Source organism: Microbacterium zouquanmingi, assembly GCF_052266675.1.
Taxonomy (GTDB): domain Bacteria; phylum Actinomycetota; class Actinomycetes; order Actinomycetales; family Microbacteriaceae; genus Microbacterium.
In genome coordinates, this window is sequence record NZ_JBQPRA010000004.1 from 1 (window position 1) to 55,321 (window position 55,321).

Annotated in this window: 57 protein-coding genes, 1 tRNA gene and 2 pseudogenes (1 of these 60 cut by a window edge); 38 read left to right on the forward strand and 22 right to left on the reverse strand. The window is 65.4% G+C overall.

Annotated features, from left to right (window positions below; all coding sequences use genetic code 11):
• The first annotated feature begins 91 nt into the window (after positions 1–91).
• The 17 genes from ACTU6V_RS10535 (at position 92) to ACTU6V_RS10615 (ending at position 16,693) form a co-directional block, all read left to right on the forward strand.
• Positions 92–1,174 carry a hypothetical protein gene (locus tag ACTU6V_RS10535; RefSeq protein ID WP_443475575.1) on the forward strand — a complete coding sequence of 361 codons (1,083 nt, stop codon included), beginning with the start codon at positions 92–94 and terminating at the stop codon, positions 1,172–1,174.
• Entirely contained in the window at positions 1,175–2,206 is a 1,032-nt protein-coding gene (locus tag ACTU6V_RS10540) for an HAD-IIA family hydrolase (protein WP_443475576.1), read from the forward strand.
• A 57-nt stretch (positions 2,207–2,263) separates the two neighbouring features.
• On the forward strand, positions 2,264–2,443 hold the full coding sequence (locus tag ACTU6V_RS10545) for a hypothetical protein (protein WP_443469852.1): 180 nt from the start codon (positions 2,264–2,266) through the stop codon (positions 2,441–2,443).
• Complete coding sequence (locus ACTU6V_RS10550) at positions 2,440–3,237, forward strand: TlyA family RNA methyltransferase (protein WP_443469853.1); 798 nt, start codon at positions 2,440–2,442, stop codon at positions 3,235–3,237. Before ACTU6V_RS10545 ends, ACTU6V_RS10550 begins: the two co-directional genes overlap by 4 nt.
• Positions 3,234–4,145, forward strand: coding sequence for an NAD kinase (locus ACTU6V_RS10555; RefSeq protein WP_443475577.1), 912 nt, complete (start codon positions 3,234–3,236; stop codon positions 4,143–4,145). The genes ACTU6V_RS10550 and ACTU6V_RS10555 overlap by 4 nt, the downstream gene beginning before the upstream one ends.
• Complete coding sequence (recN, locus tag ACTU6V_RS10560) at positions 4,142–5,851, forward strand: DNA repair protein RecN (protein ID WP_443475578.1); 1,710 nt, start codon at positions 4,142–4,144, stop codon at positions 5,849–5,851. The genes ACTU6V_RS10555 and recN overlap by 4 nt, the downstream gene beginning before the upstream one ends.
• A 14-nt stretch (positions 5,852–5,865) precedes the next feature.
• Positions 5,866–7,563 carry a CTP synthase gene (pyrG, locus tag ACTU6V_RS10565; RefSeq protein WP_417512576.1) on the forward strand — a complete coding sequence of 566 codons (1,698 nt, stop codon included), beginning with the start codon at positions 5,866–5,868 and terminating at the stop codon, positions 7,561–7,563.
• Positions 7,556–8,128 carry an NUDIX domain-containing protein gene (locus ACTU6V_RS10570; protein WP_443469856.1) on the forward strand — a complete coding sequence of 191 codons (573 nt, stop codon included), beginning with the start codon at positions 7,556–7,558 and terminating at the stop codon, positions 8,126–8,128. Before pyrG ends, ACTU6V_RS10570 begins: the two co-directional genes overlap by 8 nt.
• A gap of 2 nt (positions 8,129–8,130) precedes the next feature.
• Positions 8,131–9,033 carry a site-specific tyrosine recombinase XerD gene (xerD, locus tag ACTU6V_RS10575; RefSeq protein ID WP_443475579.1) on the forward strand — a complete coding sequence of 301 codons (903 nt, stop codon included), beginning with the start codon at positions 8,131–8,133 and terminating at the stop codon, positions 9,031–9,033.
• A 144-nt stretch (positions 9,034–9,177) separates the two neighbouring features.
• Positions 9,178–10,011 (forward strand): ParA family protein, encoded by an 834-nt coding sequence (locus ACTU6V_RS10580; RefSeq protein WP_443469888.1) that lies wholly within the window; start codon positions 9,178–9,180, stop codon positions 10,009–10,011.
• A complete protein-coding gene (locus ACTU6V_RS10585; RefSeq protein WP_443469858.1) occupies positions 9,995–10,825 on the forward strand; it encodes a segregation and condensation protein A in 831 nt (276 codons plus the stop codon). The genes ACTU6V_RS10580 and ACTU6V_RS10585 overlap by 17 nt, the downstream gene beginning before the upstream one ends.
• The gene (gene scpB, locus ACTU6V_RS10590; RefSeq protein WP_443469859.1) at positions 10,815–11,411 is read left to right on the forward strand and encodes an SMC-Scp complex subunit ScpB; all 597 of its coding nucleotides are present in this window, start codon (positions 10,815–10,817) and stop codon (positions 11,409–11,411) included. Before ACTU6V_RS10585 ends, scpB begins: the two co-directional genes overlap by 11 nt.
• On the forward strand, positions 11,408–12,220 hold the full coding sequence (locus ACTU6V_RS10595) for a pseudouridine synthase (RefSeq protein WP_443475580.1): 813 nt from the start codon (positions 11,408–11,410) through the stop codon (positions 12,218–12,220). The genes scpB and ACTU6V_RS10595 overlap by 4 nt, the downstream gene beginning before the upstream one ends.
• Positions 12,217–13,341, forward strand: a complete 1,125-nt coding sequence (locus tag ACTU6V_RS10600; RefSeq protein WP_443469861.1) for a prephenate dehydrogenase — start codon at positions 12,217–12,219, stop codon at positions 13,339–13,341. Before ACTU6V_RS10595 ends, ACTU6V_RS10600 begins: the two co-directional genes overlap by 4 nt.
• Positions 13,334–14,011: a (d)CMP kinase gene (cmk, locus tag ACTU6V_RS10605; protein WP_443475581.1), complete on the forward strand. Its 678-nt coding sequence runs from the start codon at positions 13,334–13,336 to the stop codon at positions 14,009–14,011. Before ACTU6V_RS10600 ends, cmk begins: the two co-directional genes overlap by 8 nt.
• Positions 14,001–15,524 (forward strand): ribosome biogenesis GTPase Der, encoded by a 1,524-nt coding sequence (der, locus tag ACTU6V_RS10610; protein ID WP_443475582.1) that lies wholly within the window; start codon positions 14,001–14,003, stop codon positions 15,522–15,524. The genes cmk and der overlap by 11 nt, the downstream gene beginning before the upstream one ends.
• A 98-nt stretch (positions 15,525–15,622) precedes the next feature.
• Entirely contained in the window at positions 15,623–16,693 is a 1,071-nt protein-coding gene (locus ACTU6V_RS10615) for a Glu/Leu/Phe/Val dehydrogenase family protein (RefSeq protein ID WP_443469864.1), read from the forward strand.
• Here ACTU6V_RS10615 and ACTU6V_RS10620 read toward each other — a convergent pair.
• Positions 16,690–17,247, reverse strand: coding sequence for a phosphorylase family protein (locus ACTU6V_RS10620; RefSeq protein WP_443469865.1), 558 nt, complete (start codon positions 17,245–17,247; stop codon positions 16,690–16,692). The two genes, ACTU6V_RS10615 and ACTU6V_RS10620, sit on opposite strands and share 4 nt — an antisense overlap.
• A gap of 66 nt (positions 17,248–17,313) precedes the next feature.
• Here ACTU6V_RS10620 and ACTU6V_RS10625 point away from each other — a divergent pair.
• A pseudogene (locus tag ACTU6V_RS10625) lies at positions 17,314–17,805 on the forward strand (NUDIX domain-containing protein); the annotation flags it as partial.
• Positions 17,806–17,811: 6 nt separating this feature from the next.
• On the opposite strand, the gene ACTU6V_RS10630 reads toward ACTU6V_RS10625, so the two are convergent.
• The 3 genes from ACTU6V_RS10630 to ACTU6V_RS10640 are packed head-to-tail and all read right to left on the reverse strand — an operon-like array spanning position 17,812 to position 19,481.
• Positions 17,812–18,171: an Hsp15 family ribosome-associated heat shock protein gene (locus ACTU6V_RS10630; protein WP_417512574.1), complete on the reverse strand. Its 360-nt coding sequence runs from the start codon at positions 18,169–18,171 to the stop codon at positions 17,812–17,814.
• A gap of 35 nt (positions 18,172–18,206) precedes the next feature.
• Positions 18,207–18,875, reverse strand: a complete 669-nt coding sequence (locus ACTU6V_RS10635; RefSeq protein ID WP_443469866.1) for a lysoplasmalogenase — start codon at positions 18,873–18,875, stop codon at positions 18,207–18,209.
• A 24-nt stretch (positions 18,876–18,899) separates the two neighbouring features.
• A complete protein-coding gene (locus tag ACTU6V_RS10640) occupies positions 18,900–19,481 on the reverse strand; it encodes a GNAT family N-acetyltransferase (protein ID WP_443469867.1) in 582 nt (193 codons plus the stop codon).
• A 200-nt stretch (positions 19,482–19,681) separates the two neighbouring features.
• Between ACTU6V_RS10640 and ACTU6V_RS10645 the strand changes: the two genes are divergently transcribed.
• Positions 19,682–19,755 (forward strand) — tRNA-Pro (locus ACTU6V_RS10645).
• A 302-nt stretch (positions 19,756–20,057) separates the two neighbouring features.
• Here the strand turns inward: ACTU6V_RS10645 and ACTU6V_RS10650 are convergent.
• The 3 genes and pseudogenes from ACTU6V_RS10650 to ACTU6V_RS10660 form a co-directional block, all read right to left on the reverse strand.
• Positions 20,058–20,594 (reverse strand): tyrosine-type recombinase/integrase, encoded by a 537-nt coding sequence (locus tag ACTU6V_RS10650; RefSeq protein ID WP_443475583.1) that lies wholly within the window; start codon positions 20,592–20,594, stop codon positions 20,058–20,060.
• Positions 20,591–20,923, reverse strand: a complete 333-nt coding sequence (locus tag ACTU6V_RS10655) for a hypothetical protein (protein ID WP_443475584.1) — start codon at positions 20,921–20,923, stop codon at positions 20,591–20,593. Before ACTU6V_RS10655 ends, ACTU6V_RS10650 begins: the two co-directional genes overlap by 4 nt.
• A gap of 61 nt (positions 20,924–20,984) precedes the next feature.
• A pseudogene (locus ACTU6V_RS10660) lies at positions 20,985–21,263 on the reverse strand (hypothetical protein); the annotation flags it as partial.
• A 188-nt stretch (positions 21,264–21,451) separates the two neighbouring features.
• On the opposite strand from ACTU6V_RS10660, the gene ACTU6V_RS10665 reads away from it, so the two are divergent.
• Both ACTU6V_RS10665 and ACTU6V_RS10670 read left to right on the forward strand, forming a co-directional pair.
• Positions 21,452–21,688 carry an AbrB/MazE/SpoVT family DNA-binding domain-containing protein gene (locus ACTU6V_RS10665; protein ID WP_443475585.1) on the forward strand — a complete coding sequence of 79 codons (237 nt, stop codon included), beginning with the start codon at positions 21,452–21,454 and terminating at the stop codon, positions 21,686–21,688.
• Complete coding sequence (locus tag ACTU6V_RS10670; protein ID WP_443475586.1) at positions 21,685–23,634, forward strand: amidohydrolase family protein; 1,950 nt, start codon at positions 21,685–21,687, stop codon at positions 23,632–23,634. The genes ACTU6V_RS10665 and ACTU6V_RS10670 overlap by 4 nt, the downstream gene beginning before the upstream one ends.
• A 241-nt stretch (positions 23,635–23,875) precedes the next feature.
• Here ACTU6V_RS10670 and ACTU6V_RS10675 read toward each other — a convergent pair whose 3' ends face one another.
• Positions 23,876–24,541, reverse strand: a complete 666-nt coding sequence (locus ACTU6V_RS10675; protein WP_443475587.1) for a TetR/AcrR family transcriptional regulator — start codon at positions 24,539–24,541, stop codon at positions 23,876–23,878.
• Between the two features lie 137 nt (positions 24,542–24,678).
• On the opposite strand from ACTU6V_RS10675, the gene ACTU6V_RS10680 reads away from it, so the two are divergent.
• On the forward strand, positions 24,679–25,920 hold the full coding sequence (locus tag ACTU6V_RS10680) for a M23 family metallopeptidase (protein ID WP_443475588.1): 1,242 nt from the start codon (positions 24,679–24,681) through the stop codon (positions 25,918–25,920).
• Positions 25,921–25,940: 20 nt separating this feature from the next.
• Here ACTU6V_RS10680 and ACTU6V_RS10685 read toward each other — a convergent pair whose 3' ends face one another.
• Positions 25,941–26,888 (reverse strand): hypothetical protein, encoded by a 948-nt coding sequence (locus ACTU6V_RS10685; RefSeq protein WP_443469492.1) that lies wholly within the window; start codon positions 26,886–26,888, stop codon positions 25,941–25,943.
• A 142-nt stretch (positions 26,889–27,030) separates the two neighbouring features.
• Here ACTU6V_RS10685 and ACTU6V_RS10690 point away from each other — a divergent pair, with 142 nt between their 5' ends.
• Positions 27,031–28,710, forward strand: coding sequence for a serine hydrolase (locus ACTU6V_RS10690; protein WP_443469491.1), 1,680 nt, complete (start codon positions 27,031–27,033; stop codon positions 28,708–28,710).
• 113 nt (positions 28,711–28,823) lie between these two features.
• Entirely contained in the window at positions 28,824–28,994 is a 171-nt protein-coding gene (locus ACTU6V_RS10695) for a hypothetical protein (protein WP_443475589.1), read from the forward strand.
• Positions 28,995–29,001: 7 nt separating this feature from the next.
• Here the strand turns inward: ACTU6V_RS10695 and ACTU6V_RS10700 are convergent, their stop codons facing one another.
• Positions 29,002–29,700, reverse strand: a complete 699-nt coding sequence (locus tag ACTU6V_RS10700) for an NADPH-dependent F420 reductase (protein WP_443475590.1) — start codon at positions 29,698–29,700, stop codon at positions 29,002–29,004.
• 192 nt (positions 29,701–29,892) lie between these two features.
• Between ACTU6V_RS10700 and ACTU6V_RS10705 the strand changes: the two genes are divergently transcribed.
• Entirely contained in the window at positions 29,893–30,975 is a 1,083-nt protein-coding gene (locus tag ACTU6V_RS10705) for a linear amide C-N hydrolase (protein ID WP_443469489.1), read from the forward strand.
• A gap of 65 nt (positions 30,976–31,040) precedes the next feature.
• On the opposite strand, the gene ACTU6V_RS10710 is transcribed toward ACTU6V_RS10705, so the two are convergent.
• Positions 31,041–31,445, reverse strand: coding sequence for a VOC family protein (locus ACTU6V_RS10710; protein ID WP_443475591.1), 405 nt, complete (start codon positions 31,443–31,445; stop codon positions 31,041–31,043).
• 10 nt (positions 31,446–31,455) lie between these two features.
• The gene (locus ACTU6V_RS10715; protein ID WP_443469487.1) at positions 31,456–31,887 is read right to left on the reverse strand and encodes a helix-turn-helix transcriptional regulator; all 432 of its coding nucleotides are present in this window, start codon (positions 31,885–31,887) and stop codon (positions 31,456–31,458) included.
• A 133-nt stretch (positions 31,888–32,020) separates the two neighbouring features.
• Here ACTU6V_RS10715 and ACTU6V_RS10720 point away from each other — a divergent pair, with 133 nt between their 5' ends.
• The gene (locus tag ACTU6V_RS10720) at positions 32,021–32,467 is read left to right on the forward strand and encodes a DUF1801 domain-containing protein (protein ID WP_443475592.1); all 447 of its coding nucleotides are present in this window, start codon (positions 32,021–32,023) and stop codon (positions 32,465–32,467) included.
• Between the two features lie 9 nt (positions 32,468–32,476).
• Here ACTU6V_RS10720 and ACTU6V_RS10725 read toward each other — a convergent pair whose 3' ends face one another.
• Positions 32,477–33,133, reverse strand: coding sequence for a DedA family protein (locus ACTU6V_RS10725; protein WP_443469485.1), 657 nt, complete (start codon positions 33,131–33,133; stop codon positions 32,477–32,479).
• A gap of 105 nt (positions 33,134–33,238) precedes the next feature.
• On the opposite strand from ACTU6V_RS10725, the gene ACTU6V_RS10730 reads away from it, so the two are divergent.
• Positions 33,239–33,616, forward strand: coding sequence for a hypothetical protein (locus ACTU6V_RS10730; RefSeq protein ID WP_443475593.1), 378 nt, complete (start codon positions 33,239–33,241; stop codon positions 33,614–33,616).
• A 24-nt stretch (positions 33,617–33,640) separates the two neighbouring features.
• Here ACTU6V_RS10730 and ACTU6V_RS10735 read toward each other — a convergent pair whose 3' ends face one another.
• From ACTU6V_RS10735 to imuA', 4 genes are read right to left on the reverse strand one after another with little or no spacing between them, the layout of a single operon-like run.
• Complete coding sequence (locus ACTU6V_RS10735; protein WP_443475594.1) at positions 33,641–34,432, reverse strand: alpha/beta fold hydrolase; 792 nt, start codon at positions 34,430–34,432, stop codon at positions 33,641–33,643.
• A 34-nt stretch (positions 34,433–34,466) separates the two neighbouring features.
• Positions 34,467–37,871: an error-prone DNA polymerase gene (locus tag ACTU6V_RS10740; RefSeq protein WP_443475595.1), complete on the reverse strand. Its 3,405-nt coding sequence runs from the start codon at positions 37,869–37,871 to the stop codon at positions 34,467–34,469.
• The gene (locus ACTU6V_RS10745; RefSeq protein WP_443475596.1) at positions 37,871–39,397 is read right to left on the reverse strand and encodes a DNA polymerase Y family protein; all 1,527 of its coding nucleotides are present in this window, start codon (positions 39,395–39,397) and stop codon (positions 37,871–37,873) included. Before ACTU6V_RS10745 ends, ACTU6V_RS10740 begins: the two co-directional genes overlap by 1 nt.
• Complete coding sequence (gene imuA' / locus ACTU6V_RS10750) at positions 39,394–40,131, reverse strand: DnaE2-dependent mutagenesis accessory factor ImuA' (protein WP_443469480.1); 738 nt, start codon at positions 40,129–40,131, stop codon at positions 39,394–39,396. The genes ACTU6V_RS10745 and imuA' overlap by 4 nt, the downstream gene beginning before the upstream one ends.
• A 125-nt stretch (positions 40,132–40,256) precedes the next feature.
• Between imuA' and ACTU6V_RS10755 the strand changes: the two genes are divergently transcribed.
• The 7 genes from ACTU6V_RS10755 (at position 40,257) to ACTU6V_RS10785 (ending at position 46,912) form a co-directional block, all read left to right on the forward strand.
• Positions 40,257–40,736 carry a prepilin peptidase gene (locus tag ACTU6V_RS10755; RefSeq protein ID WP_443469479.1) on the forward strand — a complete coding sequence of 160 codons (480 nt, stop codon included), beginning with the start codon at positions 40,257–40,259 and terminating at the stop codon, positions 40,734–40,736.
• Positions 40,737–40,752: 16 nt separating this feature from the next.
• On the forward strand, positions 40,753–40,965 hold the full coding sequence (locus tag ACTU6V_RS10760) for a response regulator (protein ID WP_443469478.1): 213 nt from the start codon (positions 40,753–40,755) through the stop codon (positions 40,963–40,965).
• A complete protein-coding gene (locus ACTU6V_RS10765) occupies positions 40,955–41,593 on the forward strand; it encodes a CYTH domain-containing protein (protein ID WP_443475597.1) in 639 nt (212 codons plus the stop codon). Before ACTU6V_RS10760 ends, ACTU6V_RS10765 begins: the two co-directional genes overlap by 11 nt.
• A 62-nt stretch (positions 41,594–41,655) precedes the next feature.
• Positions 41,656–42,810 carry a type III polyketide synthase gene (locus ACTU6V_RS10770; protein ID WP_443469476.1) on the forward strand — a complete coding sequence of 385 codons (1,155 nt, stop codon included), beginning with the start codon at positions 41,656–41,658 and terminating at the stop codon, positions 42,808–42,810.
• Positions 42,810–43,523, forward strand: a complete 714-nt coding sequence (locus ACTU6V_RS10775) for a methyltransferase domain-containing protein (RefSeq protein WP_443475598.1) — start codon at positions 42,810–42,812, stop codon at positions 43,521–43,523. The genes ACTU6V_RS10770 and ACTU6V_RS10775 overlap by 1 nt, the downstream gene beginning before the upstream one ends.
• Positions 43,510–44,619: an FAD-dependent oxidoreductase gene (locus tag ACTU6V_RS10780; RefSeq protein ID WP_443475599.1), complete on the forward strand. Its 1,110-nt coding sequence runs from the start codon at positions 43,510–43,512 to the stop codon at positions 44,617–44,619. Before ACTU6V_RS10775 ends, ACTU6V_RS10780 begins: the two co-directional genes overlap by 14 nt.
• A 22-nt stretch (positions 44,620–44,641) precedes the next feature.
• Complete coding sequence (locus tag ACTU6V_RS10785) at positions 44,642–46,912, forward strand: TIM-barrel domain-containing protein (protein WP_443475600.1); 2,271 nt, start codon at positions 44,642–44,644, stop codon at positions 46,910–46,912.
• Between the two features lie 13 nt (positions 46,913–46,925).
• On the opposite strand, the gene ACTU6V_RS10790 is transcribed toward ACTU6V_RS10785, so the two are convergent.
• The 3 genes from ACTU6V_RS10790 to ACTU6V_RS10800 are packed head-to-tail and all read right to left on the reverse strand — an operon-like array spanning position 46,926 to position 50,004.
• Positions 46,926–47,435 (reverse strand): DUF6578 domain-containing protein, encoded by a 510-nt coding sequence (locus ACTU6V_RS10790; RefSeq protein ID WP_443469472.1) that lies wholly within the window; start codon positions 47,433–47,435, stop codon positions 46,926–46,928.
• Between the two features lie 48 nt (positions 47,436–47,483).
• The gene (locus ACTU6V_RS10795; RefSeq protein WP_443475601.1) at positions 47,484–48,383 is read right to left on the reverse strand and encodes a diacylglycerol/lipid kinase family protein; all 900 of its coding nucleotides are present in this window, start codon (positions 48,381–48,383) and stop codon (positions 47,484–47,486) included.
• Between the two features lies 1 nt (position 48,384).
• Entirely contained in the window at positions 48,385–50,004 is a 1,620-nt protein-coding gene (locus ACTU6V_RS10800; protein WP_443469470.1) for an FAD-binding oxidoreductase, read from the reverse strand.
• Between the two features lie 20 nt (positions 50,005–50,024).
• Between ACTU6V_RS10800 and ACTU6V_RS10805 the strand changes: the two genes are divergently transcribed.
• Positions 50,025–50,636, forward strand: a complete 612-nt coding sequence (locus ACTU6V_RS10805; protein ID WP_443469469.1) for a TetR/AcrR family transcriptional regulator — start codon at positions 50,025–50,027, stop codon at positions 50,634–50,636.
• The gene (locus ACTU6V_RS10810; RefSeq protein ID WP_443475602.1) at positions 50,633–52,207 is read left to right on the forward strand and encodes a glycerol-3-phosphate dehydrogenase/oxidase; all 1,575 of its coding nucleotides are present in this window, start codon (positions 50,633–50,635) and stop codon (positions 52,205–52,207) included. The genes ACTU6V_RS10805 and ACTU6V_RS10810 overlap by 4 nt, the downstream gene beginning before the upstream one ends.
• Positions 52,208–52,278: 71 nt before the next feature.
• On the opposite strand, the gene lpdA is transcribed toward ACTU6V_RS10810, so the two are convergent.
• On the reverse strand, positions 52,279–53,676 hold the full coding sequence (gene lpdA, locus ACTU6V_RS10815; RefSeq protein WP_443469467.1) for a dihydrolipoyl dehydrogenase: 1,398 nt from the start codon (positions 53,674–53,676) through the stop codon (positions 52,279–52,281).
• A gap of 9 nt (positions 53,677–53,685) precedes the next feature.
• Positions 53,686–54,330, reverse strand: a complete 645-nt coding sequence (locus ACTU6V_RS10820; protein WP_443469466.1) for a copper resistance CopC family protein — start codon at positions 54,328–54,330, stop codon at positions 53,686–53,688.
• A 99-nt stretch (positions 54,331–54,429) separates the two neighbouring features.
• Between ACTU6V_RS10820 and ACTU6V_RS10825 the strand changes: the two genes are divergently transcribed.
• Together ACTU6V_RS10825 and ftsR are read left to right on the forward strand one after the other, a co-directional pair.
• Positions 54,430–54,918, forward strand: coding sequence for an FHA domain-containing protein (locus ACTU6V_RS10825; protein WP_443469465.1), 489 nt, complete (start codon positions 54,430–54,432; stop codon positions 54,916–54,918).
• Positions 54,918–55,321: the 5' portion of a transcriptional regulator FtsR gene (gene ftsR, locus ACTU6V_RS10830; RefSeq protein ID WP_443469464.1), read on the forward strand. 286 nt of this gene lie beyond the right edge of the window; the window shows 404 of its 690 coding nt (coding positions 1–404); its start codon is at positions 54,918–54,920; its stop codon lies beyond the right edge, outside the window. Before ACTU6V_RS10825 ends, ftsR begins: the two co-directional genes overlap by 1 nt.

Genomic DNA, 55,321 nt, shown 5'->3' on the forward strand with positions numbered 1-55,321 from the left:
GAGAGTAGGACACCGCCGAACTCCTTTTAGACAGAATGGCCACCCAACCTGGGTGGCCATTTTGCGTTAACAAGACTGAGAGAATCAGGACATGCCGAACGAGGATGAGCGTCGCCCGCGGCGCGGGGACGATTCCAACGACCGTCGCGATGCGCCCCGGGGCCAGCGTGCTGATCGCTCGCCGTCTACTGGCAGGTCCGGCGCTCCTCGCAGCGGCAACGCGGCTCCGCGTCGCGATGGTGACCGTCGTGAAGGTGGTTACCAGAAGCGCGATGGCGCGGCTCCGCGGCGCGATGGTGCGGCTCCGCGGCGCGATGGTGCGGCTCCGCGTCGCGATGGTGATCGTCGTGAAGGTGGTTACCAGAAGCGCGATGGCGACCGCCGCACCGACACTCGGAACTCGACTGGCGGGCGCGGGTTCCCCCAGCGCGGCGGCGCAGGTCGCGAACGGCCTGATCGGCAGGCCGATGACCGTCCGCGCTACAACGACCCGGCGATTCCTGAAGACGTCACCGGCAGAGACCTTGCAGGTCCTGCGCGCAACGAGCTGAAGACTTTGAGCAAGGAGAACGCCGAAGAGGTTGCGCGTCACCTTGCAATGGCCTCGCGCCTCATTGATGAGGATCCGGCTCTTGCGCATGAGCATGCGCTGGCGGCATCCCGTCGCGCAGGCCGCATCGCGCTCGTGCGCGAAACACTTGGCATCACCGCGTACGCAACGGGCGACTTCGCTCTCGCGCTTCGTGAACTTCGCACCTACCGCCGTATCTCGGGCAAGGACGACCAGATCGCGCTCATGGTCGACAGCGAGCGCGGGGTAGGCCGGCCTGACCGCGCGCTTGAAACGGGTCGTGCCGTGGATCGTGCTGCGCTTTCCGCTCCGGTCCGGGTCGCGCTTGCGATCGCGATGTCGGGTGCGCGTCTTGATCTCGGCGAGCTTGAGCTCGCACTCGGCGAGCTGCAGATCCCTGAGCTCGACCCGAATCGCGCCTTTGAGTGGAGCCCGGCGCTGTTCGGCGCACACGCTGCTGTCCTCGAGGACCTCGGACGCGAAGACGAGGCGGCGTACTGGGCAGAGCGCGCTGAAGTCGCAGCCGACGCGCTTGGAATGGGCGATGACGACGAGGACGAGATCGTCGTCGAAGATGGTCTGGTCGAAGAACAGGACGACTGAGTGGGACTCTTCTCCAAAGCACGGGCGACTCCTCTGGACGGCGTCGATGTCGTCCTCGCTGACCTTGACGGCGTCGTCTACGCGGGTCCCGGCGCTCTGCCGCATGCGGTGGAGAGCCTCAACCGCGCCGCGCAGACCCGCCGGATCGGGTACATCACCAACAACGCGTCGCGCACCGACGCATCCGTCGCGTCCCACCTGACTGAGCTTGGTCTCTCGGTCGCACCCCATGAGGTCGTCACGAGCCCACAGGCGGCCATGCGCTTGCTGGCATCGATTGTTCCCGCGCCCGCCACACTCCTCATCGTGGGTGGCGATGGCCTGGTCGTCGAGGCGGAGAAGGCCGGCTATCGCGTCACGCGCAGCGCGGATGACGCCCCGGATGCCGTGGTGCAGGGCTTCTCGCCCGACATCGCCTGGACCGACCTTGCCGAGGCGGCCTTCGCGCTGAAGCTGCCGGAGGACGAGGGCGGCATCCCCTGGATCGCCACCAACACCGACTGGACGATCCCGCGCGAGCGGGGAGTCGCCCCGGGCAACGGCACTTTGGTGTCTGCCGTCCACACGGCGATCGGCCGCTTGGCGACCGTTGCGGGCAAACCCGAGATGCCGATCTTCGAGGAGGCGATCGCTCGCTTCGGCGCGAAACGATCGCTGTTCATCGGTGACCGTCTCGACACCGACATTCTCGGCGCCGCACGAGTCGGTATCGACTCTGCGCTGGTGCTCACGGGTATCGACCGGCCGAAGCACGTGCTTGCGGCGCCGGAAGGCTCCCGGCCCACCTACGTGCTCAGCGACCTGCGTGAACTGCATGAACCGTACCCAGTAGCGCAGCGCAAGAACGGCGCGGTCACGGTCAACGGCGCATCCGTTCGTGTCGTCGGCGGCGACGTGGAGATCCTCGCTGAGGGACCGCGCCAGATCGACCTCGTCCGTGCGGGTGCAACGGCGATCTGGGAGTCCGGAACACCGGTCTTCGTGCTGAACGTTCCGGAGAAGCTCTTCGAGGACCCGTTCCACCGTCCCTGAGCGCTCTTCTGCGTGCGCCCTCCCGAGCATGTCGGCACCTCGACGTAAAGTGGAACTGTGAGCGACGACACTGATACGCAGCCGACTGACGGACTGTGGAGCCGTCTGCGTCTGATCGAGGGACAGCCCTTAGCCGCGCGCGCCGACGCCTACGCCACGGTCCACGATGAGCTGTTCCGCCGCTTGGAGAGCGGCGCGCGGCTCGACTCCATGAAGTCTCCGTCAGGGGACCGGTGACTCGTCTCGACGCCGCCCTTGCACTGCGCGGGCTGGCGCGTTCGCGTACCCAGGCAAGCACTCTGATCGCGGCCGGCCTCGTGAGCGTCGATGGCCGCCCGATCGTGAAGGCCTCGACGGCGGTCTCTGACGACGCTGAGATCACCGTCGCCGAGACCGATCACTACGTCAGCCGGGGCGCTCACAAGCTTGTTGCCGCACTCGACGTCTTCGCGGTTCCGGTGACCGGGCGACTCGCGCTCGACATGGGAGCATCCACCGGCGGATTCACGCAGGTGCTCCGCGAGCGCGGGGCTCGAAAGGTGCTGGCAGTCGATGTCGGGCACGGGCAGCTCGCACCCTCTGTCGCGGATGACCCAGGGGTCGTGAGCGTCGAAGGATTCAACGTCCGGTACATGACGCCGCAGAACCTCAGTGAGGCCACCGCGGAGTCGGCCGTGCCGGAGCTCATCGTCGGCGACCTGTCGTTCATCTCACTCGAGCTGATCCTTCCGGCGGTAGCCGCTGTCGCAGCATCCGATGCCGACATCGTGCTGCTGGTGAAGCCGCAGTTCGAAGTAGGACGCACCGCCGTCAGAGGCGGCCTGGTGACCGACCCAGCGACCCGCGCGGACGCGGTCTCCCGCGTCGCATGGAACGCGTGGGATGCGGGACTGGGGATGCGGGGGATCGCCGCATCACCCATTCTTGGAACACACGGGAATGCGGAGTTCCTCGTTCACCTGAGCCCCGGACGGGGGAGTGATCCGTCACAATGGACAGGACGCATCAACGAGCTGGCAGGAGGACGATGAACGAGCGCAACATCCTGGTCGTTGCTCACGCGGGCCGAGACGACACCGTCGCTGCAGCCCGCCGCGTCATCGAACTGCTTCGCGCTGCCGGTGCGAGGCCAGTCCTCGCGGTAGAAGACCGAACTGAACTCTCTGCCGTCGACGAAGAATTCTCCACTGTCGATGCGCTGGGCCAGGACGTCGGCGTCGACGATCTCGAACTCGCGATCGTGCTGGGCGGAGACGGGACGATCCTGCGTGCCGCCGAGCTCGTCCGCGGCACCCACAGCGCTCCTGTGCTCGGCATCAATATGGGGCACGTCGGATTCCTCGCTGAGATCGAGCGCGACGCCATGGTCGATGCTGTCGAGCGCGTCATCGCACGCGATTACGTCGTTGAGGAGCGCCTCGCTCTCGCCGTGCGCGTCAAGGATGCCCTCGGCGACGTCGTCTTCGAGACCTGGGCACTGAACGAGGCGACCGTCGAGAAGGCGAGTCGAGAGCGCATGATCGAGGTCGTCGTCGAGATCGACGGCCGCCCGCTGTCGAGTTACGGCTGCGATGGAATGGTCATCTCCACCCCGACCGGTTCGACCGCCTACAACTTCTCGGCGGGAGGCCCGGTCATCTGGCCCACTGTCGAGGCCATCGCCGTGGTTCCGCTCTCGGCTCATGCGCTGTTCGCACGACCCATTGTCGTCAGCCCAGATGCCTCGGTCGCGATCGAGGTGCTCGAGCGGACGAGTGGCACCGGCATCCTCTGGTGCGACGGGCGTCGCTCGCATGAGCTTCCACCGGGTGCTCGCGTCGTCGTGCGGCGCTCATCGCGCCCGGTGCGTCTCGCGCGACTTCACCCGACCGCATTCACTGATCGCCTCGTGCGCAAGCTCCAGTTGCCTGTGGCTGGCTGGCGTGGAGCGGCAACGTGATCGAAGAGATGCGGATGCAGGGGCTCGGCGTCATCGACGACGCAGTGCTCCCGCTCGGCCCAGGTTTCACCGCGATCACTGGTGAGACCGGCGCGGGAAAGACCATGGTCGTCACCGGGCTGGGATTGCTCCTCGGTCAACGTGCTGATTCCGGTGCGGTGCGCGCCGGCGCGAAGCAGGCGTCGGTCGCGGGAGTCTGGATCGTCCCCGCTGAAGGCAGCGTCGCCGATATCGTCGCCGACGCAGGGGGAGAGCTCGAGGCTCTCGACACGGCAGATGGCGAGAAGGCGCAGGGCGAGCTCTATGTCTCGCGCAGCCTCAGCGCCGAGGGTCGCAGCCGCGCAAGCGTCGGAGGTCGCGCGGCCCCAGCCGGGGTGCTCTCCGCGCTGGCCGATGAGCTCGTGGTGGTGCATGGTCAATCCGAGCAACTGCGATTGCGCTCGTCGGCTGCTCAGCGCGAAGCACTGGATCGCTTCGGCGGCGCGCCGATCGCGACGGCGCACGAGCGCTACGCGGCGTCGTTCGCGCGATGGCGTGAACTGGATGCTGAGATCACTGATCTCTCGGAGAACCGAGACCGCCGGGCCGAGGAAGCTGCTCGCCTGCGCGAAGCACTCGCGCTGATTGAGGCGACGGACCCGGAGGAGGGTGAGGACATCGTTCTCGCCGAGCGCGCCGAGCGGCTCGCGAATGCAGAAGAGCTGCGCCTTGCGGCATCCACTGCTCGCAATGCGATCTCGAGCGAAGAGGGCGAGACGGATGCTTCGGCACTTGTCGCCGAAGCGAAGCGCGAGCTTGAGCGTGCGACAGATTCGGTACTCTCGAGCATCGCGGAGGGCGTAGCTGATGTCGGCTACCGCCTCGCCGATCTCGCCCTGCAGCTGTCAGCGTACCTCGCCGACCTCGATGAGACCGGACCACACGAACTCGCCGCGGTCGAAGAGCGTCGTGCTGCGCTGACGGTGCTCGCGCGCGCGCATGGGTCCCTTGACGAGGCACGCGAAGTCTGGCGCACGGGATCCACCCGTCTTGCTGAACTCGACGACGATGGTGATCGACTCGAACGGCTGCAGGCTGAGCGCGATGCCGCGCGTACCGATCTTGACGTGGCAGCTGCCGCTCTCACCGCCGCGCGGACCGAAGCCGCGGTCCGACTGGGCGCAGAGGTCACAGAAGAGCTCCACGCGCTGGCGATGCCCGATGCCCGGCTCGAGGTTGCTGTGCGCGAGGGTGCAGAGAGCACGCACGGTCGTGACGATGTCGCGATCCTTCTCGCCCCTCATCCTGGTGCTGAACCACGATCAGTCGCAAAGAGCGCGTCAGGTGGTGAACTCTCGCGAGTGATGCTCGCGATCGAGGTCGTGATCGCCGGCACGGATCCGGTTCCTACGTTCGTATTCGACGAGGTCGATGCCGGCATCGGTGGTGCCGCTGCGATCGAAGTCGGGCGGCGACTCGCCCGACTCGCAGAGTCATCGCAGGTGATCGCAGTGACCCACTTGGCCCAGGTCGCAGCGTTCGCGTCGAACCATCTTTCCGTTGTGAAGTCCAATGACGGCGCGGTCACCGCGTCGAACGTGCGGCGTCTGGAGGGGACCGAACGCGAGGCCGAGATGGCGCGTCTGCTGTCGGGACTCGCCGATTCGGATGCTGCTCTCACCCACGCCCGAGAACTTCTCAGTCTCGCGGCCCCGGCTAACTGTTAGGATTGAAGCCCGTGATGAACTCTTCTGCTGCGGGGCCCGAAAACGACACGACCAAACACATCTTCGTGACAGGTGGTGTCGTTTCTTCATTGGGCAAAGGCCTGACGGCAGCAAGCCTCGGCAACCTGCTCACAGCGCGCGGACTGCGTGTGGTCATGCAGAAGCTCGATCCCTATCTGAACGTGGATCCGGGCACGATGAACCCGTTCCAGCACGGTGAGGTCTTCGTCACCGACGACGGTGCAGAGACCGATCTCGACATCGGACATTACGAGCGCTTCCTCGACATCAACCTGTCGCAGGCCGCCAACGTCACCACCGGTCAGATCTACTCCCAGGTGATCGCGAAGGAGCGCCGCGGAGAGTACCTCGGCGACACCGTGCAGGTCATCCCGCACATCACCGACGAGATCAAGCGCCGCATGCGCTTGCAGGCCACTGAAGAGCCGCGTCCCGACGTCATCATCACCGAGGTCGGCGGCACGGTCGGCGACATCGAATCGCAGCCGTTCCTCGAAGCTGCCCGCCAGCTGCGTCATGAGCTCGGACGCGACAGCGTGTTCTTCGTGCACGTTTCGCTCGTGCCGTTCATGGGCGCCTCGGGTGAGCAGAAGACCAAGCCCACCCAGCACTCGGTCGCAGCCCTCCGCCAGGTCGGCATTCAGCCTGATGCACTCGTGCTGCGCAGCGATCGTCCGGTGAGCGAGTCCAACCGCAGCAAGATCGCTCTGATGTGCGACGTCGACGCAGAAGGCGTCATCAACACCGTCGACCTGCCGAGCATCTACGACATCCCCTCGACGCTGAACGATCAGGGGCTCGACTCCTACATCGTCCGCAGGCTCGGTCTCGATGTGAAGGCCGCGTCCGAGGTCGACTGGTCCCGCTGGCAGAAGGTGCTGCAGGCTGTCCACAATCCCAAGCACGAGGTCACGATCGGCCTGGTCGGCAAGTACATCGACCTGCCGGACGCGTACCTGTCGGTGACAGAAGCGCTCCGCGCCGGTGGATTCGCGCACGAGGCGCACGTCAGCATCCGCTGGATTCCCTCTGACTCGTGCGAAACGCCTGAGGGCGCGGCCAAGGCTCTCGGGGATCTCGATGGAATCTGTGTTCCCGGCGGCTTCGGCATCCGCGGCATCGAAGGAAAGCTTGGTGCGCTGAAGTTCGCCCGCGAACAGGGCATTCCCACGCTCGGTCTCTGCCTCGGCCTGCAGTGCATGGTCATCGAGTACGGCCGCAACATGGCGGGCATCGCGGAGGCTTCCTCCAGCGAGTTCGACCCGGAGACGTCCGAGCCGGTCATCGCGACGATGGCAGAGCAGGTCGACATTCTCGAGGGCGGCGACCTCGGTGGCACCATGCGCCTCGGTCTCTACAAGGCAGCTCTCGTTGAAGGCTCGCTCGCCGCAGAGGTCTACGGCAGCACGGAGATCTCCGAACGACACCGTCACCGGTACGAGGTCAACAACGCCTACCGTGCACGTCTTGCGGAAGCTGGTCTGGTGTTCTCGGGACTCAACCCCGAGCTCGACCTCGTCGAGTTCGTCGAGCTGCCGCGCGACGTTCACCCGTACTACATCGCGACCCAGGCGCACCCCGAACTGCGCTCGCGGCCGACCGATCCGCACCCGCTGTTCCGCGGTCTCATCGGCGCAGCGATCGAACGACACCGCTCCAGCGAGCTGTTCGACGTCGAAGAAGATGACTGAGGCCGCAGAGCTCCGCGACGAGCCCTTCGAGCCGCAGGTTCTGCAGAGCGACCTGGTCTACAAGGGCTGGGTGTGGGACGTCCGCTCCGACCGCGTTGCGTACGGTGATGGCGAGATCATTCGCGAGTACGTCGCGCACACCGGTGCCGTGGCGGTGCTCGCTCTCGACGATGCGGGGCGAGTGTTGCTGATTCAGCAGTACCGGCATCCGATTCGACACCGTGATTGGGAGCTGCCCGCGGGTCTTCTCGATATCGAAGGAGAAGACCCGCTGGTCGCGGCACAGCGCGAGCTCGCAGAGGAGACGGACATTGTCGCGCGCGACTGGCGGCTGCTGACGTCGAGCTGGACTACTCCAGGCGGCAACAGCGAGCTCATCCGCATCTATCTCGCGACCGGCATCGAGGCGGCGCCAGAGGCCTTCGACCGTGAGGGCGAAGAGGCCGACATCCGCATGGAGTGGGTGCCACTCTCCGACGCCGTCGACGCTGTCCTGGACGGGCGGCTCCGCAACGGCATCCTGACTATCGGCGTCCTGGCAGCCGAGCGGACCCTGCGGCAGTAGTCATGCGGGTAGACCGTGCGATCGACGCGTATCTGCGCCACATCACGGTCGAGCGCGGTCTCTCGGAGCACACCGTCGGTGCGTACCGCCGCGATCTCGCCGTCTACCAGGCCTGGCTGACCGATGCCGGGATCGACGACACCGCAGCGGTGAGCGGGTCGATCATCGGCCGGTTCATCGCTGACCGCTCGGCTGTGGTGCCGACACCGGCGGCGACGAGCCTGGCGCGACTGCAGTCATCGGTGCGTGGCCTGCACCGATTCCTCGTGCGCGAGGGGATCGAAGTCGAGGATCCGACCGGCCGGTTGCGGCCGCCCAAGACGCCGCAGCGACTGCCGAAAGCGCTCACGATCGATCAGGTCGAGCGGCTGCTTGGTGCGCCCTCTGCGGAGGAGCCTCTGGGCATCAGGGACCGGGCCCTGCTCGAACTGCTGTACGCGACGGGTGCGCGCGTCTCAGAGGCCATCGGACTCAACGTCGACGACCTCGCGCACGGGGATGTTCTGCGGCTGTACGGAAAAGGGTCGAAGGAGCGGATCGTGCCGATCGGCTCTTTCGCGAGGGATGCTGTGGATGCCTACCTCACGCGGGTGAGGCCCGCCCTCGCGGCGAAGGGCAGAGCGTCGGCCAAGCTGTTCCTCGGGGCGCGCGGGGCGCCGCTGTCGAGACAGAGCGCGTGGCTGGTGATTCGCGCTGCCGCCGAGCGGGCGCAGATCACCGCCGAGGTCTCTCCGCATACTCTGCGGCACTCGTTCGCCACACATCTGCTGCAGGGCGGGGCCGATGTGCGTGTGGTGCAGGAGCTGCTCGGTCATGCCTCCGTGGCGACGACGCAGATCTACACGCACGTCTCGGTAGACACTCTGCGAGATATCTACGCGACCTCTCATCCCCGAGCGCGCTGAGACTATCGGGGATCGCCGAGACGGGAAGACGCGGAATCGCGGGCGAATAGCTAGAATCGAGCAAGCATGAGGGAAGCAGGAGACTCGGTGGTTCAGAACGCGGCGAAGACCAAGGGCAAGAAGTCCAAGGTCGACGACACTCCCATGGGCCCCACCGGCCGCCCCTACCAGGGCTTCGCAACCCCCGCACCGCTCGAGTCCCACGGGCCGGCGCGCATCATCGCGCTGTGCAACCAGAAGGGCGGCGTCGGCAAGACGACGACAACGATCAACCTCGCGGCCGCCCTCGCCGAGTACGGGCGCAAGGTGCTCGCCGTCGACTTCGACCCGCAGGGGGCACTCTCTGCCGGCCTCGGCATCCCGACGCACGATGTACCCACGATCTACGACCTGCTGCTGGACACCAAGCGCGACGTGCACGAGGTCATCGTGCACTCCGGCGTTGAAGGCCTAGACGTCCTTCCCGCCAACATCGACCTCTCGGCTGCCGAAGTGCACCTGGTCAACGAGGTCGCTCGCGAAACGATCCTCGCCAGGGTGCTGCGTCAGGTCGCGGGGGAGTACGACGTCATCCTCATCGACTGCCAGCCCTCGCTCGGACTGCTCACCGTCAACGCGCTCACCGCCAGCCACGGTGTGTTGGTGCCGCTGGAGTGCGAGTTCTTCGCCCTGCGCGGCGTGGCGCTGCTCATCGAGACGATCGAGAAGGTGCGCGATCGCCTGAACCCCGACATCAAGCTCGACGGTCTGCTCGCGACGATGTACGACGCCCGCACGCTGCACTCGCGTGAGGTGCTCGAGCGCGTGGTCGAGGCCTTCGGCGATGACGTGCTCGAGACCGTGATCGGCCGCACCGTGAAGTTCCCCGACGCATCGGTGTCGGGTGTTCCCATCACCGAGTTCGCGCCGGAGCATGCCGCCGCCCAGGCGTACCTGCGACTGGCCCGGGAGCTGGTCGCCCGTGGCGCCGTCGCCTGAGACTGACCCTGTCGAAGCGGTCCCTGAGCCTGTCGAAGGGTTTCGTGTCTCGCTGACGAACTTCGATGGTCCCTTCGACCTGCTGCTGAACCTCATCTCGAAGCACGAGATGGATATCACCGAAGTTTCGCTGAGCGCGGTGACGAACGAGTTCATCGCGTATCTGAAAGAGCTCGAGCACGATGAAGAGCTCGATCAGGCGTCCGAGTTCCTTGTCGTAGCGGCGACCCTGTTGGACATGAAGGTCGCAGGTCTCCTCCCTCAGGGCGAGCTCGTCGACGCCGAGTCCGTCGCGCTGCTCGAAGCACGCGACCTGCTGTTCGCCCGTCTGCTGCAGTACCGGGCATTCAAAGAGGTCTCCACCTGGTTCGCGCGGTGCCTGGTTCGTGAGGATCGCCGACACACTCGTGCGGTGCGACTCGACGAGAAGTACCGGCGCCAGACGCCGGAGCTGGTGTGGACGCTCAGCCTGGACGATTTCGCCGCCATCGCGCTGCTCGCCTTCGCTCCCAAAGAACTTCCCCATGTCGGCCTCGATCATCTGCACGCACCGCTGGTCAGCATCAGGGAGCAGGCGGCGATCGTCGTGACGCTCCTACGCAGCTCCGAGTCACTGACCTTCCGCGAGCTGGTCGCGGGCGCAACGGAGCCAGGGATCGTCGTCGCACGCTTCATCTCGGTCCTCGAGCTGTACCGACACGCGGCGCTGTCCTTCGAACAACTGGAACCGCTCGGCGAGCTGACGCTGCGCTGGGCCACCGACTCCTGGTCGGATGAGACGCTTGCGAGCCTGGGGGCTGATTATGACCGATGACACTTCGATGGACTCAGCGACCGTAGTCGAGACACCGCTCACCGAGCGGATCGAAGCCATCCTGCTGATCATCGACGAGCCGCTGGGTCTCGTCGCGCTCGCCGCAGCCGTCAGTGCGCCCGTGCCGGCCGTCAGACAGAGCCTCGAGCGACTGGTCGACGAGTACGACGGCAACGGCGATGGGCCACGGCGCGGTTTCGAACTGCGCGAGGTCGGTGGGGGCTGGCGGCTCTACGTGCGCGAGGAGCACGATGCTCTCGTCGCCGAGTTCGTGGGCGGACAAGCACCCGCGCGGCTCTCACAGGCAGCCCTCGAGACCCTGGCCGTGATCGCCTACAAGCAGCCGGTCACGCGCAGTCAGGTGGCATCCATCCGCGCGGTGAACGTGGACTCGGTCGTCCGTACGCTGCTTGCCCGCGGCCTCATCACAGAACTGTTCGCCGATTCAGAAACCGGCGCCATCAACTACGGCACGACAGACGCCCTGCTGCAGAACCTCGGTATCAACTCGCTCGACGAGCTGCCTCCGATCTCTCCGCTGCTCGACGACGGTGCCGACGGATTCGACGAAGGAACCATCAGATGAATACTCCGATCCCTGAGCCTGTCGACGGGTCGACGCCACCAGAGGGCGTCCGCCTGCAGAAGGTGCTCGCCGCTGCGGGCGTCGCATCCCGCCGAGTGGTGGAGCAGTACATCGTCGAGGGGCGCATCCGAGTCAACGGCGTCGTCGTCGAAGAACTCGGCCGTCGTATCGACCCCGAGAACGACCTCGTCGACGTGGACGGCACAGCGATCCAGCTGGATGTCTCCAAGCGCTACGTGATGCTCAACAAGCCCACCGGCGTCGTGAGCACGATGAAGGACGAGAACGGTCGTCCTGACCTGCGCCGCTTCACCGACAACTACGAGGAGCGTCTCTACAACGTCGGCCGCTTGGATGCCGAGACCAGCGGTCTGCTCATCCTCACGAACGACGGCGAGCTCGCACACGTGCTCGCACACCCCTCGTTCGGGGTCACCAAGGTGTACATCGCGAAGGTCACCGGTCAGGTCACGGCGCAGACGATCGCCAAGCTCACCAAGGGCTTCGACCTCGAAGACGGATTCATCAAGGCAGACAAGGCGCGCCTGTTGGATTCGTCGAAGGGCGCGAGCCTGGTCGAACTGACTCTGCACTCCGGACGCAACCGGATCGTGCGTCGGATGCTCGCCGCTGTGGAGCATCCGGTCACCGAACTCGTGCGTCGTCAGTTCGGTCCGCTCCACCTGGGAACGCTCCCTGCGGGGAAGTCCCGCGAACTGAGTAAAATCGAACGTGGTGCGCTTCTGACTCTCGCGCGCCATGATGCCCCTGCGGACGCTACGCCGGGAGACGCCCAGGAGAACGAGTGAGCGATACCGCCAAGACGCATGGCAACGGCAACGCGCCGCGTCTTTCGGGGACGGTCAGAATCGTCGGAGCGGGTCTGCTCGGCGCGAGTATCGGCCACGCGCTGAGCGCGAAGGGCATCGATGTCGTTCTCTCGGATGCTTCACCGGCGCAGCTGCGTCTGGCGATCGACTACGGCGCGGGCCGCGCTGCGCGCGATGACGATGCTCCGGCGTTGATCGTGGTCTGCGTGCCGCCGGATGTCACCGCCGACGTTGTCGAAGCGGAACTCACCCGATTCCCGGATGCCGTCGTGACGGATGTCGCGAGTGTGAAGCTCGAGCCGTTCCGAGAGCTCACCGCTCGCGGCGTGGACACCACCCGCTATATCGGCTCGCATCCGCTCGCCGGGCGTGAGCGCGGGGGAGCGATTTCCGCACGTGCAGACCTCTTCATCGGACGTCCGTGGGTCGTCTGCCGTGACGAAGAGACTCGTGCCGCTGATCTCGCCCTGGTCGAAGACCTCGCGCTCGACGTCGGGGCGATGCCGTTGGAGATGACCCCTGAGGAGCACGACCGCTCGGTCGCACTCACCTCTCACGTGCCGCAGGTCGTGGCCAGTCTTCTCGCATCCCGCCTTGCGAGCGCTGATGAAGACGCCCTCCGGCTCGCCGGTCAGGGGGTTCGCGACACCACGCGAATCGCCGCCTCCGCACCTGAGCTGTGGGTGCAGATCCTCGGTGCGAATGCGCAGCCCGTCGTCGACGTGCTCGATGCGCTCGCCGCTGACTTGAAGACCGTGTCGGATGCTCTGCGCGAACCGACTGCGCCTGGTGCGCGCCGCGTGGTGGCCGAGGCGATCCGCCAGGGCAACGACGGCGTGGAGCGTCTGCCGGGAAAGCACGGCCAGAACAGCCGGTTCGAGCAACTCGTCGTCATGGTCGACGACACCCCAGGTCAACTGGGACGCCTGTTCGGCGAACTCGGCGAACTCGGTGTGAACGTGGAAGACCTGCGCCTGGAGCATTCGCCGGGCGCGCAGTTCGGCCTCGCAGAGATCAGTGTGGCGCCCGCTGCGCTGCTCGGTGCGGTGGAAGGGCTGCAGGAGCGCGGATGGCGGATTGCAGGAGCGACAAATGAGTGATCTCATCGCTATCGACGGGCCGGCAGGCTCGGGGAAGTCCAGTGTCTCCAAAGCCATCGCGCGTCAGCGCGGGTACGGACTTCTCGACACCGGTGCCGCTTACCGCGCTCTGGCATGGCTGATGCTCGAGAACCAGGCGGATACTGATGATGCCGAGGCTGTCATTGCCGCGGCATCCGATTTCGATCTGCGCCTCGGGCTCGACCCCGACGACCGCACGGTCGCCGTGGGAGACACCGACATCACCGCCGCCATCCGGGAGCCGCGCGTCTCGAGCGCGGTCAGCGGTGTGGCGCGTGTGCCTGCCGTGCGCGAGCAAGTCAACACCTTCTTCCGTTCATTGGTGGCGAATTCTCCGCTTCCTGCTGTCGTCGTCGAAGGACGCGACATCACCACCGTCGTCGCACCTGACGCTCCGGTGCGAATCCTCCTCACCGCCGCACCTCAGGTGCGTGCGGCCCGCCGTGCCGGCGAACTCGCCGGAGAGAACGCGGCAGCCGTGGCAGAGGCGCTGCACAAGCGCGATGCTTCGGACAGTGCAGTGGTGGACTTCCTCAATGCCGCAGAAGGCGTTGAAGTCGTCGATTCGACTGCACTCGATTTTTCCCAGACCATCGACGCCGTACTCTCGGTGATCGACCGAAAGCAAGGAGCGGAACATGGCCGCTGAAGAAGAATATGAGGGTGGCGCTGACCACCTCGCCGAGAAGCTGAGCGAGCTCGACGAGCAGCTCATCGAACAGCGCGCGGAGGCACTGCGCGCGGGTCTCGCCGACTACGACCTCGATGAGGATGACGCGGCGCTGCTCGCAGGTCTCACCCAGGGCGAGGGTGGGATCGAGTTCCTGCCTGCGTTGCCCGTGGTCGCGATCGTCGGACGCCCGAACGTCGGCAAGTCCGCACTCGTGAACCGCATCCTCGGTCGTCGTGAGGCCGTCGTGGAAGACACCCCGGGTGTCACCCGCGACCGCGTCACCTACAAGGCTGAGTGGAACGATCGCCGCTTCTCGCTGGTCGACACCGGCGGGTGGGAGCCCGACGCCAAGGGCATCGACCGCTCGGTCGCAGCTCAGGCAGAGGTCGCGATCGAACTGTGCGACGTCGTGCTCTTCGTCGTCGATGCGATGGTCGGCGCGACGTCGACCGATGAGCACGTGGTGAGGCTGCTGCGCAAGAGCGGTAAGCCGGTCTTTCTCGTCGCGAACAAGGTCGACGACACCCGCCAGGAGCCCGAGGCTGCGGCCCTGTGGAACCTCGGACTGGGTGAGCCATACCCGACCTCGGCCGTGCACGGGCGCGGCGTCGCCGACCTGCTCGATGCAGTGCTCGAGAAGCTTCCCTCAATCTCGGCCGTTGCGAAGTACGAGATCGGCGGACCCCGTCGCGTCGCGATCCTCGGCCGACCGAACGTCGGAAAGTCGTCGCTGCTGAACAAGGCCGCAGGCGAGGATCGCGTTGTCGTCAACGACCTCGCCGGCACCACGCGCGACCCGGTGGACGAGGTCGTCGAGCTCGGCGGCAAGCTCTGGCGCCTGGTCGACACCGCCGGCATCCGCCGTCGTGTGCACCTGCAGCAGGGTGCGGATTTCTACGCGTCCCTCCGCACCTCGGCAGCGCTCGAGAAGGCCGAAGTCGCCGTCGTCGTCCTCGATGTCTCCGAGACGATCAGCGAGCAGGATGTCCGCATCATCGATCTCGTGCTCGAATCAGGACGCGCACTCGTGCTCGCGTTCAACAAGTGGGATCGCCTGAACGACATCGACCTGGAGAACGCGGATCGTCGTCGCTATCTCGAGCGTGAGATCGAACAGGACCTCGCTCACGTCACGTGGGCGCCGCGGGTGAACATCTCGGCGAAGACCGGGCGCCACTTCGACAAGCTCGTACCGGCGCTCGAGACGGCGCTGGAGAACTGGGATCGTCGTATCCCCACCGGTAAGTTCAACGCGTTCCTCACCGAACTCGTCGCCGAGCACCCGCACCCGCTGCGCGGTGGCAAGCAGCCGCGCATCCTGTTCGGCACGCAGGCCTCGACGCGTCCGCCGACGTTCGTGCTGTTCACGACCGGGTTCCTCGACCCCGGCTACCGCCGGTTCATCCAGCGCCGCCTGCGCGAGCTGTACGAATTCGACGGCACGCCGATCGTGATCAACATGCGTGTGCGGGAGAAGCGCCAGCGCTAGTTGCCGCGCGCCAGGTTCAGTGGTGCAATGGATGGTGGATGCTGCGACCCTGCGGCATCCACCATCGCTGCCCACAAGGCCTGCCGAAAGAGGATGCAATGTCGCACACCCTGCCCCTTCCCGAGTTCTCCCACGAGCGGGTGGAGGTGACCACAGGCACGCGCAGCGGGCTCTTCATCGCTGTCGCGCTGCACTCCTCTGTGCTCGGCTCCGCGCTGGGCGGTGCGCGTCTGTGGACCTATCCGCACTGGAGTGACGCACTCGGCGACGCCCTGCGGCTTTCCGCGGCGATGACGCTCAAGAATGCGACCGCTGGTCTGGATGCTGGTGGCGGAAAGTCGGTCATCGGCCTCGAACCAGGCACCGAGCTCGACGCGGAGCGCCGTCGTGATGCTTTCCTCGACCTCGGTGATGTCGTGGAGTCATTCGGCGGTCTGTACCGCACGGCAGAAGACGTCGGATCGACCATGGATGACATGGCGGTCGTCGGTGAGCGCACCGCGCACGTCGTAGGCCTTCCGGATGCGGCCGGCGGCTCAGGGGAGCCTGCGGGTCCCACAAGCCTCGGAGTGTACGAGTCTCTGCGCGCGGTGCTGGAGCGCACCACCGGCAGCGCTGATGTCGCCGGTCGACGCATCACGATCTCCGGACTCGGACAGGTGGGCGGCCGTCTCGCCGTCCGACTCTCTGCCGAGGGTGCTGTGCTCACCGTCACCGATGTGAACCCGCAGCGCAAGCATCTCGCCGGCGAGCTCGGCGCGACATGGGCAGAACCCGGCACAGAGCACCTGCTTCCGGCAGACGTATTCGTTCCGGCCGGCATCGGCGGGCTGCTGACCGACGATGTCATCGATGCGCTCGACACCGCTGCCGTGTGCGGGCCGGCGAACAACCCGCTGGCATCGCATGAGGGCGCTGAGCGGCTGGCTGCGCGCGGCATCCTGTATGCGCCGGACTTCGTGGTGAACGCCGGTGGTGTGATCTACCTCGACCACGAGGCGAAGCAGCTCGGATCTCGCGACGAGATCATGGCTCGCGTCTCGCAGATCGGTGACACCGTACGGCGAATCCTCGCCGATGCGGACGAACGGGGGATCACCCCGCTCGAGGCTGCCGAAGAACTCGCGGCCGCACGGCTGCGCGATGGGGCATCGGCTCTCGCCGTTTAGACCCCGTAGACCTCGCGCACGCGTTCGCGCAGCTGGTGGCTGCACGCGGTGACGGCCTCGGTCCAGGTGGTGTTCGCATCGTCCTGGGCCCGGTCGGACACTGCCTTCCAGATGCGGATCGGAACGCCGAACTGCTCGGCGACCCACGCATAGGCGTAGGACTCCATGTCGACGAGGCGTCCGCCGAGTGAGCGGATAATCGTCACAGCCTCGGCGTCATCGATGAAGCTGTCTCCGGTGGCGATGGAGATGTCGCCGGCGCCGAGGCTCATGCGCTGCGGCATCGAGACGTGCTCGCCACGCACGCCCTCTTCGTTGATGACATCGTGCTGGAACGCCCAGTGGACCTCGTGAACGCCGGACTCGATGGTCTCATCGAGCGCACCGGCGGTGCCTACGACGAGGATCTCGTCGTAGGTCGCGGCGTCGAGCGCGCGGGTCAGCGCATAGGTCGCCTTGAGCTTGCCTGGGCCGGTCACCAGTCGGGTGAAGCCGGGAAGGTCTTCAGGGAAGGCGATGAGTTCGGAATCGAGGGCGGCAACGAGAAGCTTCACTCTCTTATTGTTTCAGAGCGCGTCGCAGATCGCCCGCTCACGCGGATGCTGTGAAAAGCTGGAGCGGTGACGATTGTTCCCCCCGCACCTGATGAGCCGCGACGCCCTGACGGGCCCCGCGACCCCGGAGACGCCTGGGTCGTGGCTGAGTCAGGAGAGCGGTACTGGGGCCGTTTCGGTGCCGCAGGACTGCTCGCGGTGGATTCTGAGCGAGGCATCCTGCTGCAGCACCGCGTGAGCTGGAGCCACTTCGGCGGCACCTGGGGTCTTCCCGGCGGCGCACTGCACGAGGGTGAAGAGCCCATCGATGGCGCGCTCCGCGAAGCCACCGAGGAAGCAGGGATTCCCGCTGGTGCAGTGCGAGTGAGCTTCACGACCGTTCTCGATCTGGGTATCTGGTCGTATACGACGGTGGTGGCCGATGTGATCACGCCGTTCGAAGCAGTGATCAGCGACCCGGAGAGCGTTGCCCTGGAGTGGGTTCCGATCGATGAGGTGACCGAGCGTCCGTTGCATCCGGGGTTCGCGAACGCGTGGCCCGCGCTGCGCGAGCGCCTCTGATCTTCAGTCGCGTCCGCGCAGCTTGTCGATATCGCGGCGCTCGCGCTTGGTGGGGCGCCCGGCTCCGCGATCGCGAAGACCGAGAGCGGCTATCGGTTCGCGCGGAGGGGTGCGATCCTCGTACGCGAGGGCTGCGACGGGGGCGCCGACGCGCTTGGTGAGCGTCTTGCGCACGGTGAGGATGCGGTCGAACCCGCTGATGCGGATGCGCAGCTCATCACCTGGCTTCACCGTCTGGGCGGCCTTGGCCTTCTCGCCGTTGACCCGTACATGCCCCGCTCGGCAAGCGGTCGTTGCCGCCGAGCGCGTCTTGTAGACGCGGATCGCCCATAGCCAGCTGTCGACTCGCACCGGGGCATCCATCAGCGCGTTCTGGTGCGGTACGGGACGCTCGGGTGTCATCGGGTGTCTCGCTCGCGAAGGGTGACGAGTGCGCCGATGATGATCAGACCCTGACCGAGGGTGTAGGTGATCATGACCAGTGGGCTCGTCCAGTCGGGCATTCCGTCGAGGAACAGCCGGAAGGCCAGCACGGTATCGCTGATCAGGAAGAAGATGCTGCCGACGACGACGAGCGGGTGACAGCGCGCGGCGAAGACGGCGGTGCCGCCGAGGACGAGGCCGTAGGCTGCGACAGCGACGAGCAGACCGCCGGTGTGCGGCGCGAGCACGATCACCATCGCGACCCACCACGCGGCATAGACGAGGGTCCACCACGGCAGACGACGCACTCGCAACACACGAATGAATAGCACGATGTAGGCGATGTGGGCCAGACCGAAGAACAGCAGCATCAGCGGCAGTTCTGGCCCGGTCGGGAAGAACGCACCGGCGCCGTCACCCAGCCACGAGAACACGATCGCTGTGAGCAGCAGGACGATCGCGAATGCAGGGCGCACGCGGAGCGAGAAGAGCACCGGGATCGCGAGCAGCGGCATCAGCCACAGTTTCGTCGGAGGGGCGATATCGCTGCCGGTTGCGAGAGCTGTGACGTGGACGATCGACATCACGATGTAGGGAACGAACGTCCAGGGGAGGGCTGTTCTCGGCAGGGTGCGGCGTTGCATCCCTCCATCGTAGATTGCGGGACGTCAGCTGATGTCGAGGGTCACGAGGGGGCGGTCGGGCTTGGGGCTGGGTGTGGCAGAGAAACCAGCTGCGAGGAACGTCGAGAGTGCGCCATGGAAAAGCTCGTTGACGTGGACGCTCGTCTGGGTGGTGTCGATCGGGTACCCCTCGATCATTCGAGCACGGTGGTCGCGCGCGAAGTCGACGGCCGCGGCGAGGAGAGCGGCGTTCAGGCCCTGGCCGCGGTGCTCTTTGCGCACGACGAAGCAGCTCACCGCCCAGACGCTCTCATCGTCAAGAGGTTCGCGGGTGGTGGCGACGATGTTGCGCGTGCGACCGAGGCGTCGCTGCGCGGGGCGGGGACCGACACGGATCCACCCCGCGGCTTCACCGTCGACGTAGGCGACGATCCCCGGTGGGCGGTCGGATGCCACTTCCTGTTGGAACAGCGCGGTGCGCTGATCGAGGTCGGTGGTCTGCCACTCTTTGTTCATCAGCACCGGCCAGACGCACTGGCAGCTTCGGCCGTCCCCGCCGCCACTGAGCGCATGCTGGATGTCATCCCAGACCTCTGGGCTTGCGAGTGCAGTCGTGATGGTGGGCATGTCCGGCAGGGTACGCCCGGGGTGCGACACGGGCAAGAGGGCCGGTTCGCGAAGGGCCCGTTGATGCGGCTAAGATAGGGGAGTTGCCTGCGCGAAAGCGCAAGACAACGGGCTGTGGCGCAGCTTGGTAGCGCACCTGACTGGGGGGTTAAGTGGTTTACCACTCTTCGGTCGGCCCGAACAACTGAAAAACAATGCCACGGGCTGTGGCGCAGCTTGGTAGCGCACTTGACTGGGGGTCAAGGGGTCGCAGGTTCAAATCCTGTCAGCCCGACAGAAAATCCCTGATGAGAAGCAATTTTCATCAGGGATTTGTTGTTTCTGAACGTCGTTTTCTCTGGTCCCCCTCTGGTCCCCCTGGACAGGCAGGCGTGGTCGACCTGTGGATGACAGAATCCGCTGCGACGCTCTGTCTGTGGATAAGGGGACCAAAAGGGGACCAGAACGGTGGAAGCCCACGACTGAGCCGCTCACAGTCTGCGTCCGGTGTCTTGCCGTGGCCGTCCTGAAGTGTTCGGGCGGGCGTCTCTGCTGAGGAAGGCGTTGGCTTGTTCTGCGGCGGATGCGAGGTGGCGGTCATCGGGGTGGGAGGTAGCCGCGTGTTGTCTCGATTGAGGCGTGTCCGAGGATCTCTTGGAGGACATGGAGGGGGACTCCGGCGTCGGCGAGCCAGGTGGCACTGGTGTGTCGGAGGCCGTGTCGGGTGAGGTTGGGCAGGCCGAGGTCAGCAACGGCCTGGTCCCAGCTGGTGGCGTCGCGAACGGTGGCTGTCGTGAGGAAGCCGCCACGCGGGCCGACGAGGAGTGGTGCGTCCGATTGCTTGAACGCGCAGAGTCGTTTCAGGACCGGCCGGAGTGGGTCGAGAATCGGCACGCGACGCTCTTTGCGGCTTTTGGTTGGCTTGGTGATGAGGCCGCCCCTGCCGGGGAAGACCTGTCGTCTGATGATGACGAGGTTCTTTGTGAAGTCCACGTCTCCGACTTGAAGTCCGGAGACTTCTGAAGAGCGTGCTGCCAGTAGAGCGGCGAGCATCAACGGCTTCGTCGAGCACCCGTACGAGTGGCGCGATGGTGTTCTTGATCGTCGATGCGCCGTGTTGCTTCTCCCAGTCATCGATCGTGCGGTCGATCATTCCAGCGGTGAATTGCGTGACGGGCAGATGGCCAAGCGTCGGGAGTACTCGTAGCCGAAGACCATACCGGTAGTTGTCTCCGGTGGAGGGTCATATCGAGGCCGCGTGCCCATCGATCGTCGATCGAGGTGAAGAACTCCAGGAGTGTCATGGAGACGTCCATTCCCTTGACCGAAGAATTGCGGAGCGTTTCGAAGAATGCCCGTGCGGTTGCCTCGTCCTTCACGATCTCGGTGCGGATCACGCGCTGCTTGGTGAGCGGATCGGTCCAGCGTGCGCGCGCTCGAATTCCGTAGGAGCGTCGTTCCATGTCGGTGGAGATCCTCACCCCGATCGGTGGCACCGGACGGGGTGAGGACTCTGGCATTGGCTCAGTTGGTCGGGCCATGGTGCGGAGGGTTGCCGAGTGAACGGTAGAACTCGTCCTCGGCTGCCTGACGTCGCTGAACGTCATCAAGGACGAACTCGACGAAGTCGGCTTCCCGGTCGGTGATCATCGCTTCTTCAGAGGAAATGGATGGCTCTTCCCCAGGCCAGATGGCTTGCCGTGTGGGGCGATCACGATCGAGTCGAGTCCCGCAGGTGGCTACCCAATCGCGGAGGCGGAGGCGAGCGTCCGCAAAGTCGCGATGCCACCCCAACGGTGCGGAGTCTGCGCACTGGCTGCGGATGGGTCCGCAACGGCGACCGTTGGACGGTCACCCCGGTCCGCGACGACGGCTCCCTCACCATTCGTAGGGCAGGCACCCGTCGCGGACGGGCCGTGGTGTTACCCGCCGGGTATGTGGCAGAGTATGTCGATCTCGGTAGCAAGTTGGAACAGTGTTACAATGGTTACATGGCGAAAGTAGGTGTTCCTGATGGGCGTTGGGTTAGTACGGTGCGACTCGGCCCGAAGTCGCAAATCGTGATACCTAAAGAGGTTCGGGAAATGTTTAGCCTCGGCCCGGGAGACACGCTGCTCCTCATGGCTGACCGAGAACGTGGCATTGCACTTGTAGATCCCGAGGTCTACGCAGAAGTGATGGATAACGTTCTCGGTGCCGACCATCGACCGGATGGAGGCTCCGAATGAGTTGGGTACAGCCAGTACTGATTAGCCTTGGGATTGCGCTTGTTGTCGGGTTGATCGTCAACTTCGGCCTGCGTGCGCTCATCCCCTACTTGACGAGAAAAGGCTACTTCCAAAGGCCCGGCAGTAAGCAGACGCGCTCATCCGCACCATTGCTCATTCGAGAAGCACACGTCCTCGTCGGTGATGGCAGTGTTCTCAACGACGTCGATATCCTCATCGAACAAGGCAACATCACTCGAGTCGAATCGTCACGCATCGACGTTCCTGACGCCCGAGTGATTGAGGCACGCGGTAAGACTGTTATGCCCGGCCTGATCGACGCGCACTGTCACCTCGACTTCCTCAACACACGAAGCGGGTTCAGCGCGCGTATGCAAGCACGCTTCGTTCTCAGCGAGCCAAGCAGAGAGCTTCTCCGATTCGGAATTACCAGCATCCGCACGATGTCTGAACCACCAAAAATCGTGCTCGGCCTTCGAAATCGAACCCGAATCGGAAATCGCGTTGGCCCGACCATGGTCGTTGCTGGCCCAGCATTTACAGCACCCGGAGGGCACCCACAGGTAACTGTCTGCCGCGACAACGCTTGGTTGGGCAGAAAAATGGTTTACACGCCGGCCACCGATACGGAGGCGCGCACCATGGTTCGAGCGTTGAAGTCACAGGGTGTTGACCTTATCAAGATCGTCTACCAAGGCGGCCACTATGCGGAGTTTGGCGAGGTCATCAACAAGCTGCCCGAGAACGTCGCGCTCGCAATCATTGATGAAGCCCACAAGCAAGGTCTGCCGGTTGGCGCGCATACACACTACGCTACCGATGTCGCATTCCTCGTCGAGGCAGGTGTCGACAGCATTGAACATGGCGTCCTTGAGGAAGAGGCTCCGCCAGAACTCCTCCGTGCCTGGGCGAAGAAGCACACCTTTCTTATCCCGACACTGTCTATTACCGAAGTTATCAACAACGCGGACCAGCAGTCCTACCTACCCCAAGCCAGCCGCAACCTGAGGCACGCAGTTAAAGCTGGCGTGCGCATCGCTGCTGGAACAGACAGCATGGTTGGCGCGATGCCAGCCGACTCCCTTCACCACGAACTCCAGCTCATGGTCGACGCGGGTGTCGCCCCAGCCCAGGCAATCCAGGCAGCAACGGGCAACGCCGCAGAAGTGTTGCGCCTCCATGACCGTGGCCTCATCAAGACCGGCATGGCAGCCGACCTCGTACTGCTGAACTCCGACCCGCTTGAGGGAATCGAGAGCGTCTCCGATATCACCCTCGTGGTTCAAAACGGGCAGATCGTTCACGAAACGGAACCGGCCGCACCGGTCGCACTCTCCGATTACGCCGCACCAGCGAATGGGATCGAACGATTCACCGACAACACCAGCGCTACGTTCTCGCAAGCGGTCGAGGTCACAATTGACGCGAGCACCTTTGAGTCCGATGGAGTCCGCACGATCACATACACCGACCCCGAAAGTCAGCAGGTTCTGCGCACCGAGACACTTCGCTCCGACAAACAACTGCGCACCCTCGAATGGTCTTGCCTGATTCCTAACGAGAACACTGACCTGCGAGCCATTGCCCACGGCGGACGTATCTCGCTCTCCGGCACGCTCAATGGCAGAGCCGTGTCGCGAGGGTATGCAACTGGACGCACACCTTGGATGCAAGGACTGATGCTTGACGCGTCAACATTCATCACATCTCAAATGGAGTCACTGGTGATCACCTCGATAGGTTCGTCCGGACGAGGCGCACTGATGGCAGCGGCATTCGAACTCACGAAAGATCGTCGCCAGACCCAACTGGGCAAGACCCAGGCGACCCTCGTGATTCCACAATGGCGCGCATTCTGGAATGCGAAAATGACCTACGGTGCAGAGACAGGATCACTTATCAGGTACAAGCCCGTGGGCAAGGGCGAGATGCGCAAGGTGCCCTAACCCACAAGGCATCAGCATGACAGTGTTCCGCTGAGTGGTGGCGCTTGCTGTCTTCCTTACGAGTGCGCAACGAGAACAGCAGGTGCCAGTTCTCGCCCACCAAGTACTCAACGGGACCGGCCCGCAGACGCTGCAAGACCGGCGCAGGTTCAAATCCTGTCAGTCCGACCAAATCCCCGATCAGATCTCAAATCTGGTCGGGGCATCGTCGTCTCGGGGAGCGGTTGGCGCTCTCGGTCCCTTAGTGGTCGGCATCCGCCCGCGATGATCGGCCGTGGATGGCGCTGTGGAACGCATCGGCTTCCACGGCCGCACTGTCGGTCAGGGGCGTTGCGGCCGGCGCACGGAGACCATCGAGCAGGATGTGGTGAACGCGGTCGAGGAGCACGGTGCCGATCGGCTGTGGAAACGCGGCGAGGGATGCAACCGCGAGGGGCGCGAGAACAAGATCGAAACCCGTGACGTCGCTTCGGACAGAGCCTTCGGCCTGCGCTCGCGCGGTAAGTCGTTCGATGGGGGCGACCCAGCGTTCTCCGGGCCGGTAGCTCGGATCGATCGCGGCCATGCGCACCATGATGGGCACGAGTATCGGACTGTCTCGCACGATCGCGATCGTCCCGGCGATGGCGTCGCTTATTCCGGACCAACCGCTGTCGACGTCGTCCAGCGAGTCGAAGAGTTCGTCGAACCGTGCGGCGAATCGGTCGTAGAGCCCGCGGATGAGATCTGAACTGGTGGGGAAGCGGCGGTAGAACGTGGCGGCGCTGACCCCGGCGCGTCGGGCGAGTTCGTTGAGCGGTGCATCGATCGTGCGTTCGGCAAAGTACGTCTCGGCCGCGGCGAGTATCTTCTCCCGACTCTCTGCGACTTCTCGCCGCTCGGCGCGTCGGCGTGCGATCTCCGGCATGACTCCAGAGTAACCGTGACGATGATCAGCGCACTGGAACCGCATCACCGACCATGGACAGCGGTTTCTTATGTGGAGTATATTGCCCAGATAGCCCCTGCGCCGTGCCGGGGACGAGCAAAGAGATTCAGAGACCCATGGGATTCGCACGTCTACGCAAAAAGGCCTCAGCACCACTCGCGCTGCTGGTGGTGTTCGCTACACTCGCTCTGGCCAGCGGCTGCTCGGTCGAAGAACCTTCGTCGACGGCGGTCCAGGCGACGCCCGACAACGCCGCTCCCACTGAAGAGCTCTTCACACCCATCGTGGGTTCAGTGCTCGACGAGCCTCGCATCGTGCGAGGAACCGACGATCGAGATCACCTTGCATATGAGCTCTTCCTGACGAATACCATCGGTCAGTCTGTGACCGTCGACGCGCTCTCGGTGCGGGGCGACGGTGAGGAGATCATGCGGCTCAGCGGCGAGGACCTGTTGCCGTGGGTGCGAGCGATGGGAGCGCCCGCCCCGGGCTACGAACTGGCTTCGGGGCAGAGCGCGACCGTCATCCTTGACGTGGCGCTGCCAGTCGGGGGGAAGGCCCCGCAGATGCTGAGTCACGTGATCGAGTTCTCGCCGGAGACGGCCATGCCGCCGATGGTGACCGAGCAGATGGAGCAGACGATTGCACGCGTGCCGGTTTCCCCGTCCACGCCGCTCGTCATCGGTTCACCGGTAAGTGGCGATGGCTGGCTGGACGGCAACGGCTGCTGTGGAGCTTCCGCACATCGAAGCGCAATCAATCCCGTCAACGGTGCCCTGTATGCCCCAGAACGATTCGCGATCGACTTCGTGCAGCTGGATGAAGAGTCGCGCATCTTCGACGGCCCGATCGATGATCTCGCAAGCTATGCGTATTACGGTGCGGAGATCCTCGCGGTGGGCGATGGCCCCATCGTTTCTATGAAGTGGGATCTGCCCGAGGAGTCGCCGGGGTCGCATCCGGTCGGATTGGAGCTCAATGAGTACGGTGGCAATCACATCGTGCAGGACCTCGGCGATGGCCACTACGCGTTCTATGCGCACCTGCAGGGAGAGAATCCGGAGGGACTCACTGTCGGTCAGGAGATGTCGCGCGGCGACATATTGGGATACCTCGGTAACTCGGGTAACACCGACATGCCGCACCTGCATTTTCATGTGATGGACTCGCCGCTGCCGCTCGGCTCCAATGGGGTGCCGTTCGTGTTCGAGTCGTTCACACTCACCGGCACCGTGAACGATGCTGAACTAGAGGAGTGCATGTCGCGGTCGCAATCTTGCGGCGTCGTTGCGTCAGATAAGGCGGTGATGAAGAAGGTCATGCCGCTACAGCAAGACGTGATCAGCGTTCCCGACTGAGTCGACGGGCCCTCTGCGTGTCAGCGCATGGTCGGCTTTCCGTCCGCGCCCCAGGCCGCCCCTAGGGCGAACAATGTCGACACGCCGTATTGCTCCATCGCCGTCGCGATCCGTCTCCTTCCCGTTCGTGGGTTGATCCCGAGGCGGCGAGAGGCCGCGTCGAGAGTGACCCCCTGCGTCATCAGCGCAAGAAGCGGTGCCCACGACTGCTCTGCGCCGCCGATCGGCTCGCCGCGATGCCAGAGTTCGCGGAACAGGCTCCGGCCCAGCTCCGCGAGCGAGGCGCTGCGGACTCCGATCACGCTGGACGGCCACCCCTCGCCCCACTCGATCGGCAACGCGAGCACATCGCCGTCGATCCAGAACCAACTCGGAAGATCGTCGAGAATGCGAAACTCCACTCCGACGGCCGCGTAGCGCTCAGCGATCGCCACGAGCCGCGGATCCGCTGCCATCGAGCGGGGGAGAAGGGCCCGCACCGATTGCTTGCCGGCGAACATTTCGGCGAAACGGCTGGTTCGAGCCGGATCGGACTGCAAATAGCGTTCGAGATCGGGAAGCACTGACCAGGCGGTGTCGCTGTGCTCGCGCGCGACGTCGTACCAGAGGTCTTCCGCTGCGTGCGGCCCGTGCCGCACGAAGACCGGAACGACATCGCCTGAGGTCTCACCGACAGCCCAGTGGCGCAGCAGACCTGGGAGATCCGCCACGAGCGCTTCGATTCGTGCGGTCGCCTCATTCACCGTATTGCGCATCGCACGCGCTTCGCCTTCGACGACATCTGCCGTCCAGGTCACCGGAGTCGAGTACGCGATCTTGCCATCGTGCAGCGAGATCGTGCCACCCTGCTCGAGGCGTGCAACGGCATCTGCGGTCTCACCTTGGTTCGTATGCGCGGTGGTGGCGAGCTCGGCCACCGTCTCAGGCCGGCTGCGGTAGATGAGCTCGAGCAGTGCCTTGTCTTCCATATCGGCCTCCGGAGTGGGTGTGACACCATCATCGCCTATCTGACCGGTTTAGGACGCCCTCTAGCGGTCATGGCCTCAAGCGGAGGTTGCTGTGTCCTCTTCTGTCCATGCACACTGGAAGAAAGCCGACGGAGGCACCGACATGAACGGCAACAGCAGCACCAACAACAAGGGGATTGCACGCGGTGTCGCCGTCTCGGCGGTGGCCGCTCTGACGCTGGGAATCACGGCGTGCACCGCAGAGGCGACCGCGGAGTCCTCGCCTTCGAGCACTTTGTCCGTCGCGCTCGGACAAGACCCCAGTCAGGATGTTGTCGATCTTTACACGGATCGCGATACGGCAGTGGACGCAGCCCTCGATGCGCTTCCCGCGTTCATCGAGAAGGCGCTCACGCAGACCGGCGTCCCCGGCGCAGCGGTAGCGGTCGTCTCGAACGGTGAGGTCGTGTTCGAAGAGGGCTACGGTGTGCGGGACGTGACGACGGAGGAGCCCGTCGATGCCGACACCGTCTTCCAGATCGCGTCCCTGTCCAAGCCTCTTTCGTCGAGCATCGTGGCCAAAGCCATCACCGACGACGCGGATCTGTCCTGGGAAGATCCGGTTGTCGAGTACCTCCCCGACTTCGCGCTGAACGACCCGTACGTGACCGAGAATGCGAAGATCGCCGACTTCTTCTCGCACCGCACGGGGATTCCGACCGGTGGCGGGGACGATCTCGAAGACGTCGGCTTCGATGCGGACTACATCATGGCCCAGATGGACCAGATTCCTCTGGCATCGTTCCGCGACACCTACCAGTACTCCAACTTCGGGCTGACGGTCGGCGGCGAGGCCGTCGCGGCGTCGCGCGGGCAGACGTGGGTAGAGACCGCGCACGAACTGTTGTTCGAGCCGCTCGGCATGACATCTACGACCGTCGTTCACGACGAATACCTCGCCGCTGATGATCGCGCGGCGATGCATGCGCGCACCGGAGAAGGCGTCTATGAGCAGCTGTTCGACCGAGACGCCGACGCCGAAGCTCCCGCCGGCGGCGTCGCCTCCACCGCTGGCGACATCGCGAAGTGGATGAACATGGTGCTGGCGAACGGCGAGGTCGACGGTGCGGAATTCATCGACCCGCTCGTGCTCGCGAAGACTTACTCGGCCCATTCGATCACCGGCGGCGATGCCAAGAACCTGCTCTCGCGCACATCGCACTACGGCTTCGGCACGAACGTCGGCGCGACTGTGACGGGGCGGGTCAGCATCAGTCACTCCGGTGCATTCGGATGGGGGGCCGCCACCAACGCCACGATGATCCCTGACCTCAACCTCGGGATCGTCGTGCTCACCAACGGAGCGCCATCGGGGGTTCCAGAGGCGATCGTCTCAGAGTTCCTCGATCTCGTGCAGTTCGGTGAAGAGACGCGGCCATGGCTGGACATGTGGCCCGTCGTCTTCGAGCACTTCTCCGATCCGGCCGGTGACCTCGTCGGCGAAGAACCGCCCGCGGATGCCGCGGAAGCGGGGCCGGCGGGTGACTACGTGGGCACATACACGAGCCCCTACTTCGGTGACTTCGTCATCACGGAGGAGAACGGAATCCTCACCGGCGCGCTCGGACCTGACGGCGGCTATACCTTCGAGATCGACCCGTGGGACGGCGACACGCTTTCGTTCGTGCCGACCGGTGAAAACGCCCTGCCCGGCTCGCTCTCCTCGGCGGTATTCGTCCGCGAGGGCGAGCAGATCACCGGGGTTACGCTGACGTACTTCAACAAGTTCCCGGAGCCCGGTCAGGAACCGAACGGGCTCGGCGTCTTCACCAGGGCCGACTAAAGCCCACTCGTAGGTGCGCAACGGTAGCCCTCGTCCAGCGCTACTTCAACCCCCTCTGCGGGAGTGGTCCAGCCCGAGAAACTGTAGGCGAGGCAGCGCGATCGCCTCAGCCCGTGACCGCAGAGCTCGGAGAACAGGGCGGGGCGATCTCTCACCACAAGACGTCTGAGCATGCAGCATCCGAAGGTCTTCGGGGCGGACGCAATTGGCAGCAGATCCGCGCTGAGGATGCAAGCGCTGCCACCGCTCGCGCGTGGTCGCATCATCGACCTGGTGCGGCATAGGGCCGGGTCATGCCGATGCATCATCCTCTCGTGCTCGCGCCACGATGATGCCGCGCTGCGACCCCCAGAACCCATCGAGCATCTCGCGCAGCTGCACGGCGTCGACATCGGCGCCGAATGCATCCGCCCCCGGTTCCAGCATGATGCCGTTCGCGAGGGGGCCGGCCAGCACCGGGTCGAATCCCAGGTCGTCGACGAGGGAGGCGACAGTCGCCACAGCATCCGAATCGTCACCGGCGATGGCGATCGCCTTGCGGCCGGGGGATGCCGTCGGGCGCGCTTCATCCGCAAGATCCTGATATCCCATGTGGCTCAACGCCTTCACGAGATGCGCGCCCGCGAGGTGGCGCTGCACGAGCTCGCTCGTGGAGGTGCGCGGATCGCTCAAATCATCACGGATGCCATCGGAGGCCCACCAATAGTTCATCGCGTCGATTACGAGCTTGCCTCGCAGCGCGTCGGCCGGGAGAGTCTCATACTCACCCAGAGGAAGCGCAAGAATCACCGCATCCGACTCCGTGATCGCTGTCGCGCTCGAGACGGCAACCGCTCCGAGTGCCTTCATCCGTGCGGCGATGAGCGCAGCATCCCCCGATCGTGCGACCAACACGCGCACGCCTGCTGAACTCGCGAGGCGGGCCAGTGCGGCGCCGTGGCGGCCAGCGCCGATGATCCCGAGCGTTCGTACTCTGTGCGCACTCTCCACTCCGCCATCGTAAGTCCGGGCATCAGCGACATGGGTGGTGAAGCCGGGTGATGTGACTGGTTAGGCGGCGGGTGAAGAATGGCGCGGAACGCGCCGCCGCGCTGATCCGGCTCCATAGGATGTGATCGTCTGGTCCAAGTCGCCTCGGGATGGCCGAGAAGTTGAAGAAGAGAACGGATGGGTTAGCGGATTATGTGCACACGAGTGGTATGGCCTGATGCAGGCGGTTCGGTCATCGTTGGTCGCAACATGGATTTCCACATGGATCTCCTCACGAACCTTTGGAAGTTCCCTCGGGGTGTCGAGCGCACGGACGGTGTGAACGGAGACCTCACCTGGAAGGCGAAGTACGGCAGCATCGTCGCCACCGCCTTCGACCTCATCGCCACCGATGGCATGAACGAAGAAGGATTCGCCGGTCACATCCTGTGGCTCGCTGAGTCCGACTACGGCAAGCCGAAGGACTCCGACACGCAGCTGAGCCAGGCGATCTGGCTTCAGTACTACCTCGACAACTTCGCAACGGTCGCCGAAGCGGTCGAGTGGACGAACTCCTCGCAGGTCAAGATCTCGCAGCTCTTCGACCCGACCGGACACCTGGTTCCGACTCTTCACCTGGCCATCAACGACGCCAGCGGCGACTCAGCGATCATCGAGTACACCGATGGCAACGCGAAGGTCTACCACGACCGCGCCTACCAGGTCATGACGAACTCCCCGACGTTCGACAAGCAGCTCGAACTCGTGAAGCAGATCGATGGTCTCGGCGGAGACAAGCCGCTTCCCGGCTCCACGCTCGCGAGCGACCGCTTCGCACGCGCGTCGTTCTACGTGGCCCACCAGGTGCAGCCCAAGACGCAGATCGATGCGATCGCCGCGATGTTCAGCATCATCCGCAACGCCGCTCAGCCGTTCCGCACGCCGGAGCCCGGCAAGCCCGACGCATCGCAGACGATCTGGCAGGTCGTGCTCGACCTCACCAACAAGCGCTACGTCTTCGGCTCGACCACACGCCCCAACCTGATCTGGGTCGACCTCGACGAGGTCAGCTTCGCCGAGGGCACCAAGACCCTGAAGCTCGAGCTCGTCAGCCGCGAAGCTCTCGAGACGGGCTTCGCCGGCAACGTGAGCCACCAGTTCCGCGATCCGGGCGAGCTCGCGTCCAGTGTCATCGACACGGGCATCAAGGCGCTGGAGTTCGTGGCGAAGAAGCAGGACGAGTTCGCGGCGATTTCGAAAGCCGTGCAGTCTCTGGTCGGCAAGAAGAAGCCGTAATCACGCAGACATAGAAGAGCCGCCCGCTGGAATCAGCGGGCGGCTCTTCTGTGTGCGCACAGCGGTTACGCCTGGTTCACGCGGACGAGGTTTCCGGCCGGGTCGCGGAAGGCGCAGTCGCGAACGCCGTAGAACTGATCCGTCGGCTCCTGCACGATATCGGCGCCCGCCGCCTCCATTCGCTCGAAGAGAACCTCCAGATCATCGGTGGACAGAGTGACGGCACCGTAGACGCCCTTGGCTACGAGCGTCATGATCGTCTCGCGCTCTTCGTCCGAGATCCCCGGGTCAGCGGCCGGTGGATGCAGCACGATCGAGGTGGAATCACCGACGGGGCCGACCGTGATCCAGCGCATGTTCTCGTAACCGACGTCGTTGCGCACCTCGAAGCCGAGCAGGTCGCGGTAGAAGCCGATGGCGGCATCCGCGTCAGTGTGGGGGAGGAACGCGTTGTGGATGGTGATGTTCATGCACGTAACGCTAGGCGGATGCTCCCGCGGATGCTTCTCGATTTCTGACCGGTCTGGTCACCTGACGAGCAAGACACGGCGGGATGCCGTCGACAGAACGCGATGGGTCGTCGCGGTAAGCGCTGGGGGATACCCCAACGAGCTCAGAGAACCTCGTGCTGAATGTGCCAAGCGAAGAGAAGCCCACAGTGAAGCAGATCTCGGTGACGGTGAGGTCGCCGCGGCGCAGCAGCATCATCGCGCGCTCGATGCGGCGGGTCATCAGGTATGAGTAGGGCGGCTCACCATAGATGCGGTGGAATTCTCGGCTCAGATGCCCCGCAGACATGTGCACACCGCGAGCGAGATCCTCGACGTTCAGCGGCCGTGCGAACTCGCGGTCGATCCGGTCGCGCACGCGACGCATGACGATGATGTCCGCGTGATCGCTTGATCCGGCCATGCGACCATCCTGCCAGCCGACGCCGCACATGTGGATGTCGGGGAGCAGATTCGTCAGGAATCGAGAAGCGCCGTGCCGTTCGTCCTCGATAGCGTGGCAACCGAAGACACGCAGCGATCGAGGAGACGAGACGATGACGAAGAACGACGCCGGAGGATTCTCCGCAGAAGAACGTGCGGCCATGAAACAGCGCGCCGCGGAGCTCAAGGCCGATGCGAAGCGCGCGAAAGGCGCGGAGAAGGCTGCGGCGGAAGAAACGGAGCAGTTGGCGAAGATCGCGAACATGCCTGATGGAGATCGTGAGATGGCCGAGCGTCTGCAGCAGATCGTCGCCGATGTCGCGCCCGACCTTGCACCGAAGCTGTATTACGGACAGCCTGGATACGCGCGGGACGGCAAGGTCGTGGTGTTCTTCCGCAGCGGCCAGATGGACAAGGAACGGTACTCGACGTTCGGTGTGAGTTCCCGGGCGGCGCTCGATGAGGCGAGTGGATTCTGGCCGACGTCGTACGCACTCATCGACCCGACGGAGAAGGCATGGGAGGAGTTGGGCGAGATCGTGCGGCGCGCCGCCGGGTGAGGCGGGGCGCTAGTCGATGGCGACTTTGCGGGCGGCTCTGGTGCGGCGCATCTGCCGGACGCGCAGGAATACCCAGACAACGACCGCGACGATGACGACGGCGATGACGACCTTCTGGAAGATTCCCGCGTAGTCCTCGACGATGTGCCAGTTCGCGCCGAGGAAGAAGCCGGCGAGAACGAAGATCGTGTTCCAGATGGCACTGCCCGCCAGCGTGAGGAGGGTGAAGCGCAGAAGCGGCATCCGCTCGATGCCGGCGGGGATCGAGATCAGGCTGCGGAAGATCGGAATCATCCTGCCGAAGAACACCGCTTTGGAGCCGTGCTTCTCGAACCAGGCTTCGGTGCGTTCGACATCTTCGACTTTGATCAGCGGTAGGCGCTCGGCGATCGCGTACATCCGGCGACGTCCGAGCCATGCGCCGATGCCGTACAGAATGAGTGCTCCCACGACAGAACCGACCGTCGTCCAGATCAGCACCTCAACGAGGCCCAGCGATCCCTTCGCGGCGGTGAAGCCCGCGAGCGGCAGGATGATCTCACTCGGCAGCGGCGGGAACAGATTTTCCAGCGCGATGGCGAGGCCGGCGCCGAACCCGCCGAGTGTCTCCATGAGCGAGACCGCCCAGGCAGCGATCGCGTTGAGGTTCTCGGCTCCGGCATCCATGGATTCCAGCGTAGGGAAGCGCACCTGTGGATTCGCGTAGAACGTTCGGCGTCAGCACATGCAAGTGGCCTACCTCCCGCGGTCCCGAGTTCGTAGGCTGTAGCCATGGACAGGACGATCGTCATCGCGGTTCCCGCCCCGATTCCGCACGGGCATCGGGTCGAGGTGATCGAACGCGTGGAGGAGAACGATCAGCGCACGGTCCTGATCGTGACCGACCTGGAGACTCGCATCCGCTATCAGCAGGGATCGGCGATCCTGGGAACGACGTCATGGGTGGGTCGGGTGCTGGAGTGCACGATCATGCCCGCGCGTGAGGGGGTCAGAACGTCGCTGCTCGTCGATCCGGTCGGCCCTGGTGCGGATGCCGCGGACGTCGCGTTGCGCGAGGCGGATGCTGCAGCATCCGCGGTGACGAGCGAAGCCCTGCGCTGGGGCGGAGCGGACCGCACACCGGAGCCGGAGGCGCCGCGATTCTGGTGAGCAGGTGTCTGCTTGCTGAGTGCATCACTGCAGTGCGGCGAGGATCGCACGCGAGACGGCAGCCGGGGCATCGAGCGGCGCGATATGACCTGCGGCAGGGATGACGTGCTCGTCGATGCCCTCGTGCTCGGCCCACCGAGGCATCGCGCTTGCGATATTGCCCGTGCGGTCCTCCGCACCGCGGATGAGCGTCAGCGGCACCGGCGAGCGGTAATCGGGATCCGGGGCGACGAGTGCGACCGTCGCCCGCCAGACATCGAGGAACACGGGTTTCGGCATCCGCGCGAAGCACGCCCTGGCGTACTCGATCGCGTCAGGTGTGGTGGCGGATGCCGTTGCCATCAGTCTCGGCAGCCGCGAGCGAGGGATCACCGCGAGTGAGGGCGCAGCGAGGCGCAGCGCCAGCCGCTCCAGCCAGGTGAGCGGGCCCGCATTCCACGTCGAATCGACGACGACCAGACGTGCAGGAACATCCGGGTGCCGACGGGCGAACTCCTGCACGAGGTTGCCGCCCAGCGAGTGTCCGACGAGTGTCGGGCGGGTGAGTCCGAGATGGTCGATCAACGCGGCGAGATCGTGCAGGGCATCGTCGCCGCGGAAGCGCATGCCGTCTTCAAGAGCGGAGGATCCATGTCCGCGCAGGTCCCAGCTGACCGCACGGTGGCCGGCGTCGACGGCAGCAGCGAACTGCGCATCGAACATCGCATGATCCACGCCGGCGCCGTGTGTGAACACGATGGGAGCGCCATCTTCGCCGGAATCGATGTAGTGCAGTAGCGCGCCAGGGCGGGTGAGCGTCTCAGACAGGTGCACCATGCTTCGAACCTAATCGCTGCGGAGGCCTCTGGGCTCAGCGGAAGTCGCGGGATCGGTGCTCGATTCCGGTGCGCAGATCCTCGAAGGCATCGGCGAGCACGTTGATGACGCCCTCGGGCGAACGCTCCAGAATCCCACGCACGATGAGGGCGGGGGATTCCCGGGCGATACGGCGATAGCGGGCCCACACCCCGGTCGAGCAGACCACGTTGACGAGGCCATGCTCGTCTTCGAGGTTGAGGAAGGTGACTCCTGCCGCGGTGGCAGGACGCTGCCGATGGGTGACAAGGCCCGCGACCTCAATGCGCCGACCGACCTCGTGGTCACGCAGCTGCGCGGCGGTGAGCACGCCGCGTTCGTCCAGCGCTGTGCGGAAGTGCGTCATCGGGTGGTCGTCGATCGAGACACCGGTGGTGGACAGATCTGCCGTTAGACGCTCATAGCTGCTCTGATCGGTGAACAGGGGTGGCTGTACAGACACGGTCGTGCCTGGCAGATACCGGGCACGGTCCTCAGCGGCGGCTCCCGCCAGCCATACGCCCTCGCGGCGGCTCACCCCCAGACACTCGAAGGCCCCTGCGGCCGAGAGTGCCTCCAGCTGCGCTGCCGTGGCATCCGTTCGCCGGACAAGATCATGCAGATCCTGGTACGGACCGTTCAGATCGCGTTCGGCGGCGATACGCTCTGCCATCGGTTTGCCGATGCCGCGCACGCTCAGAAGCCCGAGCCGCACGGCAAAGCCTCCATCGCGGCGATGCGCTGCCGATTCATCGGGCACTTCCCTGTGGAACTCGCCCGGGGGCGGCTGCTCGTACACGGCACAGGAAGGGAAACCGGTGGGAGCAGGATCGATGGAAGCATCCAACGCTTCCAGCGTCGCTCCCGCTGCCGAAGCGTGCAGATCGGGCCGCCGCACCTGCACCCCGTGCCGCCGGGCATCGGCCGTGAGCGTGGCAGCAGAGTAGAAGCCCATCGGCTGTGCATCAAGGAGGCCAGCGAGGAACGCGGCCGGATAGTGCAGCTTGAGCCACGAACTGGCATAGACCAGCAGCGCGAACGACAGCGAGTGCGATTCGGCGAACCCGAAGTTCGAGAACGCCTGGATCTGCTCGTAGATGCGATCGGACTGCTCCGGTGAGAGACCGTGCCGCGTCATGCCGGCATACAGCTTGTCGCGGATGCTGTCGATCCGCTCCAGTCCGCGCTTGGAGCCCATCGCCCGGCGCAGCGTGTCGGCCTCGTCAGCGGTGCAGTCGCCGATCGTCGTCGCCATCTGGATGAGCTGCTCCTGGAAGACCGGTATCCCCATCGTGCGCTCCAGCACAGGCTTGAGCGCCGGATGCGGGTAGGTGACCTCGTCGATCCCCATCTTTCTGCGCACGAAGGGATGCACCGCACCACCCTGGATGGGGCCGGGGCGGATGAGCGCGATCTGGATGGCGAGATCGTAGAACCGCCGTGGCTGCAACCGGGGGAGCAGCCCGATCTGCGCACGGGACTCGACCTGGAACACCCCGATCGAGTCGGCGCGACAGAGCATGTCATAGACGGCCGCCTCTTCTTTGGGGATGGTCTCGAGCTTCCAGTTCTCGCCGGTTGCCGTAGAGATGAGATCGAAGCAGTTCTGGAGGGCAGCGAGCATGCCGAGTCCCAGCAGATCGAACTTCACCAGCCCCATCCAGGCGGCGTCGTCCTTGTCCCACTGGATGACCGTGCGATTGTCCATCCGGGCGTGCTCGACCGGAACGACTTCACCGACGGGACGCGCGGTGAGCACCATCCCGCCGGAGTGGATGCCGAGATGCCGAGGTGCCTTCAGCACCTCACCGGCGTACTCCAGCACCGTCTCGGGAATATCATGACCGTCGACGGGGGAGAGATCCGCGCCCCAGCCATCGACCTGACGTGACCAGGCGTCCTGCTGGCCAGGAGAGTAGCCCAGCGCCCTGGCCATATCGCGCACGGCATTCTTCGGGCGGTACTGGATGACGTTCGCCACCTGCGCCGCGCGTTCGCGCCCGTACTGTTCGTAGACCCACTGGATGATCTCCTCACGTCTGCCCGAGTCGAAGTCGACATCGATGTCGGGTTCTTCTTCGCGAGTGCTCGCGAGGAAGCGCTCGAACGGCAGCCCGTACAGGATCGGATCGACGGCGGTGATGCCCAGCAGATAGCAGACCGCGCTCGCCGCAGCCGACCCGCGTCCCTGACAGAGGATGCCGCGGCGCTTCGCCTCGGCGACGATGCCGTGCACGATGAGGAAGTAGCCGGGGAAGTCCTTCTCATCGATCACGTTCAGCTCGCGTTCGATGCGGGCCCGGCCTGCGTCATCGAGCCGTGGATAGCGGAGGGGAACGGCCTCCCACACCAGGTGGCGCAGCCAGCTCATCGGAGTGTGTCCGTCCGCCACCTTCTGCTTCGGCAGGGCGGGGCGGGCACGACGCAGCTCGAACGCCGACTCCTCGGCGATCTGCAGCCCGTGCGAGATCGCACCGGGATAACGGCGGAACCGCTCGGTCATCTCCGCCCCGCTGCGCAGATGCGCTGACCCGTGCGATGGCATCCAGCCGTCCAGATCGTCCATGCTGCGCACCGCGCGCACTGCGGCGACGGCTTCGGCGAGCCCGGCACGGTGCGGCGCCGCGTAGTGCACATTGTTCGTCGCCACCACCGGAAGACGGTGAGCTGCCGCGAGATCAGCGAGAGCATCGTTGCGGCGAGAATCTTGCGGATCACCGTGATCGAACAGCTCGACGACCACGTTGTCCTGCCCGAACAGATCGACAAGACGCCGCAGCGGAGTCTGCGCATCCCCGTGAGCGAGCCCTTGGCGCACGCCACCCTTGCGGCAGCCGGTGAGGATCGTCCACTGCCCGTCGGCGCTCGCCGCAAGGTCGTCGAGATCGTAGACCGGGCGCCCCTTCTCGCCTCCGCGCAGCTGGGCGCGGGTGATGGCGCCTGCGAGCCGGTGATATCCCTCCATACCGCGAGCGAGCACGAGCAGATGCTCGCCGACCGGGTCGGGAACGCCGCCCTGCGGGGCAGGGAGCCCCAGCGAGAGTTCAGCGCCGAAGATGGTCTGCAGCTGGATCTTCGGGTTGCGGGTCATCATGAGGTCAGCGGCCTCGGCGAACCTCGCTGCACCGTAGAAGCCATCGTGATCGGTGATCGAGAGTGCGGTGAGGCCGAGGCGCACGGCCTCGGCGAGCAGATCCTCTGGGGGAGAGGCGCCATCGAGGAATGAGTATGAGGTGTGCGCATGCAATTCGGCGTAGGGAACGGCGTTCTCTGGTGGCTCAGGCGGTGGCGGTGGCACAGTTCTGCGTCGATGGCTGATCGGACCAGGATCGGTCCTGATCATCGGAGGTTCGGCGGAGCCCCGGCCGCTGAGCGTCTTCTCGAGTTCTTTCCATGACATCGCCGGGTTGTGGAAGCCCATCAGCGATACCTCCCCTCGATCCACCAGGAACCGCCCTCCCAGAGGACGAGCCAGGCTCGCTGGGAGTCATCGACGATCTGGAACCGCTGAGCGGAACGAGCGTGATCGGCATCCCAGGTCCGCTCCCGCAACGGCCATGGGCCGGCCCAGCTGAGCACGCCGGCATCTTCGATCTGAACAGGGGGTGCAGACAGTGCTCCTCGTTCGTTGACAGAGGGAGCTGTGCCGTCGGCTGCTGTCACGCTGGCAGGCAAAGGCGGAGCGAACACTTCAGAGGGGAGCGGGCTGGGGAGGCTCCCAGGCCAGGGCAGCGCAGCATCTCGCAGGTGCGGTGTCTTGTCTCCCCACGGTCGGAACAGCTGACGTTCAGCGAGTCGGCGTCCGCCCGTGACCTGCGGGGTGACAACGCCACGATGACCGAGCAGGGCCTGCACGCGCGATACGGCATGGTGCAGGCGCTGCTCGGGGCCCTGCCCGAACAGTCCTGGCTGGTGGTGCGTGCTGTCATCGACCCGCGTCGGGGTGATCCGCACCTCGAGGATGCCGGTGCCTGCCCGCTCGGTGTCGGCGAACGTGCTCGCTATCCCCTCGAGCTGCCAGCGCACTCGGTCGATCAGATCGCTGGCTTCGAAAGAAGTCGGATGCATCCATGCCCGGGAGGAGACGCCGCCATCGTCATCGGTCAGATCGATGCGCACCTCAGTGCACACCTGCGAGAGCTCGGCGAGGCCCGCGGTGACGGCATCCGCTGTCTGGCGCACCGCGAAGGCCACCTGCTCGGCCTGCGCGAGCGGACTGTCGAAAACGATCTCACGCGCGAGCTGCGGCTCAGGGGCCTGCGGTATCAGCGGCCTGGAATCTGCACCCGCTGCCAGATCGTGCAGCCGCACGCCGCGCTCGCCGAGTCGATCGCGCACATGACTGACTTCGAGGGTGGCGAAATCGGCGAGCGTGCGTACTCCGAGCTTCGTCAGCAGTGCGGTGATCTGCTCATCACCCAGTATCTGGACGGGAAGAGGAGCGAGAAAGGCACGTGATTCGCCCTGATCGACCACCCGCACGGGGTCGGCCAGGCGAGCGGCCTGTTCAGCGGTGAACAGACCGTCTGCGACCCCGGCACGCGATGCGGGGTGGGAATGCTCTGCAAGAGTCTCGATGAGATGCCGTGCGGCGTGCTCTTCGCCCCCGTAGTAGCGGGAGGCCCCTCGGGCCCGCAGCGCGATCAATCCAGGACGCAGCGGCTGGATCCCCGGCACGAGCTCTTCGAGCAGGCGGAGCACAGGCAGGAACATCCGCTGTTCCTGCAGGGGATCAGCGTGGAGAATCCGCAGACCGGGAGAGTTCGTCTGGGCAAGCCTGCGGCGCTGACCGCGCCGAACTCCCTGCGCTCTGGCAGATGCGGAGCAGGCGACGACGGTGTTCGCCTGCACGACGGCGACCGGCTCATCACCGGGTGGTGCACCGAGCGCTGCGCGCACCGGCCAATCCGGCAGCCACAGCACCAGATGGCGTGGAGGGGCACTCATCCGGCAGCCGCCCAGCGCTCGGAGGCGGGCAGCGGTGCCATCGGACGCAGGGGAGCGGGTGCGGCATCTACCCGACCGAGCGAGGTCGGCATCTGCACCCGCACCCGCCGCCCGGACTCGAACCGTCGGCCCGATGCGCGCAGAGTCACGGTGCGATCCGAGAGCAGCCCCCACCCGGAGCCGAGGCCGTGCCACTCGGTCGTTTCGACCGTGATCGTCGCCTCGCTCTGGGGCCAGGGCGCGGTGACCAGGAGGGTGCAGCTCCGATCGCGCAGGCGTGCGTTCAACCGAGCGATATCAGCATCTGCGACGCGACTGCGGGGATGGACGGCGATGATCGGGATCACCTCAGAAAGAGCAGTCGCGACCGTGAGCCAGCGCTGGCCGGGGTCGGGCACGAGCACGAGGCGCTCGAGATCAACGCCGAGATCGCTCATCGCCTCGACGCCGATTGTGGGCATGCCGATGATCGCGCACCAGGACCCCTTCTGTGACGGCGCAGCAAGCAGTGCGCCGAGCAAGCTTGGCGAGGGCGAGATCGAATACGAAGAACCGACCCGCAAGCCGCCATCGGGTAAGAGCCCCTCGAGCGCGGGGTCGAGCGGGAGGAGGGGCGCATCGCTGCGTCGCCGCTGCATGCGGGAGATCTCGCTGCGCAGGCGATGCACCTCTTGCGCGCGGAGAGCCGTGCTGGCAGGAGAGAGAGCCGTGGGGGCGGGAAGTGCGTTGCCCATGCATCCATCCTCGAAGATAACTACGAATAAATCAAGTGATGCATTGATAGTAATTCGTACATCGGACATCGAAGTTATCCACAGGGCAGATCCGCGGCATCCGCGCTTCTCGTAGCATTTCGGGCATGCCATCCCCGTCCCCGTACGACATCGCGGTCATCGCCGTGCACGTGGGGTTCGCCGGTATCGGCATATGGCTGCTTGTGATCGATGCGCACACGCACCGGTTGCCCAACCGCATCGTCCTGCCGACCCTCGCAGCGTCTCTCGCGCTGGTCGGCGTCGACGCGCTCGTGACCGCACGCACCGGTGCGCTGATCAGCGCGCTGGTGGGCATGCTGGTCCTCGGCGGCTTCTACGGTGTTCTCCGCGGCATGAGCAAGGGCGGGATCGGTGGGGGAGATGTGAAACTCGCAGCTCTCATCGGGCTGCTGCTGGGATGGCACGGCTGGCAATCGTTCATGATCGGCGCCGCATCAGCCTTCATTCTCGGAGCCGTCTACGCTCTCGTGCTCATGGCATTGCGCCGAGCGGATCGGTCAACACGCATCGCGTTCGGACCATGGATGATCATCGGCGCCGTGCTGGGCATCGGGATCGGGTGAGGACTATGGTGAGCACATGGCAATCGCACGACTTCACGGTGGCCCGCTCGACGGGCAGGTCGTCCCCATCGAGGACGCCGATGACAAGCTGATCGTTCCGTACAGCGAGACACAGGTGGTCTACAGCCGCCGAGGAGAGCCGCAGAACACCGGCTCCAGCGATGGCCCCACCGAGATCGATTACTGGTACGACGAGGCGCTTGAAGATCTCACGCTGAATGATGACTGAGGCCGGCTCCTCTTCAGCCGAGCCATCACGCACGTTCGAGATCGAGCGCAAGTACGACGTCGGCGTCGATACGCCTCTGCCGTTATGGGAGGGGATCCCCGGGGTGACGGCGGTCACTGACGGTGAGCTTCGAGTGCTGGACGCGCGCTACTTCGATACCGCGGATGTCGCGCTCTCGAAAGCCGGTGTGGCATTGCGGCGCCGCACAGGCGGCCCCGACGCAGGCTGGCACATCAAGGGTCCGCGTGAAGGTGATGGGCGTCTCGAGATCGGCTGGCCGCTCGGCGACGATGAGAGCATTCCGGATGCTGTCGCAGACACGCTGGCACGGTGGAGCACAGCGCCGCTGAGTCCGCTTGCTCGCATCGAGAACGATCGCACCGCGTACTTGCTCACCGGAGACTCCGGCGTCATCGCGGAGTTCGTCGACGACCGCGTTCGTGCCACTGATCTGCGACAGAACGTCGAGAGGGAATGGCGCGAGTGGGAGGTCGAGCTGGGGCCCGCAGCTCCTGCTGATGCTGCCGGGCGCGACGCACTGTTCACCGCGATCGAGGTCGTCGTCTTCGCCGCAGGGGGTCGCACCGCGGCGTCCGATTCCAAACTCGCCCGCGCACTGGGTCACTGACGGCATCGGGCGTCTGACGCAACCCCCTTCTGCGCGGCGGCTCGGCATGCTTGAGTGGCCCCATGAGCCACTCTGCCATCCTGCGTTCGCTCCAGACGATCGTTCCGAGCACGACGCTGCGGCAGGAGGAGGTTCGCGACGTCTTCGCCGCCCAACCTGATCTCGGCAGGCTGGCGAAGCGCATCGTGACCGCGTCGTTCAACGGCTCAGACATCGATACCCGGTACACGGTGCTCGATGAGCTCTCATTCTCCTCGACAGCGGAGAGCTCGCAGTTCTTCGACCGTGAGCACGGGGTGCTGCTGTCACCGAGCACGAAAGTGCGCAATGAGATCTACGTGCGCGAAGCGTGGAAGCTCTACGTCGATGTGGCCCGTCGAACCCTCGAGGCCGACCCGGATATCACCGCGGCCGACATCACACATGTGATCACTGTGTCGTGCACCGGTTTCTACGCGCCCGGGCCCGACTACGAGATCGTGCGGGCGCTCGGGCTGGCAGACAGCGTGGAGCGCTATCACTTCGGATTTATGGGATGCTACGCATCGATGCCCGCACTGCGAGCGGCCGCCCAATTCTGCGCGGCGAATCCCGAAGCTGTCGTCCTCGTGGTCAGCGTCGAGCTGTGCACACTGCATCTTCGGTCATCCGAGGATCCTGACATGATCGTGGCGACGTCGCTGTTCGCGGATGGGGCCGCCGCAGGTCTCGTCACTGCACGTGCCTTCGATTCTGCTGTGCCCGGTTTCGCGCTCGATCGCTTCCACACCGGGATCATTCCAGACGGGAAGAAGGACATGGCGTGGATGATCGGCGACGAGGGATTCGAGATGGTCCTCTCTACCGCGGTGCCGCAGCTGATCGGTGACAACATCTTCGATGCTCTTCGACCCCTCTATGCTGCCGATGCCGCGCTCGTCGGCGCCTTCGATGAGGACGGGATCGGCGAAGCGGTGGCGCACTGGGCGATCCACCCGGGAGGGCGAAGCATCCTCGACAAGGTCGAAGAGCACCTGAAGCTGTCCGAGCGGCAGCTTCACCCCGCGAGAGAGGTGCTGCGTCAGTACGGCAACATGTCGAGTGCGACCGTGCTGTTCGTACTGCGGCGCATCCTCGAGGAAGAGGGGGCGCGTGATGGTGAACGGGTGACGGCGATGGCGTTCGGCCCCGGGCTGACAGCAGAATCAGCACTGCTGACGGTCATCGCGCCGCTCTGATGGTCGATCTCTCGTCGCGCGCGGTTGAGGAGCGCGAGCTGATGGATGATCCGGACGCCGATATCCGGATGCTGGAGCGGACGTACGAGCGATTTCCTCTCGTGAATGCCGTGGTGTCGCGATGGAAGACCGTGTACCGACATGACATCCGGCCCTTCGCGCGGCGCAGGCCGATCCGATTGCTCGATGTGGGCGCCGGCGGTGGAGACGTGTCACGCGCGCTCGCCGGATGGGCGCGTCGTGACGGTCTGCAGATGTCGGTGACGGCTCTGGATGCCGATGCCAGGGCGATCCGATGGGCGAGTGCGCGCGGGGGCGACGTCGAGTACCGCTGTGCGCACACGAGTGAGCTGGTCGCGAACGCAGAGCGCTTCGATGTCGTGGTCTCCAACCATCTGCTGCATCATCTGACCGGTGGCGAACTGCCCGACCTGCTGAGCGACTCCGTCGCGCTCGTGGCTGATGACGGACTCGTTCTGCACCGAGACATCGCGCGCAGCGGCTTCGCGTACCGGTCTTTCCGAGCAGGGACCTGGCCGTTCGCGAAGAACGTGTTCGCCGACTCGTTCATCCGTGAGGACGGGCTCACCAGCATCCGTCGCTCGTACACGGCACACGAGATCACCGCCAACGTTGCGGACGGCTGGCAGGTGCGACAGCGGTTCCCCGCCAGACTCGAGCTGCGCTGGGAGGCGTGGGATGCCCGACCATGACGTCGCGATCGTGGGCGCGGGACCGATCGGCCTGCTGCTCGCCTGTCTGCTCGCCCAGCAGGGGATCGATGCGGCCGTGTTCGAGGCGCGCGACGGAGCCGATCACCGTTCTCGGGCGATCGGCATCCACCCACCAGGCATCGCGGCCCTTGACGCGTCGGGAATCGGGGCGGCGGCGCGCGAGGAAGCGCTGACGCTCAGAGGCGGCGAGGTGATCAGCGAAGGGAGGGTGCTCGCATCGCTGGAGTTCACGGCGAGACAGCGGGTGCTGATCCTGCCGCAACATCGCACGGATGCACTGCTCAGGCAGCGCCTGTGCGAGCTGAACGGCAACGCGTTGCGCGTCGGACACACTGTCTCCGGCGTGCATCCCGAAGGCGACAGGGTGCGGCTGAGGGTCGACGCCGCACGAGACAGTACGGCATCGTTCGTCATCGCCGCCGACGGCGTGCGCAGCGGCATCCGACGCCTCCTCGGCATCGACTGGCGCCCTCAGCGTGGCCGGGGCTGGTACGCCATGGCCGACATTCCCGATACCGAAAGCAGTCCGCGTGCACAGCTGCACTGCGAGCTCGGAGGGCTCGTGGAGTCCTTTCCTCTCCCCGGTGACAGGCGACGCTGGGTCGCCTGGGATCCGCACCGCGAACTCGGCGACGCTTCTGCGTTCACGAACGCGGTTCGGCAGCGCACCGGCATCCCTCTCTCGCTTCCTGACCGCGTCCAGCCGACCGCATTCCATGCCCGGCAGCATCGCGCGTCACGTCTCGCCGAGGGGCGGATCGTCCTCGTCGGGGACGCCGCGCACGAGACCAGTCCGATCGGCGGGCAGGGGATGAACCTCGGCTGGGCGGCGGCGAGACGCCTCGCCCTCTCCATCGAGCGCTCCCTGCGCGAACAGCATCCTGAGTTCGGCGACTATGAACGATCCGCCTTGCGCTCAGCCGCTCGCGCGCAACGTCGCGCCTTCTTCTACATGACGATGGGAAAACCGGTCCCTGGCCCGGTCGGTCTCGGGCGGAACGTGCTGATCCGGATGCTCGGCACGGCCCCGCTGCGCGGGCGCACAGCCGACATGATCACGATGCAACGGCGATGAGCCGCATACCTATACTGAGCGTGTGACCGTCACCGAAGCCGCGCCGCGCCGTCGTGGGCGCATCGGACGCCGGATCGGTCTCGGCATCGTCGCGCTCCTCGCCGCCGCTGCGATCTTCGGTACCGTATTCATCATCGTGAAGCTCCCCGCGCCGGCGACGGCTCTCACAGATCCGCCGCGGGGTGACCTGATCGTGGATACTGCAGAGGGCGAGTGGCAGCTCGGAGAGTTCACCGTGCGCCTCGACGACGCGCTGCATGTGACGCATCCGGATGCTGCGGCGCCCGTGTGGGAGACCGTGCCGGGCGATTCTTTCCTCACCGCAGCCGACTCAGAGGCGCGGTTCCTCGATGATCTCGGTCTGGTGCGCGTGAGCGATCACCGCGACCGTGCGTGGGGTGAGCAGCATGTGGCCTCCGCCCAGATCGGTGCGGATGGCGCGCTCATCCTGAGCGGCACTCTCGAAGACGTCGACGCCATCGCCTGGGAGATGCGTCTCAGCGAGGGGGCATCCGGACGGCTGGATGCCGCCATCTCTGTGGACCCCGCGGCGAACAGGCTGTACGTCTCTGCGGCGCTGGAGTCTGACGAGGGCGTGCACGGTCTCGGTGCGCAGTCGGCGGGGTGGGACCTGCGCGGCAACCGAGTCCCACTCATTCCGCGCGAGCAGGGCATCGGTAGAGGAGGGCAGCCGCTCTCGTTCCTCGTCGACCTCGCAGCCTCTGCGGCTGGTGGGCAGGATACGACCTATCTGCCGAGTGCCGTGAACGTCACCGATCTCTCTCGCAGCCTGGTCTACCGAGGTGAGGCGATCTCCTCCGTGGATCTGCGGCCCGACGACCGCATGATCTGGGAGGTCTGGAGCAGCACTGCAGATTTCGCGGTAGCCGCAGCCGGTACGCCAGCACAGGCGGTAGCGATCCAGTCCGAGTGGACGGGCGCCGCCGCGCCGCCTCCCGCATGGGCGTCGACCGGAATGATCGCCGGTCTGCAGGGCGGCACCGACGAAGTGCGCGCGAAGGTGACGACGCTGCAGGAATCGGGCGTTCCACTCGCCGCGGTCTGGCTGCAGGACTGGGTGGGGCGGCGCACCACGGATTTCGGTGAGCGGCTGCAGTGGAACTGGAGTCTCGACCACGAGCAGTATCCGGGCTGGGAGACGCTGGTGGCCGATCTCGACGCACAGGACATCCGGGTGCTCACCTACGTCAACTCCTTTCTGTCGGCCGACAGCGGTGCGGCATCCGCGGCGCGCGGCGGACGTGATCTGTACGCTGAGGCCGCTGCTGCCGGCTACCTCGCGCTGGATGCGGACGGCGCGGTGCTCGACGCCGACCAGCACGGGTTCACCGCGGCGACGGTCGATCTGTCGAATCCTGATGCTCGGGAGTGGTTCGCGCAGGCTATCGCCGACGAAGTCGCCGGAGTCGGAGCATCGGGATGGATGGCGGACTTCGCGGAGGGACCGCCCCCGGAAGCTGTTCTCGCTGGAGGGATCGGTGCGGACTGGCGCGTGCAGTGGCCGACGCTGTGGCAGCAGGTCAATCAGCGTGCGCTGGCGCTCGCAGGTCTGAGTGAAGAAGGGTTCGTGTGGCATCGCAGCGGCGGCACTCTGTCTGCGGGGCAGGCCGACGCGCTGTGGCTGGGGGATCAGACCCAGGACTGGTCGCGCACGGACGGCCTCGCATCCACGGTCACACTGACGCAGTCGCTCTCAGCGAGCGGGATGGCACAGGTGCACGGCGATATCGGCGGGTATACGAGCGTCGATCTGCCGGTCATCGCGGATGTCGTCCGTGACGATGAGCTCGTCCTGCGGTGGGCGGAGGCGTCGCTGTTGCAGCCGGCGTTCCGCACGCACGAGGGCAACCGGCCCGCTTTCTCCGCGCAGCCTGCGGAGGACGCCGAGCTCGCTGCCGTGCTCGGCGACCTCAGCCGGGTGTTCATCGCACTCGCCCCGGAACGCGGGCGTCTCACCGCACAGGGGCCGCTTGCGGGAGCAGCTCAGCATCCCTGGATGCTGGCGCCCTCGGCCGAGCTCAACGGCACAGCGGACGACGAGCTCCAGATGGGGCCCGATGTGCTTCTGGCGCCGGTGCTCGCCGCCGGGGCGACGACGGTCGAGGTGGCCTTCCCACCCGGCCGCTGGCAGAACATCTGGACCGGAGAGGTGTTCGGCGAACCGACCGCCGTCGTCAACGAGATGGTCGACGCGCCTCTCGGGCAACCCGCGCTGTTCGTCCGTGAAGGAACCACCGTGGCGAGCGAGCTCGCCGAATTCGCCGCACAGTGAGCATCGATCGGGGCTAACTCTCGTCGACGTCGACGAACCACCCAGCCAATGCGTGCCCGGGCTGCAGTGCAGGCAGAGGCTCAGGCGCCACTCCGACACCGCCCACGCTCTCAAGGGCGGCGCTGTGCGGCACCGGCACGGACTCTGTGACGTAGCGTGATGGCTGCGACCCCGCGAACGCTCCGTTGCCGAGTTCGAGTCGGTTCATCGGCCATTCCTCACCGTCCGCAGGCATCACGGCATCCGAGGGAGCGCCGTGCCCAGGGCGACGCAGCGTCCTGCGCTCCGTGATCTCGTGAGTGATCGCGTGTACGGCGACCACGCGTCCGCGTACCCGGTCGGTGAATTCCGATTCGTGGTGAGACTCGATCGCGTCGACGGTGCTGATGAGCTCAGGGGCGAGCATGTCGGCCATAGCCGGATGGGGCGTTCGAGACCGAATGCCGAAGTCCACCTCGTCGCCGACGGCGAACGGATCACCGCAACAAGCCCATTCCCATCGTTCCAACCACACTCGCGTCATGCGGCCACCCTACCGACTGGCCGCCGATTCAACTCCACGTGGCTGAGGTCACCCCGGCAGCAGAATGCTGAGCGCCCCGGGGATCACGCGGATCCGGACGCTTTCGGTGCCGATGCGCTCGCCGTCGGCGTACATGAGGAGCCCGGGAGCTGATACTTCGATCTCGCGTCCTCGCATTGTCGTAACCTGGGGCAGACTCACGTGCGTGCCGCGCAGCAGATGCGGGAAGAACCTGATCAGCTGGAACCTGCCGACCGGGGCGATGTGGATGACATCGAACAGGCCGTCATGCGGGTCGGCGTCCGGGCAGATCGGCATCCCGCCGCCATAGGTGGGCGTGTTTCCGATCGCGATGAGGATGCCCTCCGCGACGGGGGCCTCAGCGCCATCAACGCGCAGCGTGAAGTGCATCGGTGCCAGCCGGATCAGCTCGATCAGCAGGGCGAGGTAGTAGCGCGCGCCGCCGCGCGGCCAGCGCAGGCGGTTCGTGCGTTCGCTCACTTTCGCGTCGAAACCGAGTGCGGCGATCGTGAGAAAATGTGCCGTTGTATCCGGTGAGATCGCCTCGCCGATATCGAGCGAACGCCGGATGCCGTCGAGGGCAGCATCAGCGGCATCGGCCGTCGCATCATCGGATCCGAACGCAATCCCCAGCGCGCGGGCGAGATCGTTGCCGGTTCCGGCGGGAACGAGAACGAGGGGGATGTCGGAACCCGCCAGCACATCGACCACGCTCGCGAGCGTTCCGTCACCGCCGACGATGACCAGGGCATCGGGGTGGGCGGCGACGGCCTTCTCCGCGAGCCGTCGAGAATCCGATGGTGAAGTGCCGGTGTGCACCACCGGGTCGATGCCGCGCGCTCGCAGCCGGGCGATCGCCGCTTCGCCGCGCGATGCACCCGCGCCGCGCCCGGCGGCGGGGTTCACGAGAACATGGATGTTGCGCATGTCAGTCGGCCGAAGCGGTCGAGATCAACGCGCCGGGGTTCATGATGCCGGTGGGATCCAACTCGGTCTTCAGCGCACGAAGAATCCGGATGCCGCCGTCGCCGACCTCCTGCGCGAACCACCGTGCGTGATCGCGACCGACGCCGTGGTGGTGACTGATCGTGCCGCCGGCGCTGAGGATCGCATCATTCACGCGTGATTTGATCGCATCCCACTCGGACAGCACGTCGCCTCGCAGATTCGCGATGACGGTGAAGTACAGTGCGGCACCGGTCGGGTAGATGTGCGAGATGTGGCACATCACGAGCGACTTGGTGTCGTGATCGGTGAAGCCCTCGCGGAGCGCTTCGGTCACGGCAGACTTCAACCGCGCCACATCCGCCCATACAGCGGCAGTCTCCAGCGTCTCGCAGAACACCCCGTGATCGAGCAGAGCGTCACGCAGATACGGCGCTCCGAATCGTCCTTTCGCCCATTCTTCGGCTGGGGCGGTGCCAGTCGAACGACCGCCTGCGGCGATGAGGACGCGCTTGGTCATGGCGTGCCGTGCGGCAGCGATCTCCGCATCGCCCTCGAACACGGTGACGGCGCTGCATCCCTTCGACAGCGCTTTGCCGATCTTGCCGTGCTGAGCGAGGCCGATTCCCGTCTCCGCCTCATCAGACAGGCGGATCACGGTGGGGCCAGTGCCCAGTTGAGCAACGCGGCGCAGAGCATCGACGCCCGATGCGAAGTCCGGGAACGACCAACCCTCGTGGATGCGGGTCTGCGGCATTCGGTGCACGCGCAGGCTCAGTTCGGTGATGACACCGAGAATTCCTTCGGCTCCGAGGAAAACCCGCATCAGATCGGGGCCGGCCGCGGAGCCTGGTGAGCCCCCGAGCGCGACCTCTCCGGTCGGCGTCGCTACCCGCAGGGCGGTGACCATGGCGTCAAAGCGACCATTACCGGCTGAGTTCTGACCGGAGGAGCGCGCAGAGGCGAAGCCGCCGAGCGTGGCGTAGAGGAAGCTCTGCGGGTAGTGCCCGAGCTCGAAGCCGTGCTCAGTGAGCAGACGCTCGGCTTCAGGGCCGGTGGTTCCCGCGAGGAACCGTGCTTCGCCGCTCTCCTCGTCCAGATGCAACAGGCCGCTCAAGCGCCTCAGATCGAGGGCGATCACAGCATCGTGGTCGCCGCGCTCGGGGGTCAGCGCTCCGACGACGCTTGTTCCGCCGCTGAAGGGCACAACGGCGAGTGAGTGGTCGGCAGCCAGCCTCAGAATGGCCAGGACTTCGTCATGACCGCTCGGGGAGACGACGGCGTCCGGAGTATCCTGAACGGATTCTCTCCGATGAATGAGGTCGATCGTCGACTTGCCACCGGAATGCTGGATACGGGCGTCGTCCTCTGTCGTGACGAAGGAATCGCCGACGATCGCCGCGAGAGCGGAGCGAGCCTCGAAGGAAAGTGCTGACGGAGTCAGGCGAACCTCTGCGAGGGCGACGGCTGGGGCTGGGCGCTGAATCCGCCCGATCATGGTCGGCAACAGGGCGCGCACGGCGAGAGGAAGATCCTTGGCGAGTGCAGGGTCGCCCCATCCGTTCCAGCGCATCGCCGCGGCCGGACTCGTTTCGGTCGTCATGCGTTACAGTGTGACACATTATGGAAGATCGTCAAGCAGTTCTGGACTCGTCGATCGAGTCAGAGATCCCGACCTGGGATGAGTCCGATGCGCACATCCTGGATAAGGCGGCAGCCCTCATCGCCACCCGCGGAATAGCCCGGCTCACGATCGCCGAACTCGCGCGCGAAGCACGAGTGAGCAGACCGACGATCTACCGGCGCTGGGCGAGCGGCGACGAAGTGGTGCGTGCGACGCTGCTCCGCCAGACCTTCTTGATCATCCACCGCCTCTCGTCGGAGGTCGATACCCGGCAAGATCTCGTCGATCAGACGCTACTGTTCACGGATCTGTTCAGCGCCGATCCGGTGTTCGGTCACCTCCTCGCATCCGAGCCCGAGGCATTCACGCAGTACAGCCTCGAGCGGATCGGATCCAGCCAGCGCGTCATGCTGCGGTGGCTCGGGGAGGCCATCGACCGATGTCAGGCCGGCGGAACGGTGCGCGCTGGCAACGCAGATGAGATGTCCGTGATGCTCCTTCTCATCGTGCAGTCCGCCGTGCTCTCCCACAACGCCGTGTCGTCTCTCATCGGGGCATCCTCGTGGCGCTCGGAGCTCTCGCGAGCCGTGGACGGGTACCTCAAGCCATGAGCGCCGAGCGGGGAGTGCGAGCCTCAGCGATGCTGAACGCTGCGCGACGTTCGCGGGAACTCGACATGCTCGCGAACACGGGGCGTGTGGATGTGCTGGTCATCGGCGGAGGCGTTACAGGAGCGGGAGTCGCCCTGGATGCCGCGAGCCGAGGACTCTCCGTCGTGCTCGCAGAAGCCCACGATCTCGCTTTCGGAACGAGCAGATGGAGCTCGAAGCTCGTCCACGGCGGGCTACGCTATCTCGCCTCCGGTGACCTCGCTGTCGCTCACGAGAGTGCTGTGGAACGTCACCTTCTGATGACGAGGGTCGCGCCGCATCTGGTCCGAACGCTCCCGCAGCTCCTACCGTTCGTCGACGGCATCTCGATGAAGCAGCGCGTCCTCGGCAGTGTGGGCTTCCTCCTCGGCGACGGGATGCGGCGAGCCGCACGCACCCCGAGCGCCCTGCTGCCGCAGCCGATGAGAGCATCCGTCGCTGAGGCCGTGGCGATGTTCCCTGCGGTGAGCAGGCGTGGCATCCGCGGCGGAATGGTCGGCATGGATGGGCAGCTCATCGATGATGCGCGACTGGTCACTGCGATCTCGCGGACGGCTGCCGCGCACGGGGCGAAGATCCTCACCCGCGTGCGCGCAGCGGGAGTCACAGGCACAGGAGCGACGCTTCACGACGCGCTCAGCGGCGAATCCGTTCAGGTCGATGCGCGGGTCGTCATCAATGCGGCCGGAGTGTGGGCAGAAGAGCTCGACCCCGACGTGCGCCTTCGGCCGAGCAGAGGCACCCACCTCGTCCTGGATGCTGCGACGCTCGGAAATCCGACCGCAGCCCTCACTGTCCCGCACCCCGGATCGATCAGTCGCTTCGTCTTCGCCCTCCCTGTTCAGTTGGGGCGCGTCATCGTCGGACTCACCGACGTCGATGCGCCAGGGCGCATCCCCGATGTGCCGATGCCCACCGATGACGAGATCGATTTTCTGCTGGCCACGCTGTCGCGCGCGCTCGAGCGCCCGCTGAGCCGCGGTGACATCCGCGGCTCGTTCGCGGGCCTCCGCCCGCTCGTCGAAGCTCGGGTAGGGGAATCGACCGCTGATATCTCTCGCCGTCACCGCGTCGAGGTCTCGTCGAACGGCTCCGTCGGCATCCTCGGCGGCAAACTCACGACCTATCGCGCGATGGCGAAGGATGCTGTCGATCTCGCGTGCCGGCACGCGGGGCTGTCCGATCCCGGATGCCGCACCGACTGCCTCCCGCTCGTGGGCGCGCCGGGGTCACCTGTTCCCGTCACCTGCACGGATACTCCCCGTCCGTCTTCGGCCACTCTGCGCGCTCGTTTCGGTTCGGAAGCGGCATCCGTTCTGACATCCGGAGGGTCCGGCGGCGCGCAGCGCGTCGCGGACGGGATCGATGTCATCCGCGCCGAAGTGGCGTTCGCCGTGCGCGCGGAGGGCGCACTCGACGCTGATGACGTCCTGGATCGGCGCACCCGCATCGGTCTCGTGCCCGACGATCGGGAAGCCGCGGTCGACGTCGTCGCGCAGGTGGTCATCGAAACGCTCGCAGCGCTTCCGTGAGAAGAGGGATGCAAGAAGAAAAACCCGGCCGAGCCGAACTCGATGGCCGGGTTTTCCTTCTGCGCTGACTGCTAGAAGTTGATCATGTGGCCGGCAAGGCCGTGGAAGCCCTCCTGCAGCGCCTCAGACAGCGTCGGGTGCGTGTGCACGTTGCGAGCCAGCTCGAGCGCGGTGAGGTCCCACTTCTGCGCAAGCGTCAGCTCGGGCAGGAGCTCGGACACGTCAGGCCCGATCATGTGGGCGCCGAGCAGCTCGAGGTGCTCGGCATCTGCGATCATCTTGACGAAGCCGACGGGCTCGCCGAGTCCGTGTGCCTTGCCGTTCGCCATGAACGGGAACGTTACGACCTTGATCTCGTGGCCCTCGTCCTTGGCCTGCTGCTCGGTGAGGCCGAACGAGGCGACCTGAGGCGAGCAGAACGTCGCACGTGGCATCATCCGATAGTCGCCCAGCGTCTGCGTCTCGGCGCCGCCGATCGTCTCGGCAGCGACAACACCCTGTGCCTCGGCAACGTGTGCGAGCTGCAGCTTCATGGTGACGTCGCCGATGGCGTAGATGCCCTCGACGTTCGTGCGCATGTGGTCGTCGATGTCGATCGCACCGCGTTCGGTGAGCTTGACGCCGGTCTTGTCGAGACCGTAGCCCTCGACGTTCGGCGCGAAGCCGACCGACATGAGCACCTTGCCGGCGTCGATGGAGGCCTGGTTGCCGTCCTTGCCGGTGTAGGTGACGGTGACGGACGAGCCGTTGTCGACGACCTTCTCGACCTTGGTCGAGGTGAGGATGTCAACGCCGTAGTTCTTGTACTGCTTGGCGATCTCCTTGGACACGTCAGCATCTTCATTCGGAAGAGCGCGGTCGAGGAACTCGATGATCGTGACCTTCACGCCGTAGTTCGTGAGGACGTAGGCGAACTCCATGCCGATCGCACCGGCGCCGACGATGACGATCGACTCGGGCAGGTCACGGGTCATGATCTGCTCTTCGAAGGTGACGACGTTCTCGCTGAGTTCGACGCCTGGGAGCAGCCGAACCTTTGAGCCGGTCGCGATGATCACGTTGTCGAACGTGACCTCTTCGGTCGTGCCATCGGCCTTTGCGACCGAGATCGCCTTCGGGCCGGTGAATGTTCCGCGACCGTTGTACTCGGTCACCTTGTTCTTCTTCATCAGGAAGTGGATGCCCTTGACCCGGCCATCGGCGACTTCGCGCGAACGGTCGAACGCCTTGCCGAAGTCAAGAGTGAAGTCACCCGAGATGCCGAAGAACTCTGCCTTGTGGTTCAGAGTGTGGGCGAGCTCCGCGTTCTTCAGCAGAGCCTTCGAGGGAATGCAGCCGACATTGAGGCACACACCGCCCCAGTACTTCTCTTCGATGATTGCGGTGGAGAGTCCGAGCTGTGCACTGCGGACTGCGGCGACGTACCCGCCGGGGCCCGCGCCGAGGATGACGACGTCGTAGTGTGGCATGCCTTAAGCCTATCGCTCTGCGGGGCTGTCAGTTTCGGATTGTGCGGGCTTGCGGCGACGCAGCAGAAGCACGAGCACGAACACGACGACCAGCAGCACGACACCGCCGGCGATGAGCCAGCCGGGGGAAAAGGAGCTCATGGATTCCATGTTCGGGTCTTCTGCCGGTGCAGCGCTCTGGGTGACCTCTGGCGCAGGAGCGACCGTCTCCTCTGCCGTGGGCGCGGCGGACGGTTCAGGGGAGGGCAGAGTGCTGTTCTCAACGGTGAACTGGAATTCTCCCGAGGTCGGATGCCCGTCGCTTGAGACGACCTTCCACAGCACGTGGTACGCACCGGCATCAGCCTGCGACACGAGAGCCTGCGTCACCATCGCGCCGTCCACCGTGGCAGGGCCGTCGGTGACAGGCTGCCCGGCGGCATCGGTCACCGCGATCTCGGTAGAGCCGTCGCCATCGATCAGCGCCGCGCTGAACGTCAGAGTGAGTGCGTCAGGCAGCGTCTCGACCGTCGAATCGGCGGCAGGGCTGGACTCGACGAGGGCGTCGTGGGCAGCTGCTGGCTGAGGCCAGGCGAACAGAAACGCGAACGCGACCAGGAGAGCGGCAGCGAGAACGACCGGACTGACGGAGTGTCGAGAAGTGAGAGTGCGCACACCCCCACCATATGAAACAACGTTGTGCGCGGTCTGAGTCATACAGAGCCTCGCTCCGGGGTCGATGGATCAGTTAGTCTGGGGCGGAGGAGGGCTACCGTGACAGATTTCGAAAGCCAATCGGCCCGCAGCGCCGCCATTCACCGGGACGGCGAGCAGCGGCACGACGCCACGCAGACGTTCGGACACGATTCCGACCTATCTTTCGTTCCCTTCGGTGCCGAGCTCACCGAGGTCGAACAGGCTGCAATCGCGGCGCTTCCTTCGGGATCTGCGCTGCTGCTGGTGCGCTCCGGCGCCATGGCTGGAGCCCGGTATCTGCTCGACACCGCCGTCACGACGATCGGCCGTCATCCCGAAGCAGACATCTTCTTCGACGATGTCACGGTCTCGCGCCGACACGCTGAGATCACTCGGTCAGACAAGAAGTCTTTCGAGATCATCGACCAGCGCTCGCTCAACGGCACCTATGTCAATGGTGAGCGTGTGGACCGCGGCGGCCTGGCCAACGGCTACGAGCTCCGCGTCGGCAAATTCCGCCTGAACTTCTTCGTCTCGCCTGCAGATATCAACGCGGCGACTGAGTAATGGCGCCACTCCACGCCCGCGATCGCTCTGCGTCTGCGGGGCTTCTGAGTATCGGACAGGTGCTCGCCCGGCTCACGCCTGAGTTCCCAGATCTCACCTCGAGCAAGCTGCGATTCCTCGAGGTGCAGGGTATTGTCAGCCCCTCACGGACCGAGTCGGGCTATCGCAAGTTCTCGCAGTCCGACATCGATCGACTGCGTCTCGGGCTCACTCTGCAGCGTGACCACTACCTTCCGCTGAGCGTCATCCGCGAGCAGTTGGACCAGGCGCAGGCCGGAAACGATGGCGGCCTGAGCCTCGCACCGCCTCCCTCGATCGCACCTGCTCCCAGGCGCTACCGTCGCGAAGAGCTACTCTCAGCCGCAGGCGCCGGTCCCCAGATCCTCAACGACGCGATCAGCAC

Coding starts and splice junctions, on each gene's coding strand:
- ACTU6V_RS10535 (WP_443475575.1), top strand. CDS start 92: ATGCCGAACGAGGATGAGCGTCGCCCGCGGCGCGGGGACGATTCCAAC.
- ACTU6V_RS10555 (WP_443475577.1), top strand. CDS start 3,234: ATGAACGAGCGCAACATCCTGGTCGTTGCTCACGCGGGCCGAGACGAC.
- pyrG (WP_417512576.1), top strand. CDS start 5,866: ATGAACTCTTCTGCTGCGGGGCCCGAAAACGACACGACCAAACACATC.
- ACTU6V_RS10570 (WP_443469856.1), top strand. CDS start 7,556: ATGACTGAGGCCGCAGAGCTCCGCGACGAGCCCTTCGAGCCGCAGGTT.
- xerD (WP_443475579.1), top strand. CDS start 8,131: ATGCGGGTAGACCGTGCGATCGACGCGTATCTGCGCCACATCACGGTC.
- ACTU6V_RS10580 (WP_443469888.1), top strand. CDS start 9,178: ATGGGCCCCACCGGCCGCCCCTACCAGGGCTTCGCAACCCCCGCACCG.
- scpB (WP_443469859.1), top strand. CDS start 10,815: ATGACCGATGACACTTCGATGGACTCAGCGACCGTAGTCGAGACACCG.
- ACTU6V_RS10595 (WP_443475580.1), top strand. CDS start 11,408: ATGAATACTCCGATCCCTGAGCCTGTCGACGGGTCGACGCCACCAGAG.
- cmk (WP_443475581.1), top strand. CDS start 13,334: ATGAGTGATCTCATCGCTATCGACGGGCCGGCAGGCTCGGGGAAGTCC.
- der (WP_443475582.1), top strand. CDS start 14,001: ATGGCCGCTGAAGAAGAATATGAGGGTGGCGCTGACCACCTCGCCGAG.
- ACTU6V_RS10615 (WP_443469864.1), top strand. CDS start 15,623: ATGTCGCACACCCTGCCCCTTCCCGAGTTCTCCCACGAGCGGGTGGAG.
- ACTU6V_RS10630 (WP_417512574.1), bottom strand. CDS start 18,171: ATGGATGCCCCGGTGCGAGTCGACAGCTGGCTATGGGCGATCCGCGTC.
- ACTU6V_RS10635 (WP_443469866.1), bottom strand. CDS start 18,875: ATGCAACGCCGCACCCTGCCGAGAACAGCCCTCCCCTGGACGTTCGTT.
- ACTU6V_RS10640 (WP_443469867.1), bottom strand. CDS start 19,481: ATGCCCACCATCACGACTGCACTCGCAAGCCCAGAGGTCTGGGATGAC.
- ACTU6V_RS10650 (WP_443475583.1), bottom strand. CDS start 20,594: ATGACTGGGAGAAGCAACACGGCGCATCGACGATCAAGAACACCATCG.
- ACTU6V_RS10655 (WP_443475584.1), bottom strand. CDS start 20,923: ATGGAACGACGCTCCTACGGAATTCGAGCGCGCGCACGCTGGACCGAT.
- ACTU6V_RS10665 (WP_443475585.1), top strand. CDS start 21,452: ATGGCGAAAGTAGGTGTTCCTGATGGGCGTTGGGTTAGTACGGTGCGA.
- ACTU6V_RS10670 (WP_443475586.1), top strand. CDS start 21,685: ATGAGTTGGGTACAGCCAGTACTGATTAGCCTTGGGATTGCGCTTGTT.
- ACTU6V_RS10675 (WP_443475587.1), bottom strand. CDS start 24,541: ATGCCGGAGATCGCACGCCGACGCGCCGAGCGGCGAGAAGTCGCAGAG.
- ACTU6V_RS10680 (WP_443475588.1), top strand. CDS start 24,679: ATGGGATTCGCACGTCTACGCAAAAAGGCCTCAGCACCACTCGCGCTG.
- ACTU6V_RS10685 (WP_443469492.1), bottom strand. CDS start 26,888: ATGGAAGACAAGGCACTGCTCGAGCTCATCTACCGCAGCCGGCCTGAG.
- ACTU6V_RS10690 (WP_443469491.1), top strand. CDS start 27,031: ATGAACGGCAACAGCAGCACCAACAACAAGGGGATTGCACGCGGTGTC.
- ACTU6V_RS10705 (WP_443469489.1), top strand. CDS start 29,893: ATGTGCACACGAGTGGTATGGCCTGATGCAGGCGGTTCGGTCATCGTT.
- ACTU6V_RS10710 (WP_443475591.1), bottom strand. CDS start 31,445: ATGAACATCACCATCCACAACGCGTTCCTCCCCCACACTGACGCGGAT.
- ACTU6V_RS10715 (WP_443469487.1), bottom strand. CDS start 31,887: ATGGCCGGATCAAGCGATCACGCGGACATCATCGTCATGCGTCGCGTG.
- ACTU6V_RS10720 (WP_443475592.1), top strand. CDS start 32,021: ATGACGAAGAACGACGCCGGAGGATTCTCCGCAGAAGAACGTGCGGCC.
- ACTU6V_RS10725 (WP_443469485.1), bottom strand. CDS start 33,133: ATGGATGCCGGAGCCGAGAACCTCAACGCGATCGCTGCCTGGGCGGTC.
- ACTU6V_RS10730 (WP_443475593.1), top strand. CDS start 33,239: ATGGACAGGACGATCGTCATCGCGGTTCCCGCCCCGATTCCGCACGGG.
- ACTU6V_RS10735 (WP_443475594.1), bottom strand. CDS start 34,432: ATGGTGCACCTGTCTGAGACGCTCACCCGCCCTGGCGCGCTACTGCAC.
- ACTU6V_RS10740 (WP_443475595.1), bottom strand. CDS start 37,871: ATGGGCTTCCACAACCCGGCGATGTCATGGAAAGAACTCGAGAAGACG.
- ACTU6V_RS10745 (WP_443475596.1), bottom strand. CDS start 39,397: ATGAGTGCCCCTCCACGCCATCTGGTGCTGTGGCTGCCGGATTGGCCG.
- imuA' (WP_443469480.1), bottom strand. CDS start 40,131: ATGGGCAACGCACTTCCCGCCCCCACGGCTCTCTCTCCTGCCAGCACG.
- ACTU6V_RS10755 (WP_443469479.1), top strand. CDS start 40,257: ATGCCATCCCCGTCCCCGTACGACATCGCGGTCATCGCCGTGCACGTG.
- ACTU6V_RS10760 (WP_443469478.1), top strand. CDS start 40,753: ATGGCAATCGCACGACTTCACGGTGGCCCGCTCGACGGGCAGGTCGTC.
- ACTU6V_RS10765 (WP_443475597.1), top strand. CDS start 40,955: ATGATGACTGAGGCCGGCTCCTCTTCAGCCGAGCCATCACGCACGTTC.
- ACTU6V_RS10770 (WP_443469476.1), top strand. CDS start 41,656: ATGAGCCACTCTGCCATCCTGCGTTCGCTCCAGACGATCGTTCCGAGC.
- ACTU6V_RS10775 (WP_443475598.1), top strand. CDS start 42,810: ATGGTCGATCTCTCGTCGCGCGCGGTTGAGGAGCGCGAGCTGATGGAT.
- ACTU6V_RS10780 (WP_443475599.1), top strand. CDS start 43,510: ATGCCCGACCATGACGTCGCGATCGTGGGCGCGGGACCGATCGGCCTG.
- ACTU6V_RS10790 (WP_443469472.1), bottom strand. CDS start 47,435: ATGACGCGAGTGTGGTTGGAACGATGGGAATGGGCTTGTTGCGGTGAT.
- ACTU6V_RS10795 (WP_443475601.1), bottom strand. CDS start 48,383: ATGCGCAACATCCATGTTCTCGTGAACCCCGCCGCCGGGCGCGGCGCG.
- ACTU6V_RS10800 (WP_443469470.1), bottom strand. CDS start 50,004: ATGACGACCGAAACGAGTCCGGCCGCGGCGATGCGCTGGAACGGATGG.
- ACTU6V_RS10805 (WP_443469469.1), top strand. CDS start 50,025: ATGGAAGATCGTCAAGCAGTTCTGGACTCGTCGATCGAGTCAGAGATC.
- ACTU6V_RS10810 (WP_443475602.1), top strand. CDS start 50,633: ATGAGCGCCGAGCGGGGAGTGCGAGCCTCAGCGATGCTGAACGCTGCG.
- lpdA (WP_443469467.1), bottom strand. CDS start 53,676: ATGCCACACTACGACGTCGTCATCCTCGGCGCGGGCCCCGGCGGGTAC.